Here is a 56,173-nt window from a genome sequence, read left to right as displayed (position 1 = left end):
CTGGAGCGACACCCGCAATCGGCCGCAACGCGCAGAGGGCGGGAACGCGATTCGCGTTCCCGCCCTCTGCGGTACTGCTCAGCTTCCTACGGCAATTCAGCCTTCGCGGTGAACTACCGAAGCTCGGGTGCTACTTACGCATCCTCGTCGAGGAGGTTGCGGGTGCGGTTCGGGTCCACCGGGATGCCCGGTCCGGTGTTCGTCGAGACCGTCACCTTCTTGACGTAGCGGCCCTTGGCGGTCGACGGCTTGGCGCGCAGGATCTCATCCAGTGCGGCGCCGTAGTTCTCCACCAGCTTGGCATCGTCGAAGGACGCCTTGCCGATGACGAAGTGCAGGTTGGCCTGCTTGTCGACGCGGAAGTTGATCTTGCCGCCCTTGATGTCGTTGACGGCCTTGGTCACATCGTTGGTGACCGTGCCCGTCTTCGGGTTCGGCATCAGGCCGCGCGGGCCGAGGACACGCGCGATCCGGCCGACCTTGGCCATCTGGTCCGGGGTGGCGATCGCGGCGTCGAAGTCCAGCCAGCCGCCCTGGATCCGCTCGATCAGATCCTCGGCGCCGACCGCGTCCGCACCGGCGGCCTCGGCCTCGGCGGCCTTCTCACCGGCCGCGAACACGATGACGCGGGCGGTCTTACCGGTGCCGTGCGGCAGGTTGACCGTGCCGCGGACCATCTGGTCGGCCTTGCGGGGATCCACACCGAGACGAACGGCGACCTCGACGGTCGCGTCGGTCTTGGTGGTTGCGGTCTCCTTCGCCAGGCGCGCGGCGGCCAGCGGGGAGTAGAGCTGAGTGCGATCGACCTTCTCGGCCGCGGCGAGATACGCCTTGCTTCGTTTTGCCATTTTGTCTGTGTCCTTATCGGTGTTCAGATGTGGTTGCCGGGCCTGGCAGGCCCTCCCACGTGGATCCCGGCAGCTGGTCCGGGATTACGGGAACTCAGCCCTCGACGGTGATACCCATCGAGCGAGCGGTACCCGCGATGATCTTGGCCGCCTGGTCGATGTCCTTGGCGTTCAGATCTTCCTGCTTGGTCTTGGCGATCTCCCGGACCTGGTCCATGGTGACCTTCGCGACCTTGGTCTTGTGCGGCTCGGCCGAACCCTTCTGCACACCAGCGGCCTTGAGCAGCAGCCGAGCAGCGGGCGGGGTCTTCAGCTTGAAGTCGAAGGTCCGGTCCTCGTACACCGAGATCTCGACCGGAATGACGTTGCCACGCTGCGATTCGGTCGCGGCGTTGTACGCCTTGCAGAACTCCATGATGTTGACGCCGTGCTGACCGAGCGCGGGGCCGACCGGAGGGGCCGGATTCGCCTGGCCGGCCTGGATCTGAAGCTTGATGATCCCGGCGAGCTTCTTCTTCTTGGGGGGCATCTTTCTTTCCTAGGTGTTTGTTTTCCTTGCTCTTTGCAAGTCCAAGGTGAATCAACCCGTGGTCCGGGCCGATCCATTCCGTCGCCCCGTCGCCGGGGCGGCAGAGTTGGTCTAGATCTTCGCGACCTGGGTGAACGCCAGCTCGACCGGGGTCTCGCGACCGAAGATCGACACGAGCACCTTGAGCTTCTGCTGCTCGGCGTTGACCTCGGAAATGCTGGCGGGCAGCGTCGCGAACGGGCCGTCCATCACGGTCACCGACTCGCCGACCTCGAAGTCGACCTCGATGACCGGCTTGGGTGCGATATCGGTGGCGGCCGCAGTCGCCGCGGCGGCCTCGGCAGCGGGCTTCTTCTGCTGCTGCGCGGCCGGGACCAGGAACTTCACCACGTCATCGATGGAAAGCGGCGACGGGCGCGAGGTGGCGCCGACGAAGCCGGTGACACCGGGGGTGTTGCGCACCGCGCCCCACGACTCGTCGTTGAGCTCCATCCGGACCAGGATGTAGCCGGGCAGCACCTTGCGGTTGACGTGCTTGCGCTGGCCGTTCTTGATCTCGGTGACCTCTTCGGTCGGCACCTCGACCTGGAAGATGTAGTCCTCGAGGTCCAGGTTCTGCACGCGGGTCTCGAGGTTGGCCTTCACCTTGTTCTCGTAACCGGCGTAGGAGTGGATCACGTACCAGTCGCCGGGGGCGCGCCGCAGCGCGGCCTTCATCTCGGCAACGGGGTCGGCGGGCTCGGCATCGACAGGAGCAGCCTCGACAGCTTCGGCGTCAGCGGCGTCGGATTCGTCGACCACAGCTTCCTCGACGGCCACGGACTCCTCGATGGTCTCCACCGCGTCGTCGACCGGGAACTCGTCGGTTGTGTCGTTCTCCGGGGTGCTCACTGGGGCACTCGCTTCCTGTGTCGTCACGTACATCCTTTGCGTACCGGGCCGGGCGCGCTATAACGCGCCAACCCGGGATCGGCTACCGGCGTCGGCGGCGATCAGCTAGCCGAACAGCCAGTTGACACCTTTGATGAACGCCAGATCCAATCCGCTGATGAACGCGACCATGAAGATCACGAACACCAGAACAACGCTCGTATAGGTGACCATTTGCTTCCGGTTGGGCCAGATCACCTTGCGCAGTTCCGCGATAACTTCACGCAGGAACTTGATCAAACGCTTGAACGGGTTACCCGTCTTCTTGCGCTCGGCCCGATCGGTCTTCTTGGCTGCCTTGGCCAGGGTGGGCCGGTCGATCGTGGCGACCGAACCCGTATCGGCCTGCGACGCGGAACGACCCCGCCGGGCGGACCGCTTGCCGCTCGGCCGAGCCATGGCGGCGGTGTCGTCGCCATCCTCGGCAGCATGCGCGCCGTGGCGAGTATCCCGCTCGTCGACCACGTCGATCCTTTCGTCGCTGGCATCCAGGGCAGGGGCGACAGGACTTGAACCTGCAACCTGCGGTTTTGGAGACCGCTGCTCTGCCAATTGAGCTACGCCCCTTTGGTCGGACGATCACAGCTGTCCGACCACTGTTCTGTGTTCAGTTGTCGTTCTTACTATCTGGTGTCACACAACACGCGCGCTACTCCGGCAGTTGCCGACCCCGTGGCGAATCCTTGTGGACTCACCTGGAGCCAGCCCTGTAGAGCAGCGCGCAGCGGCTGGTGACCCCAGAAATCTGAGTGTACGTTACCGCCCGCGGCATTTGCCAATCAGGGTCACCCGACCAGCTCAGACCAGTTGCACGGTTGCCGTAGCCCGTCCGAAGATCTTCTTGCCCGCCGCCTTCGCCACGATGGCCACGACCGCGGTCCGGGTCTCCGGATCCACCGACTTCACCTTACCCGTGAACTCGACCTCTGCGGGCTCCTCGGAGCCGACGTAGACCGGACTGGTGAAGCGGACGTTGTACTCCTTGACCGCGCCGGGATCGCCGAGCCAGGAGGTGATGAAGCCGCCACCGAGGCCCATGGTGAGCATGCCGTGCGCGACCACATTGTCCAGGCCGACAAGCTTGACGACCTCATCGCTCCAGTGGATCGGATTCGCGTCGCCGGACACACCCGCGTAGTTGACCAGATCGCCGCGCGTCAACCGGACGGTGCGCGGGGGCAACTCGTCGCCGACGGAGATGTCCTCGAACTCGAGCGCATGCTTGGTCGGCGCGATCGCGGGCACCGGCGCCGCGGGTACGGCGGGAGCGGCCAGCGTGCGCGGGTGATGCGTGGGCGCGTCCTCGCCGATGCCGTGCATGAGCACATTGCGGACCGCGCCCTGCAGGTTCGGGTCGATATCGCCACCGCTGCGTCCGATCAGCGTGGTGTAGGTAGTGAGCACTAGCTCATCGTTCTGCGCGGTGACGACGTTCTTGGTGACGATGATGTCGCCGCCGAAGGCCTGCCGGAACGAGTGCAGGTAGACATCGCAGACCAGCTGGTCGCCGACCTTGATCGGCCGATGGAATTCCAGGATCTGATCGGTCTGCATGATCTGGCTCAGGTCGTAACCAGTGACGATCTGCTCGAAGAGCTTGCGCTGAGCCAGAATTCCGACCAGGGAAATGAAGGTCAGCGGGGCGAGCAGGCCGTCGTAGCCGTACTCCTGCGCGGCATCCTCATCCCAGTGCACCGGGTGATAATCCTGTACAGCGCGGGCGTATTCACGCACCTTCTCACGGCCGACCTCGTAGTAGTCGTCGACGCGGTAGTGATGACCGACCATTGCCGCGGCGTGCGCCGCAGGGTCGAGTTCTTCGTCCATTGCGACCGCTTCGTCTGTACCGGTGTTGATTGTCACGGGAGGACTGTACCTATCTGACCCCGCAACCGGAGTCGACGAGCGTTCACGACGGCGCCTCGCTAACGCTTGGCTCTATCGTGCCCGCATTGGCGGCTGTGTCTGTTACTCACTCGCTACGCTCGCTCGTGCACCGCACTCGGCGCGTGAAACGCGTCAGGGCCGGACAAGATGTCCGGCCCTCGCAAGTGTCACGACCCGAGAATCCGGGACGAAACCCGGAAGCCAATCAACGCGGCAGCGGCACGCGTGGTGGACTAGCGGGATTCGCGGTGCGCCCGGTGCGTGCCACAGTTCGGGCAGAACTTCTTCAGCTCCAGCCGATCCGGGTCGTTACGCCGGTTCTTCTTGGTGATGTAGTTGCGGTGCTTGCACTGCTCGCAGGCCAAGGTGATCTTTGGCCGGACATCGGTGGACTTCGCGGCCACGATATTCCTTCTTTCGGTCAACCAGATGGTCTGATCGGTCTTTGGTAGCGATGGCCGGACTTGAACCGGCGACACAACGATTATGAGTCGTTTGCTCTACCGACTGAGCTACACCGCCACGGGGTCGCATTGCCTTGGTGATGCCGCGCCCGGCTCCACGAAGTGGAGGGTGTAGCGATGCCGAGTCGGTCACCACCGGCAATCCGGCGAGCCCCCTAACGGAATCGAACCGTTGACCTTTTCCTTACCATGGAAACGCTCTGCCGACTGAGCTAAGGGGGCATGACTAGCTCCGCACCGCGATCTTCTGATCACGACCCCGGCGCGGCGAAGTCTTGAACGAGGTTACACACTCACCGGTCACAGTTCCAAACCGGGTGGTCAGAGCCGGTTTTGCAGCCACCTGTCGAGCGGCCGCCAGCGACTGCCTGTAGGTCGCTCGAAAGGGGCGGCCACGGCACCTACCGGTAATTGACGAACTGCAGCGCGATGCCGAAGTCCTCACCCTTCAGCAGTGCGATCACTGCCTGCAGATCATCGCGCTTCTTGCTGGAGACGCGCAGTTCATCGCCCTGGATCTGCGCCTTGACACCCTTGGGGCCCTCGTCGCGGATCTTCTTGGAAATCTTCTTCGCGTGTTCGGCGTCGATGCCCTGCACCAGGGTGCCGGTGATTTTGTAGGTCTTACCCGAGGCCGCTGGGTCACCGGCATCGAATGCCTTGAGCGAAATATCGCGGCGGATCAGCTTTTCCTTGAACACATCCAGCGCCGCTTTGACCCGCTCCTCGGCCTCGGCGGTCAGCACGATCTTGTCCTCACCGGACCATTCGATGGTCGCACCGGTGCCACGGAAGTCGTAGCGGGTGTTCAGCTCCTTCTCCGCCTGATGCAGCGCGTTGTCGACCTCCTGACGGTCGACCTTGCTGACAACATCGAAAGACGAATCGGCCACACTTCGCTCCTGTCCTGGCGGTCCAACGGTCTTGACAGACCCTTTCGAGCGATCTGCGCGCAGTCGCTACGGACCGGCTGTTCCGGTCACGGTCAGTTCTACCCCGCGGCGCGACCGTAGTCCCGTCGCATGGCCGATGGCCAGCCGGTTTGCATTATGGGTGCGGGTTCGTTGTAAGCTGCACTGCGCGCCGAGAAGCGCGACGGCAGGTTGCCCGAGCGGCCAATGGGAGCAGACTGTAAATCTGTCGGTGAAAGCCTACGTAGGTTCGAATCCTACACCTGCCACCGAAGACCCCCGCCGATCAGAAATGATCGGCGGGGGTTTCTCTTTTCCACCGCACGAGGTCAATTCACAAGGGGCCGCAAACTATCGCTGTCGAAGAGTGGCCGGATCGGTCGCATTCGGGGTCGCCGACGAGCTCGTCCGCCTCGTAGCGGAAATGGGTTTCCAATTCACCTGCGAGCCGAACGAATTCGGTGCGCAGACGCCCGGGGTCGACACTGCGCTGGTACTAGCCTTGCCAGAGAAAGCACACTTTGCTTTGCAAGCAAACTACTTCGCAATGTCCATTGGGAGGTGCGGTAGATGTCAACGGACGTGCCTGGCATCGGGGTGGAAGAGGGCGTTCGGAGCCTGCTGCTGCTCATGCCCCGGGTGGTGGGACGAGCCAAGAAGATGCGCGTTCCCGAAGAGCTGCAATCGTTCTCGCTCGCGCCGCGACATCTGTCATTGCTGGCGAATCTGGTGTTCGAGGGGCCGATGACGGTGAACGATCTGGCGGCGCGGCTGGAGGTGGCGCCGACGACGGTCAGCCTGATGGTGGGCGATCTGAGTCGTCAGGGGGTGCTGGAGCGGCGCTCGGATGAGAAGGACCGGCGCCGCACCATCGTTGCCATCGCGGCGGTGCACGAGCAGTCGGTCAATGCCTGGCTCGGCGGCGGCGCGCGGGCCTGGCGCAAGGTGCTAGAACCATTGGATGCGGAGCAGCGGCGGCTGTTCGTGGCGACGCTGCGGGCCTACGAGCAGGAATTGGCGGCCGAACACGATTGAGCGCCTTGGTATCCCGGCGCTCGTGGATCAGTGGTTGCGGGCGGCTCAGTAGCGGCGGGGACCGCCCGCCATTTCCTCGAGGCGGGCGATGCGCTCGGCCATCGGGGGGTGGGTGGAGAACAAGCGGGCCGCGCGCTCACCGGTGCGGAAGGGGTTGGCGATCATCAGATGCGACTGGGCGGTCAGCTGCGGTTCCGGGGGCAGCGGGGCGGCCTGTACGCCGCGCTCCAGCTTGCGCAGGGCCGAGGCCAGGGCGAGCGGATCGCCGGTCAGCTCGGCACCCGACTGGTCGGCCTGATATTCGCGCGAGCGGGAGACCGCCAATTTGACCAGGGTCGCGGCAATCGGGCCGAGCAGCGTCACCAGGATGACGCCGAGGATATTGGGGCCCTCGCCTTCGCGATTGCCGCCGAACATCGATGCGAAGAAGGCCAGGTTGGCCAGGCCGGAGATGACCGCGGCCAGTGCGCCCGCGATCGAGGAGATCAGAATGTCGCGGTTGTAGACGTGCGATAGCTCATGGCCGAGTACCGCGCGTAGCTCGCGCTCGTCGAGAATCTGCAGGATGCCGCTGGTACAGCAGACGGCGGCATGGCGCGGACTGCGACCGGTCGCGAAGGCATTGGGCGCGTTGGTCGGGCTGATGTAGAGCCGCGGCATCGGCTGGCGTGCCGTGGTCGCCAGCTCACGCACGATGCGATAGATGACCGGCGCCTCCAGCTCGCTGACCGGCTGCGCGTGCATGGCCTTGAGCGCGATCTTGTCGCTGTTGAAATAGGCGTAGGCGTTCATACCCACCGCGAGCAAGATCGCCAAGAAGAGAATGGTCGGGCTACGGAACATCGCTCCGGCGAACACGATCAAGGCCGAGAGGCCGACCATGAGCCCGAATGTCTTCAGCCCATTCGCATACCCGTGCGTGTGCATAGGTCTCCTTGCCCACTCCCCGTTCGTTGAGTGTCCTACGGCAGATCAACGATAGAGATCACGGGCAAAGTTCCGGGTGTGATCGAGTCCGGCGTGCCGGGCCGCAACGACTAGCCGACGCGTTCGATGGTGTAGCGGACCAGGTGCTCCAGGGCGTCATTGGCCGGCCCCGAGGGCAGTGCGGAGAGTTCGGCGTGCGCGAGATCGGCGTAGCCCTGCAGCTTCTCCTTGGCCAGCACCATGCCGCGGGAGCGGGCGAGCAGGCCGAGCGCCTCTTCGACCTCGGCGTCGGTCTCCAGCGGATGGGCGAGCAGTTTGCGCAGGCGGTCGCCCTCGGCACCCTCATCGCGCAGCGCGTACAGCACCGGCAGGGTGTGCACGCCCTCACGCAGATCGGTGCCCGGCGTCTTACCGGACTGTTCGGCGGCCGAGGAGATGTCGATGATGTCGTCGGAGATCTGGAAGGCGGTGCCGACCGCATCGCCGAGGCGGGCCAGCCGTTCCACGTGCTCGGTGTCGGCGCCGGAGAAGGTGCCGCCGAAGCGTCCGGCGGCGGCGATCAGCGAACCGGTCTTCTCCCAGACCACGCGCAGGTAGTGCTCCACCGGATCCTGGGAATCGCGGGCCCCCATGGTTTCCCGCATCTGGCCGGTGACCAGTTCGGCGAAGGTCTCGGCGATGATCCGCACCGCGTCCGGGCCCAGGGTCGAGGTGAGCCGGGATGCATGCGCGAACAGATAGTCGCCCGCGAGGATGGCGATGCTATTGCCCCAGCGCGAATTCACGCTCGGGGCGCCGCGGCGCATCGGGGCCTCGTCCATCACATCGTCGTGGTAGAGGGTCGCCAGGTGCACCAGTTCGACGACGGTGCCAGCGGTGACCAGGGCCGGATCGGTCGGGCGCGGGCCGAGCTGCCCGGTGAGAATGGTGAACAGCGGGCGGAATCGCTTACCCCCGGCCTTGGCCAGATGCAGCGCCGCCTCCTGCAGGAACAGTTCGCCGTCGGACAGCTCATCGATCAGCAGTTTCTCGACGTCGATGAGCCCGTTGCGCACGGTCGCCGCGAGCTCGGTGTCACCGAGATCGACTCCGGCAACCACCGTGCTCTCATCACTCACAGCCGATGTGCTCATCTCTTCTCCCAGCGCTGCGTCCGACCCCACGGTAGAGAACCTAGCGTGTCCCCGCCGCGCGGCCCATGAACACCGTCACTATGCGGTGTATCAGACACTTTCGCATATGCTTTTCCGAGCTCATCGATCGCATGGTGTGCGGCACAGCCGGGCACCATCGACATGAACCGAACCCTCCTGCAAGTATTGATCGCATGGGTTCACCGGATGTCACACCCGCGGGCGCGGACGGGGAGGCGCAGGGCGCGATTCCCACGCATACCGAAGTGCTCGTGGTCGGCGCCGGACCGGCCGGTTCCGCCGCAGCCGCATGGGCCGCGCGGGCCGGCCGCGATGTGGTACTCACCGATTCCGCGGTCTTCCCACGGGACAAGACCTGCGGCGATGGACTCACCCCGCGTGCGACCGCCGAATTGGAGAAGCTCGGACTCGGCGCTTGGCTGCGCGCGCACACGGTGAACCACGGGCTGCGGATGACCGGCTTCGGCCGTGAGGCCCTGCTGCCGTGGCCGGGCGGATCATTCCCAACTTATGGAAGTGCCGTTCCGCGAACCGAACTCGACGACAAACTGCGTGAGACAGCCGTGAAGTCCGGGGCCAGGATGCTGGACGGCACAAAGGTGATAGATCTCATCCGCGAGGGTGATCGCGTCACCGGTGTGACCGTGAAGACGGCCGACGGCACGCAGGTGATCGGCTGCAAGACGCTCGTCGTAGCCGACGGTGTGCGCTCCCCGATCGGCAGAATGCTCGGACGCACCTGGCATCGGCAGTACGCCTATGGCACCGCGGCCCGCGCCTACATCAAATCCGCACGCAGCGACGACCAGTGGATCACCTCACATCTGGAGCTGCGCAATGCCGACGGCGAACTGGTGCCCGGCTACGGCTGGGTGTTCCCACTCGGCAATGGCGAGGTGAATATCGGTGTCGGATCGCTGGCCACCGAGAAGCGGCCCTCGCATATCGCGTTGAAACCGCTGCTGGAGCATTACACCTCGCTGCGTCGCGACGAGTGGCAGTTCGAGGGTTCGCTGCGCGCGGTCGCATCGGCGCTGCTGCCGATGGGTGGTGCGGTGTCGAATATCGCGGGGCGCAACTGGGTACTGATCGGCGACGCCGCGGGGTGTGTGAATCCGCTCAATGGCGAGGGCATCGATTACGGCCTGGAGGGCGGTCATATGCTCGCCGGGCTGCTGGACGAACCGGATCTGACGACGGTGTGGCCGGAGCTGTTGCGGGCCCGCTACGGACGGACCTTCTCGGTGGCGCGGCGGATCGCCGGACTGGCGACCCATCCGCGGATGGTGCCGATGGGCGGGCCGCCGGTCATGCGGTCGAAGTATTTGCAGCGCACCGCGGTTCGGGTGATGGGCAATCTGGTCACCGACGAGGATCTGGATCTGACCGCACGGGCCTGGCGCGCGGCGGGCCGGGCGTCCTACCGCTTCGACGAACTCGCCCCGTTCACCTGAGATGACCGGATTACCTGCGCTCTACCTGCTGCCGCACCTGCGGCGGGCGCGGGACCTCGCCGATCGTGACTATGCCGAGCCATTGAATCTGGACGAATTGGCCGCCGCCGCAGGGGTTTCGAAGTATCACTTCCTGCGCGCGTTCGCGGCGGTCTACGGGGTGACGCCCGCGGCGTATCTAGCGGAGCGGCGGATCGAGCGGGCGCAGGACTACCTGCGGGCCACCAATCTCACCGTGACCGAGGTCTGCATGCTGGTCGGGTACAGCAGTCTGGGATCGTTCAGCAGTAAGTTCCGCCAGCTGGTCGGGGTGACGCCATCGGAGTACCAGGCCAAATTCGCCGATGGGGCGCCGCGGATTCCGGGCTGCTACGTGTTCATGCACGGGCTCTCGGACCGCAAGCGGCCGAGTTGAATCGCCGGTGCTACGCACAGCTCAGCAATTTCGGAGAAGCGGCCAGGTCAGTGCGTTTTCTAGCCTTTGGGCATGACTATTACCAACGTTTCCCTGGTCACCGTGTACGTCACCGATCAGGACGCCGCGAAGCAGTGGTACATCGATAAGCTCGGATTCGTCGAGAGCAGCGATGTGACCATGGGCGAGAACGGCTTCCGCTGGGTCACCGTCGCACATCCCGATCATCGCGAACTCGAGATCACCCTGATGATTCCGGGACCGCCGCTGGATGAGAATCTGGCCGACGCCATCCGCCGCGCACTGGCCAATGGCACCCACGGTGCGCTCGGGTTGAAGACCGATAACTGTCAGAAGACCTTCGAGGAGCTGACCGCCAAGGGCGTGGAATTCATTCAGCCGCCTGCCGAACGCCCCTACGGCACCGAGGCGATCGTCCGCGACAACTCCGGCAACTGGTTGGTACTGGTGGAGCCCAAGGAATTCAGTCCCGAAGACTTTGCCTGACCAGCCCCGACACGCCCCGGCTTGGGCCGGGGCGTGTGCCGGAGCGCAGGCTCAGGCGCTGGCCTGGGTGGCGAACCACTCCTCGATATGTTTGCGTTCGCTCTCGAGCACCCGGTGGTGCAGTTGTTCGGCGAGCGGTTCGATGGCGCCGCCGACCAGCGGGACCTTCACCTGCACGGTGCCGACGACCTCGATTTCCGAACCCTCAGCGGTCGGGCGGAGTTCGTAGGTGCCCGACATCTCGCTGGTGATGCCGCCGGTGGCGCCCTCGAAGGTGCCCTTGGCGATCTCGCCCTGCAGCGCCTGCCAGTTGTCGGTGCGAGAGAGCACCAGATCGTTTTTGAGCACCTTGCGCACGATGCCGGGAACCTTGTCGTCGCTTGCCTTTTCCGTCATATGGATGCGGATGGTGTCTGCGCCGTCGGGGTGCGAGAGGTCGAGGGTGGCGGTTTTGGCACCCGCGAACCGGGACCGCCAGATTTCGTCGTTGGTGAGTGCCCGGTGGAGATCTTCGACCGGTACAGCGTAGGGCACGGTGAAGCTGAATTTTCGGGACATGGGCGCCACGCTAGCGGAGGCGGCAAGTAGCCTGTTGGGGTGTCGGAAACCAGCCAGTCTGCAAGGCGGTCGAACCGCCTGCGGCGGGCCAGGATCGGTGTCCTGACAGCGGCGATAGTGATCAGCACGCTGGTCGGGCTCTTGGTGCTCGCCGCCTGGCGCAATGACTATCTGATCAGCTCCGACAAGGGAGTGACCTCCGCGGAGGTGCTCTCGGCCGGGCGGTTGCGCTCGGCGGTCACCTATGTGACGCCCGACGGCAAGATGCACAATCCGAAGGTCGGCGTGCTGTATCCGACCAATCTCACCGCGGGTGAGCGGATCAATGTGGAGTACAGCCGCAGTGATCCGGATCTGGTGCGGGTGGCCGGGCGGGATGTGCGGGTCGCGATTCAGCCCGCGCTGTCGGTGATCGTGGTGGTGTGGGGTGTCGCGCTGCCGACGATGTGGATTCTGGCCCGGTCCCGGCGCCGCACGCCAGGACCCGTCGACGGCGCCCGCGCCGCCGCCAGCGCCACCTGAGCCGGACCCGGCACCCCCGACAGTTCGCCGGATCTTTGCGTAGCGGTCACGCTGACGTGACGGCGCGGCGCGGTGCGCGGGTCAGTCTGACAGGGTGCGAGTAGCCATCGTTTCGGAGTCGTTCCTGCCGAATATGAACGGCGTCGTCAATTCCGTGCTCCGGGTGCTGGATCACCTGGATCAACACGGTCACGAGGCATTGGTGATCGCGCCGGATACGCCGCGCGGGCTGCCCGCCGCCCCGGACTTCCACCGCCGGTTCCCGGTGTATCGGGTGCCCGCGGTGATGGTGCCGAAGGTCAGTTCGTTGCCGGTCGGCCTGCCGCAACCCGGAATCACGGCCGTGATCGACGATTTCGATGCCGATGTGGTGCATCTGGCCTCGCCGTTCCTGCTCGGTGCCGGTGGACTCGGCGCCGCCATGCGGTTGGACCTGCCGTCGGTGGCCATCTATCAGACCGATGTCGCCGGATTCGCCAAGAGCTATGGGCTCGGGCTGGCCAGTCGGGCCGCGTGGGCATGGACGCGGCGGATTCACGAGGGCGCGACGCGGACATTGGCGCCATCGCGCGCGGCCGCCGAGGATCTGGCGCGGCACGGTATTCCGCGCGTGCACCGCTGGGGGCGCGGAGTCGATATCGCCCGGTTCACGCCATCGGCGAAGCGACCGGAGCTGCGGGCCTCCTGGTTGCGTGGGCAGGACAGGCTGCTCGTCGGTTTCGTCGGTCGGCTGGCTCCGGAGAAACATGTGGAGCGTCTGGCGGTGCTGGCGAGCGATCCGAATGTCCAGCTGGTGATCGTCGGGGACGGACCGGAACGGGCCCGGTTGGCGCGGATGATGCCCACCGCGGTGTTCACCGGTGAGCTCGGCGGTGACGAGCTGGCGCAGGCGTACGCGAGTCTGGATGTGATGGTGCACGCGGGTGAGCACGAGACGTTCTGTCAGGGTGTGCAGGAGGCGCTGGCCGCCGGGGTTCCGGTGATCGGGCCCGATGCGGGCGGACCGCGCGACCTGATCGCGCACTGCCGCAACGGCTATCTACTACCCGTGGACCGCTTCTCCGAACTGCTGCCCAGTGCGGTTGCGGCGCTTCGCGATCCGGTAACCAGGGCGCGGTTTGCCGGTGCCGCGCGCAAATCGGTGCTGCACCGGACCTGGCCCGCCATCTGCACCGAGTTGATGGGACACTACGCCGATATCACCGGCATTCGTATCCAACTGCCGCACACCGCGTGACGGTGCGAATCTCGGGTCCGTCATGTGAGTTTCGCGACGTCCAGGCCCCTGTTCCCGCCGGATGGCCCGCGTGACCACCGCGAAAGCCAGCGACTCCAACTGTCTGAGCCAGTCGGGGCTGGGAGTTATCACAGGTCGGCTGGTACGCGCGGTAGGTTCAGGGTGTGGCGAAAACAGAGCAGCGGGAATCGGTTCGAGCCTCGCTGGACAAGCAGCCGCACGAGGTCGCGTCGATGTTCGACGGGGTCGCGAAGCGGTACGACCTGACCAATACCGTCATCTCATTGGGACAGGACCGATATTGGCGCTGGGCGGTGCGCAAGGCGCTGGCACCGCGACCGGGTGAGCGGGTGCTCGATCTCGCCGCCGGCACCGGTATTTCCACGCTCGACCTGGCGAAGTCCGGCGCATGGTGTCTGGCCGCCGACTTCTCGCTCGGCATGCTCGCCGCGGGCAAATTCCGCAATGTGCCGATGGTGGCGGCCGACGCGACCGCGTTGCCCTTCGCCGACGATTCGTTCGATGCGGTGACCATCTCCTATGGCCTGCGCAATATCTCCGAGACCGATCGGGCGCTGCGCGAGATGCTGCGCGTCACCAAGCCCGGTGGGCGGTTGGTGGTCTGCGAGTTCTCCACGCCGATCGTGCCGGTCTTCAGCACCATCTACATGGAATACCTGATGAAGGCGCTGCCGAAGGTGGCGCGGGCGGTCAGCAGCAATCCGGATGCCTATGTCTATCTCGCCGAATCCGTACGCGCCTGGCCGAATCAGCGGCAGTTGGCGAGGCGGATTGCGGATGCGGGCTGGTCGTCGGTGAAATGGCGGAATCTGACGGGTGGCATCGTCGCGCTGCATCGCGGCTACAAAATGGGCTGACGGCCTGGTCACGACATATTTTTGTGGTGCGCGCCACAGCTCACTGGCGGACTTCGCAGCGGTGAGGCTATTTGTCACCTCCCGATAACGTTGGGTAAATCCGGCGCAATCGGCGATCAGCATGATCGGTGGCATGACCGATGCAGTCTCCGACGGCACGAGCACCGCCAGAACAGCATGCTCGTACTGCGGCGTCGGCTGCGGTATCACCGTCGAAACCCGTGCCGGCGCCGATGGTGCACCGGTCATCGCCAAGGTGCGCGGCGACAAGCTGCATCCGACGAATGCGGGCAGGCTGTGCACCAAGGGCGCCACCCATCTGGAGTTGATGCGCGCACCGGGGCGGATGGAGACCGCGTACCGGCGGCCCCAGCGCGGCCAGGTGCCGGTGCCATTGCCCGTCGACGAGGCGGTGCACGAGGCGGCGACCCGGCTGCGGGCGATTCTGGACGAGCACGGACCGGACGCGATCGCGCTATATGTCTCCGGACAGATGTCGCTGGAGGCGCAGTACCTGGCGACCAAGCTGGCCAAGGGCTATCTGCGGACCAAGCACATCGAGGCCAATTCCCGATTGTGTATGGCAAGCGCCGGGACCGGATATAAGCAGTCGCTCGGTGCGGACGGGCCGCCGGGATCCTATGACGACTTCGAGCACGCCGATCTGTTCTTCGTAATCGGCGCGAATATGGCCGACTGCCATCCGATTCTCTATCTGCGCATGGTCGACCGGGTCAAGGATGGCGCGAAGCTGATCGTGGTGGATCCGCGGCGCACCGATACGGCGGCACGGGCGGATCTGTTCCTGCAGATCGCACCTGGCACCGATCTCGCTCTGTTGAACGGGCTGCTGCACCTGCTCGTCGAAAACGGCGATATAGACGCGGATTTCATCGCCGAGCACACCGAGGGGTGGGCGGCGATGTCCGAATTCCTCGCCGACTACCCGCCGGACAAGGTCGCCGAGATCACCGGACTCGCCGAGGACGATATCCGCACGGCCGCGCGCTGGATCGGCGCGGCGGGCGAATGGATGTCCCTGTGGACCATGGGGCTCAACCAGTCCACCCACGGCACCTGGAACACCAACGCGATCTGCAATCTGCATCTGGCCACCGGCGCCATCTGCCGTCCCGGCAGTGGGCCGTTCTCGCTGACCGGCCAGCCCAACGCCATGGGCGGACGCGAAATGGGTTATATGGGTCCGGGTCTGCCCGGCCAGCGCAGCCTGCTCTCCCCCGCCGACCGCATCTTCGTGGAGACCGCGTGGGGTGTCGAGCCCGGCACGCTGCGCGACGAGGCTGGTCCCGGCACCATCGAGATGTTCCGTGCGCTGTCCGATGGGCAGATCAAGGCAGCCTGGATCATCTGCACCAATCCCGTTGCCACCGTCGCCAATCGGAAGACGGTCATCGGCGGTCTCGAGGCAGCCGAGCTGGTGATCGTGCAGGATGCCTACGGCGAGACCGCCACCAACGCCTATGCCGACCTGCTGCTACCCGCCACGCTGTGGGCCGAGGCCGATGCGGTGATGGTGAATTCGGAGCGCAATGTCACGCTATTGCAGCGCTCGGTCGATCCGATCGGTGCCGCCCGCCCGGACTGGCAGCTGATCGCGCAGGTCGCCACGACAATGGGCTTCGAGGGGTTCGAATATGCCTCCAGCGCGGAGGTTTTCGACGAGATCAAGCAATTCGCCAATCCGGCCACCGGATACGACCTGCGCGGCATGAGCTACGACCGGTTGCGCGAAGGGCCGATGCAGTGGCCGTGTGCCGAGCCCGATCGCGCACGCAATCCGATCCGGTATCTCAATGACGGTGTCAGCCAGGAGCCTTTTATCGATGACACCGGACATCAGCCCCGGCTGGCCTTCGCGACACCGAGCCGTCGTGCGGTGTTCTGGCCGCGCCCGCATATGGCGCCGGCGGAGATGCCCGACGACGATTACCCGTTCGTGCTGAATACCGGTCGACTGCAGCATCAGTGGCACACCATGACCAAGACCGGCAAGATCGACAAGCTGACCAAGTTGACCGGGCAGCCATTTGTCGAGGTGCATCCCGCCGACGCCCAGCGGCTCGGGGTCCAGGCCGGCGATCAGCTCGAAATCGCTTCGCGGCGTGGACGAGCGGTGCTGCCCGTGCAGATCAGCGACCGGGTGCGGCCCGGTGATTGCTTCGCACCGTTCCATTGGAATGACGAGCAGGGCGAGTATCTGACGATCAATGCCGTGACCAACGACGCGGTGGATTCGGCCTCGTTGCAGCCCGAGTACAAGGCGTGCGCGGTGTCATTGCGGCGCGTCGCGGCGGTACCACAGCCGCAAACACCCGCCGGAGCAGCCGACTCTTCGACACAGCCGTCCAGCGAACCGGTCGCGCCCGGAGCGACCGCGATCAATGGCTCGCCCGGCGCGCATCCACTGGCGGTCATGCTCGGACTCGATGCGGGCATCGCTCCGACACTGAGTGAGACCGAGCGCATCTATCTCGCCGGATATCTCTCGGCGCTGCAGTCCATTCCGGTGACCGGGCAGCCGGTGCTGCCCGCGTCCGCCCCGCTCACCCAGCTGAGCCGGTTGTGGATCGATGGATTGCTGGCGGGCATGTACTCGCGCAGTGCCGCACCGCCGACCCCATCCGCGGCCGCCGACGATATTCCGGACGAGCTACCGGCCCGCCCCATCACCGTGCTGTGGGCCTCCCAAACCGGCACCGCCGAGGAACTGGCCGCGACGGCCGCCGCGCGCCTGGCCGAATGCGGTTACGCGCCAAGGCTGCTCGATATGGACTCGTGCGAACTCGACGAGCTCACCGGCGATGTGCTGGTGATCAGCAGCACCTTCGGCGACGGCGGTCCGCCCGATAACGGCACCGACTTCTGGGAGCGCCTGAACGACAGTGTGATCCGGTTGACCGGCATGCGGTACGCAGTCTTCGCACTCGGCGACTCCTCCTATGACGACTTCTGCGGCCACGGTCGCAAACTGGACACGAAGCTGACCGAACGCGGGGCCACCCGACTGCTGGCGCGGGTCGACAGCGAGCCCGATTACCAGGAATCGGCCGTGCGCTGGCTCGACGAGGTGCTCGCCGCACTCGACGGCGGTCGGGAAACCGGCACGTCCGAAGCGAGTTCTTCCGGCCCGGGCGGAACCGGGATGCCGGTGCGGCCCACCGGTGGCACCGGCACGATGGTCCTGCCCCGCACCGCTCCGGCCCTGGGCCGGACCCAGGGCTCGGGCCCCGGCCTGTTCACCCGCAACGCGCCGGTGACCGCACCGCTGGTGCGCAATGAACCGCTGTCGCATGCCGGATCGCCGAAGGAAGTGCGTCAGTTCGGATTCGACCTGCACGGGCTGGAAGCGTCCTATGAGGTCGGCGATTCGCTCGGGGTATGGCCCGCGAATTGCGAGTCGCTGGTGACCGAATGGCTCGGAGCCACCGGATTGGACGGCCGCCGGGTCATCGAGGTCGACGACCAGGAACTGCCACTGGCCCAGGCGCTGCGGACCCGCTACGACATTACGAAGGTCAGCCACGATCTGCTCACCTTCATCGCCGAACGCAACCCGAACAACCGGCTGGCGAAACTGCTGCGCCGCGACAATCGCAATGAACTCGACAACTACCTGTGGGACCGTCAGGCCGTCGATGTGCTGCGCGACTTCCCGGTGCGGGCCGATCTCATCGAATGGCTCGGCACGCTGAAAAAGCTGCAACCGCGCCAGTATTCGATTTCGTCCAGCCCGCTGATCAGTCCCGATGAGGTGCAGCTCACCGTCGGTATCGTGCGCTATGGCGATCCGGCGGCGATCGGGTCGGCGGCGCGCCGCGGCGGAGTGTGCTCGACCTTTCTCGCCGACCGCGCCGACGCCGATGCGGCGGCAGTGCCGATCTTCCTGCAGCGCGCACCGCATTTCCGGCCGCCGCTGGACCCGACGGCACCGATGATCATGGTCGGTCCCGGCACCGGCATCGCGCCGTTCCGCGGTTTCCTCCAGGAACGCCGCGCCCTCGGGTGCGCCGGGCGCAACTGGCTGTTCTTCGGCGACCAGCATGCCGCCCAGAACTTCTACTACCGCGCCGAATTGGAAGATATGTTCCGCTCCGGCTTCCTCACCCGCCTCGATCTGGCCTTCTCCCGCGACCAGCGCGAGCGAATCTACGTACAGCACCGAATGATCGAACACGGTGCGGAGCTGTGGTCCTGGCTGCGCGACGGCGCGAACTTCTATGTGTGCGGTGACGCCGCGCGGATGGCCAAGGATGTGGACGACACCCTGCTCACCATTGCCAGGATCCACGGCAAGCTCGACGAGGACGGTGCGCTGGCGTTCAAGAAGCAGTTGGTCGCCGAGAAGCGCTACGTCCGCGACGTCTACTGATCCCTTACGCCGCAGGCGGATTCAGGCGGGCGAAATCGGGCAGCCGGTAGTAGGGGTAGTACGGGTACGGCGGCGTGACCGCGCTGGCCTTGTCGAGGCGGGCCAGCTGGTCGGCGTCGAGTTCCCAGCCGATCGCACCGAGGTTCTGGCGCAGCTGCTCCTCGTTGCGCGCACCGACGATGACGGTCGAGACCGTGGGGCGGCGCAGTAGCCAGTTGAGGGCGATCTGCGGGACGGTCTTTCCGGTCTCGGCGGCGAGTTCGTCGAGGACATCGACCACGCTGAAGAGCTGCTCGTCGTCGACCGGCGGGCCCGCCGCGGCGGTCCGATGCAGGCGACTGCCCGCTGGAAGTGGCTGGCCGCGACGGATTTTCCCGGTCAGACGGCCCCAGCCGAGCGGGCTCCACACCACCGCGCCGACACCCTGATCCTGGCCGAGCGGCATCAGCTCCCACTCGTAGTCTCGGCCGACGAGCGAGTAGTAGACCTGATGGGCCACATAGCGGGTCAGGCCGTGCCGGTCCGCCGCGGCAAGGGATTTCATCAGCTGCCAGCCCGCGAAGTTCGAGGCGCCCAGATAGCGGATCTTGCCCGCGCGCACCAGATCGTGCAGCGCCGCGAGGACCTCTTCGACCGGGGTATGCGCATCGAATGCGTGCAGCTGGAACAGGTCGATGTAGTCGGTGCCGAGCCGGTGCAGCGAACCTTCGACGGCCTTGATGAGCCGAGCCCGCCCGGAGCCCGCCTCGAATGGCCCCGGACCGGTCGGCAGGCTCGCCTTGGTGGACAGCAGCAGCTGATCGCGCCTGCCTTTGATGGCCGCGCCGAGCACTTCCTCGGAGGCGCCGTCGGAATAGACATCCGCCGTATCGAACATGGTGAGGCCCGCATCCAGGCTGATATCGACCAGGCGCCGAGCCTGCTCGGCATCGGTATCGCCCCATGCGCTGAACAGTTCACCCCGCCCGCCGAAGGTGCCCGCGCCGAAGCTCAGGGCCGGGACGAGCAGACCTGATGCGCCGAGCCGCCGGTACTCCATAATGACTCCTAAAGGGTCTATAGTTCCGTTAAAGCATTCGAACCATACACCCGTAGCGCCATAAATGAAACTGGAGTTCCGTTATGCAGTCCGACAATGCCACCCCTGGCTCGGTCCGCCCAGGTGGGCGCACGGCCCGCGTTCGCGAGGCGGTCTTGCAGGCCGCGGGCGATCTGCTCGCCGAACGCGGTTTCGCGCACTTGGATCTGATCGAGGTCGCGGCACGCGCGGAGGTCGGCAAGACCACGGCATATCGACGCTGGCGCAACTCCACCGGACTCGTCGCCGATCTACTCGTCGATATGGCGGAACAGTCGCTGCCGCACGCCGACACCGGCTCGCTACTCGGCGATCTCACCGCCAATGCCCAGCTGGTCGCCAAAACTCTCACCGACCCACGCCAGGGCAAGCTCTTCCAAGCCGTCATCGCCGCCGCCACCTGCGACGAAGCAGCCGCCGCCGCACTGCGTCGCTTCTACGACATGCGCCTCACCGAATGGTCGCCCTGCATCGATGCCGCCATTGCGCGAGGTGAAATCCCGGCAGGCACCGACGCCCGCGCCGTGCTCACCGCCGTCTCGGCCCCGCTCTATTACCGCCTCCTCGCCAGCGGCGACCCGATCGATGACGAAGCGGCCAGCACCGCCGCCGCGGCAGCCGCCCAGGCGGCCGCCGCGGGCATCTTTGCAGGGGGCGCGAAAATGCCAATTACACATAAGGACTCATGAAGCCAGCGCGGTGAGCATGACAACCGTCTCGGCTCACCGCGCCAGGGACCAGCACCGCCCCCTCGCCGAAAGGATCGGCTCGCACTGCAGCCCGAGCGATGCCACAGGTGATCAGCGAGTCCAGGCCGGATCGCGACCGGTGAGTCCGACTACTCGATCCAGCTCCGGCGCGGTGTCGGGCACCGGCACGACCGGGTCGAACATACCCGGTGTGCCTTCGGCCGGTGTGTCGCTGAGGAATTCGAGCAGTACTGCCAGATGGGATGGATCGGCGGCTGGTCGCTGACCGGTTGCCAGAGCGAGATCCCAACTGTGCACGACGGTTTCGTTGAGCGCGATCATCGCCATCACCACCGCGGGAGCGGATACGCCGCCCGCCTCGGTCGCACCATCCCAGGCCGCCGGATCCCGCCAGGCTTCTACCAGGGCCTTCAACTGGGCCGGGATGCGCGCACGCCAGTCGTCGGGCAGCGCGGTCTCCGGGCCGACGGCAGGCGGGACCGAACGGCCGACCGCCTCCTTGGTCGCGGCCTGCCGGAAGGCCTCGGTGAGCATGCTGACGTGGGCGAGCAGATCGCGCACGGTGGTATCGGCGCAGGGTGTCGGTGCCGTGAGCTGTTCATCGGCAATTGCGCCGACCACCGCCGACATGGCAGTCGCGGCCGGTTCGAGATCGAAATTCGGGTGCATCGGGCCTCCTGGTAGCGGACATGGCGCACTGGTCGAGACGGGGCGAGCCAAGGGAATTCATCGGTCCGCCGCCTTCCTCGCGCCGGAGCGCATCCGGGCCGATCCCGCACGGCGCGTGCGCTTCCTCGCGGCTCCCGCGGGACTCCATCGCAACCAAGTCGTAGCGGCGAAAAGTGCTGGAAAAGCGGATAATTGGAAGATGAAGGGTGATCGGGTGGAGATCGTCGTCGATTTCGGCGACGAGTCTCGCAGCTATGAAGTGGCCGCAACGCGTGCGGGGCGCAAGGTCGAGGTCCGCATCGCACGGGGCGTGGTGGAAGTCAGCGAGGTGACGCGCACCGGGGTCCCGGTGCGTACCGCGCGGTTCCTGGCCGGGCGCACGCTGGCGCTGGTCGAACATCCGGCGAACGGGTCGGGTCCGGTCGAGGGCGAATGAGGCGACCCGAGTAGCGGATGGGTTGCCGTGCGGCCGAACTAGGAGCATTCTCAACAGTGTTGGACTGATGTCCGCTCGCGCTGTGATTCCCGCAGCACCTGGTTTTCCCCCGGCAGATAATCGGGTACCCGGCCGCAGAGCACGCGCGGAGAGGAGTGAACGATGACCGATCCCAGCACATCCCGCACGCTGGACGAGGTTGGGGAGGCCGACTACGTCGAGCAGTCCGTCGTCGCCTACCCCGACTACGACGATGACAGGGCGGATATCAGCAGCGACCGCGATCTGGTCGCCGCCGTCGACCGCGACGCCTTCAGCGCCGATCCGGCCGATGTGGTGGAGCAGTCGATCGCCGTACCGCTCGATGACGATCACGAACCGGGTCCGGCGTACTGAGCTCTCGGCTCACGGCGCGATCTTGGCCCGCACCGTCGCGTGCAACTCCCGCAGGCTCGAGCGCTCGGTCGCCACTTCGAGCACGCGCATACCATGCGCATGCCCCGCCAATTCGGCCGCCAGCTGCTCCGGATCGACCTGTTTGTGCGGGATCCGGTAGGCGGCGCACAACGCGGCCAGATCCATGCCGTGCGGGGTGCCGAAGACGCGCTCGAAGACACCGGCGTACTGCGGGTCCCCCTGTTCGAGGAGTTCGAAGATGCCGCCGCCGTCGTCGTTGGCGACCACGATGGTCAGATCGGCGGGCCGGGGTTCGCCGCGGCCGATGAGCAGGCCGGAGGCGTCGTGCAGGAAGGTGAGGTCACCGATCAGCGCGATGGTGCGACCGGTGTGGTGCAGTGCCGCACCGACGGCCGTGGAGACGGTGCCGTCGATGCCCGCGACGCCGCGATTGGACAGCACCCGGATACCGGGGTGCGGATGGGAGACCAGGGCCGCGTCACGCACCGGATTGGATGCACCGAGCAGCAACTGGTCACCCTCGCGCAGTGCGTCCATCACCACATTGGCGACATGTAGGCCGGTCGGCTTCGGATGCTTGGCGAGTTCCGCGCGGACCACCTGAACGGCCCGCGCGTTCAATTCCCGGCAGTACGCCAGCCATTCGGCGCGCGGCGCACCCGTGGTGACCGCCCGGGTTCCGGTGCCCACCACATTGCCGGAGACATCGGGCCAGCGCGGACCGGTGGTGAGCGCGTAGACGGTGACGGCCGGATCGGCGAGCACCTTCGCGACCTGACGATGCAGTGTCGGACGCCCGGTGATGATCGCCTGGCGCGGCTTCAGCAGCGGCAATGCCAGCGGATGCAGGGCGGGGCCGTGCATCGGGGCGGTGGGTTCGGCGACCGTCGGCAGCTCGGCCAGTTCCGGACGCAATCCGGCGCCGTGGCCGGAGATGACGACCGTATCGGGTGTCAGATCGAGTTCGAGTGGGACGTCGAGCGTCGCGTACTGGGTCGAAGTCCACGCGGCACCGCTGGCGCGCCCCTGCGGCGCCGATTCACCCGGCGCATGGTCCGGGACCAGCGGCTCGCGCAGCGGAATATCGAAATGCACCGGCCCGGCATTGCCGGAGCGGGTGCCGCGGGCCGCGGCCAGCACCCGGCAGACTGCCGAACGCCACTGGCTGTTCTGCTGGCTGTAGGGCGCACCGTCCCCGCATTCCTCCTCGGCGAGTCCGAGGCTGATCGAGGCACGCACCTGGCTGCCGAACAGACCGAACTGCTCGACGGTCTGATTGGCGCCGGAGCCGAGCATTTCGTAGGGCCGGTTGGCACTGAGCACCACCAGCGGAACCCGGGCGTAGTTCGCCTCCAGCACCGCGGGACCGAGATTGGCGACGGCGGTCCCCGAGGTCATGACGACCGGCACCGGTAATCGGCTGGCGATCGCAAGCCCGATGGCCAGAAAGCCAGCGGTCCGCTCGTCGATGCGCATATGCAGCCGCAGCTTGCCCGCCGCATCGGCCGCCTGGAGGGCGAATGCCAGCGGCGCGTTCCTGGACCCAGGACACAGAACGACGTCTCGCACACCCCCGCGCGCGAGTTCGTCAACGACCACCTGCGCCTGTGCTGTAGACGGATTCACGCCTCCAGCCTCTCAGACAGTTGCTCCGACGTCTTCGTCACCCTGCTCACAATGGCACCTCGCTAGCGCTCGGCACCATTGTGCCCAGGGGGCGCTGTGCCGATGGTTCGCTCGCCACGCTCCCTCACGAACAGGTGTTCGAGTGGGAATTTGCCGCCCGCGCCCACCACCGGACGCGGGCGGCCGGTATGCGCCACAAATCTAAAATCCGCCTCGCCGAAGCGGATTCGATATGCGGCGCAAGGATCACCGCCCTACCGACCACGACGGGGCAAGTCTTATGAGCGAGGAGTTCGCGGCCCGTCTCGCGTCCGAGCCGAAGGCTCGGCCACAGAACTCAGCCGAGTAGTCGAAACGCATGCGCCGTAGGCGCGAGTCTCGACTACTCGGATGCGAGGCCCACCCGTCGCCCGACCGCCACCCCTCATCGAATCGCTACGCGATGCTGAATATTGGGATAGTGGGGGCCGCGAACACGCAGCGCCGCAGGCGCTGCAAATCGAACTCAAGCGTGGCGCTGGACCAGGTCGCCAAGGCGCGGCAGGGCCTCGATGACGTTCTTCTTGGCCGAGGAACGCATCGACGAGTAGACCTTCTGCAGCGCCGGACGCGTCGAGGCCGCGGCACGCGCGTCGGTCACCGCGAGCAATGCCTCGGCGACCTCATCGGACTTGGCGACCAGCAGGTCGGCGAAACTGCCGGATCCCGCGGCCGTGTATTCCTGCCAGAAGGGCTCCAGCTGCGATACGAGCTTGGGCGCCAATGACTCCAGCGCATCGGGCACGATGCCCGGGCTGAGCTTCTTGACCGCCGCGTACCCACCCTTGACCGCCAGGCCAGACGCACCACCCTTGTCCGACACCTCGGCGTCCAGAACCTCCTTGGCATCGGCAAGGAAGGCCGTGCGCTTAGCGTCGTCGAGCAGGGATTCAGACAGTGCTGCAACCACTTTCAGGTTCCTCCGGAATCGATGTCGATGAACGAGCGCACGTCACTATACGCACTGGTGCGCGCGGTCACACGGCGCTCATCCAGCTACGGCTGCCACGGCAGCAATTCGACCATCAATCCTTCACAATCCGCGAGGACATTGCCCTGCTCATCGGCCAATTCGGCGGTTATGTACGTTTTGCGCCCTTCGATGCGGTCGACGCGACCGCGCACGGTCAGCGACGTCTCGAGCGGAGTGATCTTGCGGTAGTTCACATGGAGGTAGGCGGTGCGGCTGATCGGTCGTCCCGCGTAATGCACGATCATGCCGAGCAGATCGTCGAAGAGCAGCGGGAGCACACCGCCGTGTGCCGCGCCATTGCCGCCTAGGTGGTAGCGGCGGAACTCACCGGTCATCTCGATGCCGTCGGGTCCGGCCTCGACCACCTGCCACGGCAGCAGCAAAAGGCTGCCGCGCCCGGGCAATTCGACCGCGCGGCCCGCCGGGCCCTGGAGTTCGGGCGCACGGTAGGGCTCGAGCAGTTCGACGAGCTGTCGCGCCTGGGCGAGCGCGTCACCGAAGACCTCGTCGGGCGCGTCCACGGAGACGGCCAGATCCTGCAGCGTGCGCATGACCTCGACGAACGGCCCGAAGTTGGCCCCGATCCTGGCGCGGGAGACCTTGGGGAAGCCACCGTGCTTCTCGTACCGGGATTCGTCCACGGCACTGTGGTCGATGCGCGGGCCGGATCCGACACTTCGCTCGGTAACCCGTTTCACTGCCTCACGCCCTCCCGTCGCCGGACCGCCGCCCCGCATTGAATCGCTCCGCGATACTGCATCCATCCCTGCACGGTAACGCGTAGTTTTACACCGTCAAGTCGTACCGTCGAGTAACGCCATCGGCACCGTAGAAGTTCGCATGGAAGTCGCTGGCACCCGGATTATCGACGGAAGCAATAATCACTGGGGTGACGTTCAATCCGAAGCTGTGGCGGCCCGTTCCGGGGTTCGAGAACCTGACCGACATCACCTATCACCGGCATATCGAACAGGGCACCGTCCGGGTGGCCTTCGATCGGCCGGAGGTGCGCAATGCGTTCCGTCCCCACACGGTCGACGAGCTCTATCGCGCGCTCGATCACGCCAGGATGACCCCGGACGTCGGCGCGGTCCTGCTCACCGGCAACGGACCGAGCCCCAAGGATGGCGGCTGGGCCTTCTGCTCCGGCGGTGACCAGCGCATCCGCGGCCGCAGCGGCTACCAGTACGCCGAAGGCGAGACCGCGGACACCGTCGACCAGGCCCGCGCCGGCCGCCTGCACATCCTCGAGGTGCAGCGGTTGATCCGGTTCATGCCGAAGGTGGTTATCGCGCTGGTCAACGGCTGGGCGGCGGGCGGCGGCCACAGCCTGCACGTGGTCTGCGATCTGACCCTGGCCAGCCGCGAGCACGCCAGATTCAAGCAGACCGACGCCGATGTCGGCAGCTTCGACGGCGGTTACGGCAGTGCGTATCTCGCGAAAATGGTCGGCCAGAAATTCGCGCGGGAAATCTTCTTCCTCGGCCGCCCCTACACCGCCGAGGAAATGCATCAGATGGGCGCGGTGAACAAGGTCGTCGACCACGCCGAACTGGAGAATGTGGCGCTGGAGTGGGCCGCCGACATCAATGGCAAATCCCCGCAGGCCCAGCGCATGCTCAAGTACGCGTTCAACCTGCTCGACGACGGCCTGGTCGGCCAGCAGCTGTTCGCGGGCGAGGCCACCCGGATGGCGTACATGACCGATGAAGCGGTCGAGGGCCGCGACGCCTTCCTGGAGAAGCGCAAGCCGGACTGGACCCCCTACCCCTGGTACTTCTGAGATGGACATCCTCAGCAGCCGAGTCATCCTGCGGCCCGCCGACTATCGCGCGACACTGGCCTTCTACCGCGACGGACTCGGGCTGGCGATCGCGCGGGAGTATCCGGGCGGCACGGTTTTCTTCGCTGGACAGTCGCTGGTCGAGGTGGCCGGGCATGGCGGATCGGGTAATTCCACGGCGTTCGAGGGCGCGCTCTGGCTGCAGGTACGCGATATTTCGGACGCCGCGGCCGAACTCGCTCTCAAGGGCATCGCCATCGATCGCGCGCCGGTGCGGGAGCCGTGGGGGTTGATCGAAATGTGGGTGCACGATCCGGACGGGGTGCCCATCGTTTTGGTCGAAGTGCCTGCCGAGCATCCGATCCGACGAGATTCGCGCTGGTCACCGGACTGATCGCGGCGGCAGCGGCGACCGGGGCGGTCCGGCCCGAGTTGCCAATGCCGACCCCGGCGAGGACGATAACGCACGGATGGCCGCCCGACCGCCGACGTCCGGGCGACCGCCACTGAGTACCGTCCTCCGAGTGAATCGCAGTCTCGATGTCCGGCGTACCCGAGTTCTCCTCCCCTGACGCGGCCTCAGCCACTCCCGCCGCCTCAGCAAACCGACCCCTGCCGCATGCGGTGACGTTGACATGACACGATCAAGGTCGTGAGGGAGCGCAGCGAGCGAACCATGAACACAGCGCGCCTGCGCACGACCGGGCCGAGCAGCAGCGAGGTGCAGTCGTGAGAGAGCGAAGCGAGCGAACCATGGGTACAGCGCGCCCGCGCACTGCGGACCCGCGCCTGATGGAGCCGAGTGTCGGCGAGGCGCCGTCATGAGTAAGACCCTGCGGACGCTGCCGATGCCGACCGGATCGGGGCTCGGCGATGTAATGCCGCATTTGCGAGAAGTGTTGGAGGGCAACGGTCCCGCCTGGTTGCCGATACCCACCAGCGACCGCAGGGAGGCCCGGCGACTGAGCGATGCGCTGGCCCCGGGCGAGCCGATCGATGACGAGGTGGCGCTCGTGGTGACCACTTCGGGCACCACCGGTCTCCCGAAGGGCGCCATGCTCAGCGCCGCCGCGCTGCGGGCCAGCGGAACCGCGACCCACGATCGCCTCGGCGGTCCGGGCACCTGGCTGCTCGCCCTGCCGACCCACCACATCGCCGGCATTCAGGTGCTGCTGCGCAGCATCCTGGCCGGTACCGAACCCACCGTCCTCGACGTTTCCGGTGGCTTCCTACCCGAGGCGCTCGCGGGCGCGATCTCCGGTATGCGCGGTGAGCGCCGCTACTCCGCATTGGTCCCAACACAACTCATCAAGGCCTTGGAGGCACCCGCCGCGGCGGCGGCGCTGGCGCAGTTGGACGGCGTGCTGGTCGGTGGTGCCGCCACCCCGGCTCCGGTCTATGAACGCGCGAAAGCGGCCGGTATCAATGTGGTTCGCACCTACGGCATGAGCGAAACCTGCGGTGGTTGCGTATACGACGGTATTCCGCTGGACGGCACCGAGATCAGCATCGAGGACGGTCGCGTCCTGCTCGGCGGCGCGATGATCGCCAATGGCTACCGGGGCCAGCCCGACCATCCGGCCTTCGCCGAACCCGGCTGGTTCCGCACCGATGACGCGGGCACATACGAGAACGGCGTGCTCAGCATCACCGGACGGCTCGACGAGGCGATCGTGACCGGTGGGTTGCTCGTCATCCCGCAGGTGGTGGAGGCCGTGCTGATCACCCATCCGGGAATCAGCGAATGCGTGGTGCTCGGTCTGCCCGACGACCGACTCGGGCAGCGGGTCGCCGTCGCGGTGGTCCCCGCTGCCGGCGCTACTCCGACCCTCGAGGAACTACGCGACCACGTGGTGCGCGAACTCGACTCCATCGCCGCCCCACGCGAACTCGCGATCCTCGATGAGCTCCCGCTGCGCGGCCCCGGTAAGCCCGACCGAGCCAAGCTCCGCGAATACTTGTCCGCCTCTCCGCGTATTTAGGCGCCGGACCCAGGTGCCACCACGGTTGCGTTGGCGACCTGTGGTGGCATGGGGGTTGATGACCTAACGGTGTTGGGGCGCGCGATCGCGGTGCAAGAATGCGCGACATCGTGGTGCAAGGACCGTGCAAGACGCGGGCCGCAAAGTCTTGTGCATGACTTCTTTCACACCCAATTCAGCGCTCGCCGTAGAGGCGGACGGTCTGGTCAAGGTGTTCGGGGAACAGCGCGCCGTCGACGGTGTGAGCCTGGCGGTTCCGCAAGGCTCGGTCTACGGCGTGCTCGGACCGAACGGCGCCGGCAAGACCACGACCATCCGCATGTTGGCCACCCTGTTGCGCCCGGACGGCGGCAGCGCCCGCATCTTCGGCCGTGACGTCGTCGCCGAACCGACGGCCGTGCGCTCCCTGGTCGGCGTCACCGGGCAGTACGCCTCGGTCGACGAAGGTCTCTCCGCCACCGAAAACCTGGTCATCTTCTCTCGCCTGCTCGGTCTGAGCCGGATCGATGCCAGGCGCAAGTCGGCCGAACTGCTCGAGGAGTTCGACCTCACCGAGGCGGCGGACAAGCCGCTGAAGAACTTCTCCGGCGGCATGCGGCGCCGTCTCGATCTGGCCGCCAGCCTGATCGCGACACCGCCACTGCTGTTCCTGGACGAGCCGACCACCGGCCTCGATCCGCGCACCCGCGCCCAGATGTGGGAGACCATCCGCCGTCTGGTGCGCGAGGGTGCGACGGTGCTGCTCACCACGCAATACCTCGACGAGGCCGATCAGCTCGCCGACCGGATCGCCGTCATCGACCACGGCAAGGTGATCGCCGACGGCACCGCCGACCAACTCAAGGCCTCGATCGGCGGCTCCTCACTGCACCTGACCCTGGTCGATCGGGCCCAGCTCGAGGAGGCCCGCCGCATTGTCGGCGAATTCCTGGGCACCGAGGCCCAGATCACGCCGGAGGCCGGACGGCTCACCGCCCCGCTCAAGGATGCGGGCATGACCGCCGATCTGCTGATCCGCCTGCGCGAGTGGGAGATCGCGATCGACGAGATCACCGTCAGCAAGCCCAGCCTCGACGAGGTCTTCCTCACCATCACCGGCCACCCGGCCGAAGACGACAACGAACGGAGTGCGGCATGACCACCATTACCGCCCCTGATCAGGCCGCGCGGCATGCGGCACAACACTCGATCCCGCAGGTCAGCAATCACATCAGCCTCCGCCAGACCGTGGCGACCTCGTTCACCATGGCCTACCGGGGCATCCTCAAGATCAAGCACAATCCCGAGCAGCTGTTCGATGTGACGGTTCAGCCGATCCTGTTCACCGCGATGTTCGCCTATATCTTCGGCGGCGCGATCGGCGGGAGTGTGTCGAACTATCTGCCGGTTCTGGTTCCCGGCATTCTGGTGCAGACCGTGATCCTGACCTCGGTCGTGACCGGTACGCAATTGCGCGAGGATATGGACAAGGGCGTCTTCGACCGGTTCAAATCCCTGCCCATTGCCCGCATTTCGGCTCTCGCGGGCGCGTTGATCGCGGATATGGTGCGCTATGCGCTGGCCACCACCCTGACCATCCTGGTCGGCCTGGCCATCGGCTACCGGCCCGGGGGCGGATTCGCCGGTGTCGTGGTCGCCGGTCTGGTCATCGTGGTCTGCTCCTTCGCGGTGAGCTGGATCTGGGCGCTGGTCGGTGTCACCGGTAAGAGTGCCGCTGGCGTGCAGGGCATCTCGATGATGGTGATGTTCCCGCTGACCTTCATGTCCGGCGCCTTCGCTCAGGTCAGCACCATGCCGGGCTGGATGCAGGGGCTCAATCACGTGAATCCCGTGTACTACATGGTGAACACGGCCCGAGCGCTGATGAACGGCAATGTCTACGGCAGCGATCTGGCCTGGTCGCTGATCGGCTCGGTGGTCGTGATCGTGATCTTCGCACCGCTCGCGGTCCGGGCTTATATGCGCCGGGCGTAAGCCGCTCAGTTCTGACCGCCAATCGAAAGTCGCGGTGGGAGACGACGAGTCACCCACCGCGACTTTCGCTGTCACAGGACAATTCCTGGAGCAGTTCGAGGATTCGGTCCGCCGCTTGCCGTCTGCGCAAGCCCATGGCCCGGTGCATTGCCGCGTCCAGGCGGTCGGCGCCCACCGCGGTTCGATGCAGCGCGATGTGCCGCCGCAATTCGGCCGACGGATTGTCCTGTCGTGCCCTGACTTTGCTGACCAGCGACACCAACTCCAGGCCGATCTCGGAATCGTGCCGGATCGCGAGATGAAAGGTGCCGACCGCGTTGCCGACCGCGCCGATCTGCGGCAGATCGTAGAATTGCCCGAGGCGGCCCGTCGCCAGGCGAACCAGCGTGCGCACGATATCGTCCGCCTCCTCTGGCCGCCCGTAGAGCACGTACGCGTCCACCGCCCCGCTCGCGGTCATCAGGATGCCTGGTCCTGGCATAGGTTCGTCATCGGGCCAGCCGTACAGATCAAGCGCCCGACGGTAGTGGCGCAGCCCGGCATCGATATCGCCCTCGGCCAGTTCGAGTTCGGCCACCCCGATGACGACCGGAGCCAGCCGGTGGTTGCGCCGGATGTGCGGGTCGTCGATCGAAGAACCGTGTGCCGGTTCACCATCTGGCGCGCCGAGCGCGAAACCCAACTCCCGCCGCGCCTCCGCGAGGCGACCTGCGCCGATCAGCGACACCGCGAGATAGCTGCGCATCTCCACGGCTTCCTCGTGTGCGCGCAACTCCCGCAGCAATTCCGCGGCCCGGCGGTAGTTCTCGACCGCATCGGCGTAATGCGCAGTCTGTCCGGCGAGCTGTCCGAGATGCTGGGTGACCATCGCCGTACCCCAGACATCAGTGCCTTCGATCAACTGCAGGGCGGCCAGCGCGTCACGGGTGGAGCCGTGCACATGGCCGGTGTTCTCCAGGACATTCGCGCGCATGAACACCGCCGCCGCGCGCACCACCGGATCCGGCGAACGGGCACCGTCGGCGAACAGTCTGGCCGCGCCCGAACCCGAGGGATCCCCGCAGGCCATGACGCCGAGAAAGCGCGCTCCACTATTGAGATCGATTGCGGTGCTAAGCAATCGACGGATCCGCGCCCGGGTGGTCCCCACCGCACGCAGGTCACCGCCCAGGTACGCCATGTGCATACCGATCTGCAGGTGTGCGAGCATCTGCAGATCGGCGACCGTACCGCGCACCGGACCGGGTTCGGGTGCCAGATTGACAATCCGGAGCGCCCAACCGCTCAGCTCCATATGCGCGCCACGCATCACCCATAGCGTGCCCAGCACCGGGAAGACCCGGTACACCGTGCGGGCGTCCCTGCGTTCCAGCGCATATCGCAGCACCGTGACCAGATTGTCGAGCTCAGCACCCGCCGAGAGCACGGTGGCCACCTGCGCGTCCGAGAGATAGCGCTGCACGGCCGAGATCGAATAATCACGCGCCCAGCGCGACATTCGATCCATGACCAGGGAACACTCATCGACCGCACCCGGAATGCCCGCCGCCGCATCGGATCCGGTGCGCGCGAGTTGTTCCTCGCCGAATTCGCGGACCGTTTCCAGCATCCGGTAACGGGTTCCGATGAGACTTTCGTCATCGTCGAGAACGGTGAGCAGTGATTGGCTCACCAAACCGTCCACGGCCGTGGCTACGTCGTCGACATCCGGCCCACCGGCCACCACTTCGGCGGCATCGAGGGTGAATCCGGCCGGAAAGCGGCACAGTCTGCGCAGGGCGATCTGCTGCGACTCTTCGAGCAGATTCCAACTCCACGCGATCACCGCGTACAAGGTGCGATGCCGTTCCGGCGAGGAGCGATCTCCGCTGCGCAGCAGGGCGAAGCGGTGTTCGAGCCGGGTTTCGATCTCCTCGACGCTCATGGTCCGCACCCGCGCGGCCGCGAGTTCGATGGCCAGCGGCAGGCCGTCGAGCGTGCGGCACAATCGGGCAACGACTTCGGGATCCAGCCGCACCGTCGGCCGCACGGCACGCGCCCTGGCCATGAACAGCTCGGTGGCGGGCGATCCGGCCGCGTCGATCGCCAAGGGCGCCAGCGGATACACCGTTTCCGCGGTGATCGCCAGCGGTGCCCGGCTGGTGGTGAGCACGCTGAGCTGGTCACAGCTGCCGACCAGATCGGCGACCACTTCGGCCACCGCATCGATCAAATGCTCACAGTTGTCCAGTATCAGTAGCATCGGGCGGGCGGCGAGCGCGTCGCGCAGGCGGCGACCGGCATCGCTGTAGCCGGTGGTGCGCCGCCACGCCGTCTCCCGGACGACCTCGCCCAGGCCCAGCATCGTGCTGATCGCGGCCTCGATATCGGCGCGCGAATCGGCATCGGCGGCCGGATCGGCGCGCACCGAGGCCAGCTCCACCAGCACCACGGACTCCCGGCGCGCCACTCGAGCGCCCAATTCGTTGGCCACCCTGGTCTTTCCGGTGCCGCCGGGGCCGAGCACCGTGGTCACCCGGGACCGGGACAGCAGATCCTCGAGCGCGTCCAGATCGGCGGCACGTCCGAGCAGGGCATTGGGGGCCGCGCGCAGGCCGATCGCCGACAGCACACTCGGCGGTGCGGCAGCGGTCGAATCCGGGACGCGTCCGATCGAATACCGCTCGACCGAATCCCGCACCGCTGGCAGATCGCCTGGTGTGGCCGAATTCACAACGATCGACGTATTCGACGCCGGCCCACGATCGGTCCGTGCTGCGAATCCCGGCACCGGATCACCGCGCAGGATAGCGGTATTCAGCTCGACCAGCGCCGGACCGGGGTCGGCGCCGAGTTCCTCGATCAGTCGCCCGCGAATCGATGCGAAAACATCCAATGCCTCGTTCGGCCGCCCGGCCGCGGCCAGCAACCGCATCAAGGTGGCATGCGCGGCCTCGTCGAGCGGCTGCGCAGCCACAGTTCGGCGGGTGATCGCGGCCGCGCCGTCGAGATCGCCGCTCGCGACCCGGGCCGCGACCTCGATCGCCGCCAATTCGGACAACCGGTGCGCCGCCTCGGCGCGTAGTTCATCGGCGAGTTCGCCCGCGGGGAGGTCGGCCCCCGGCTCGCCGCGCCAGAGCGCTCTGGCCTGTGCGACCAGGGTCAGACAAGCGGCGTGGTCGCCATCGGCCTGTCTGGCGCGGGCCACGCGCAGCAGTTCGTCGGCCAGGGTCAAATCGACCTGATCCGCGGTCAAGGTGAGGCGATACCCGGCCGGGCCGATCTCCAGCGCCGCATCCGGCAGCGCGGACCGCAGCCGCGACACCTGGGTGTGCAGCGCATTCATCGGCGCGCGCGGCGGCTGCTCACCCCAGACCTCATCGATCAGGGCCTGGGCGCTGCGACTGCGACCGGGGCGCAGGGCCAGTGCCGCGAGCAGCAGCCGCGATCGCGCCCCGGGTAGCGCCGTGAGCGCACCGTCTTTGCGTAGCGCAATTTCGCCCAGCAGGGCCACTAAGACCGATTCGCCTGCGGGCGTCGTCAAGGTTCGACTCCGGCCGATCGGGCCGCTCTGGTCAGGAAACATTCCGTCGCTATCGTATGCGAGCAATGCCTGCGGGGCTGGCATGGTTTATCCCCTGTTCTGCGCGGATGCGTAGCTTGGGCTAGGTGAGTTCGAAATCGTTCGACAGGCTGTGATCACGGCCGACCCTCAGCGCATTCATTGCAGGCGGCCGCCGAGTCCAACTGAACCGGGCCAGCCAACCGAACCGCCCGAGCAGACTGCACCGGCGCCGCGCATTAGGCTGCGAATATGGCTACTGCAGCGCAATGGATCGAGGGCGCACGGCCCCGCACCCTGCCGAACGCGATCGCCCCTGTCCTGGCCGGAACCGGCGCCGCCGCCTCCATCGATGGTGCGGTGTGGTGGAAAGCCGTTCTGGCGCTGCTGGTTTCGCTGGCCCTGATCATCGGGGTGAATTACGCCAACGACTACTCCGACGGCATCCGCGGCACCGATGACGTGCGCGTCGGGCCGCTGCGGCTGGTCGGGCAGAAGCTCGCCTCCCCCGCCGCGGTCAAGAATGCCGCAATCATCAGCCTGGCCATCGGTGCGGTCTTCGGACTGGTGCTCGTCATCGCGACGGCGTGGTGGTTGCTGCTGGTCGGCGCGGCCTGCCTGGCCGGGGCCTGGTATTACACCGGTGGCAGCAAGCCGTACGGCTATAGCGGTTTCGGCGAGTTGGCGGTGTTCGTATTCTTCGGTCTGATCGGCGTACTCGGCACCGAATTCGTGCAGGCCGAGCGGATCGAATGGGCGGGACTGGTACTCGCGGTCGGGGTCGGGGCATTCTCCAGTGCGGTGCTGGTCGCCAATAACCTGCGCGATATCCCGACCGATACCGAATCCGGGAAGGTAACCCTCGCGGTCAAACTCGGCGATCCGCGCACCCGCACGCTGCACTTGGCGCTGCTCGCGGTGCCGTTCATCGCCACGCTGCTGCTGGTCGTGCGCACGCCGTGGGCGTTGGTCGGGCTGGTTGCGGTGCCGCTGGCGGTGCGCGCCAACGCACCGGTGCGCTCCGGTAAGGGTGGGTTGGAATTGATTCCGGCCCTGCGCGATTCGGGGCTGGCGCTGCTGGTGTGGTCGGCGGTTACCGCGCTGGCGCTCGGTATCGCCGGTTAGGAACTTCGACGCGCCGCACCGGGTTGGCGCGGGCGGGTCCGAGCGCGCACCCTCCGGCCGAATCCGGCAATTTCCGCCTCGTTCGCCCGAAGAATGCACGCTCAGCCCCACTCCGCCATCGAACGAGCGGTTGGCGCGGCGCGCAGTTGCTAGTCGCCGTCCGGCACCAGAACGCCGAGGATCCAGTTGACCAGGGCGACAATGATGCCGCCCCAGAGCGCGGCCCAGAAGCCGTCGACGCGCAGGCCGTAGTCGGTGGTCTCGCTGATCTTCGCGGTGAGCCACAGCATCAGCGCGTTGATCACCAGCAGGAACAGACCGAGAGTCAGGATGACCAGCGGCAGCGAAAGAAGTTTCACGATCGGCTTGACCAGGGCGTTCACCACGGTGAAGACCACGGCGACGGCCAGGATGACAATGACTTTCCCGCCATTGCCCTTGTCGGCTGGGCTGAGGATTTCGATCTTGTCGACCCAGGCGGCGGCCAGCCAGATGGCCACCGCGTTGATGATCAACCGAATCAGAAGCTGCATGCCATGATGCTAGGCCCGGAGGGCGGGCGTGTGCTGCCCCAAAACGCAAATCCCGTGGCATGCACATACCCAACCCTCACGCGGCACGATCGAGCAGCGCGTGCACCTTCGGCCGGAGATCGTCGATCGCCTTCGCACCGCCCAGGATGCGGGTGGTGTTCGCATTGGGCGCGCGCAGAATGCCGAGCAGCAGGTGTCCGGATTCGATGGTCTTCTCCTTGCGGGCCAGCGCTTCTCGCAGTCCCAGTTCCATGACCTTCTTCGCATCCCGGGTAAATGGGATGTGACCCCAATTCCGGTCGCGACCGAAGCCGAATCTGGATCGCTCCCCGGGGGCCGCCCGCTCCAGCGCATCCGCACCGAAGGTCGCCTCCAGACTCTCCCGCACCGCGTCCAGGTCGATGCCGATCGAGCGCAGCGCCTCGGCATCCTCTTCCCCCAGCGGCTGACCTTTGCTTTGTCGGCCAAGGGTTTTCAGCGCGTCCCGATGCGTGACGCCCATCTCTTCGAGCAGCGTCTTCAACTCCGGTTCGCCCTGCGACAACACGCCGAGCAGCACATGCTCCACCTCGATCCTGGGTGAGCGCAGCTCGCGCGCGTCTTCCTGGGCGCTGACGATCGCGATCCTCGCTGCCCTGCTGAACCGTTCGAACATCAGCGGTTCCCGCCTCTCCGGTTGTATTTCTGGTGGACCGCCTGCTTGCTGACCTCGAGCGCCTCCGCGATCGCCTGCCATGACCACCCCTGTTCGCGGGCATTGGTCACCTGGATCGCCTCCAGCCGTTCGAGTAGCCGCCGCAGTGCGAGCACCGCGCGCAGCCCGACCCTGGGGTCGGGGCTGCCCGCAGCGGCCGCCAGTGTGGTTGCTTCAGTCATGACGTCAATTTTGGTTGACGCCATCGCGAGTTGTCAACAAAAATTGACGACGTCGGAGTTCGCTACCGGGGAAAGCGAAAACCCCGCCGCCCCGGCGCTACGGCCGGGATGACGGGGTCGGGGAAATGCGTGCGGCGACTAGCCCGACCAGATTCCGGTCGCGGTGAACTTGTCCAGAACCGCCGCGGGTTCGGCGAGGCTCAGGCCCTGCGCCTCGACCCACGCATCGTCGAAATACGTTCCGGCATAGCGATCCCCGCCGTCGCACAGCAGGGTCACCACACTGCCGGAACGACCGGCGCCGATCATTTCGGCGATGAGCGCGAACGCGCCCCACAGATTGGTGCCGGTGGAACCGCCTACGCGGCGGCCGATTACCCGACTCGCGTGCCGCGCGGTCGCGATCGATGCGGCATCGGGGACCTCGATCATCCGGTCCACCACCTGGCCGATGAAGGACGGCTCCACCCGGGGGCGGCCGATTCCCTCTATGCGCGAAGGCATTCCGGTCTGGTATCCGGCGTCGGCGGTCTCGTAGCCGCCGAAGAATGCGGAGTTCTCCGGATCGACGACGGCCAGCTTCGACGGGTAGCGGTGGTAGCGGATGTAGCGGCCGATGGTGGCGCTGGTACCGCCGGTGCCCGCGCCGACCACGATCCAGTCCGGCACCGGATGGGTTTCCAATTCCATTTGCTCGAAGATGGATTCGGCGATGTTGTTATTGCCGCGCCAGTCGGTGGCGCGCTCGGCGTGGGTGAACTGGTCCATGAAGTGACCACCGCATTCGGCGGCCAGCCGGGCCGCCTCGGTGTACATCTCCGGTGGGCGCTGCACGAAATGACAACGGCCGCCTTGGGCCTCGATCAACTCGATCTTCTGCGGCGAGGTGCTCGCTGGCATTACCGCCACGAAATCGAGGCCGAGCAGCTTGGCGAAATACGCCTCGCTGACCGCCGTCGACCCCGAGGACGCTTCCACCACCGTGGTGCCCTCGGTGATCCAGCCGTTGCAGATCGCGTACAGGAACAGCGACCGCGCCAGCCGGTGCTTGAGACTGCCGGTGATGTGCGTCGACTCATCCTTCAGGTACAGCTGGACGCTCCACGCCGCGGGCAACGGGTATCGGAGCAGGTGAGTGTCGGCGCTGCGCTGGGTATCGGCCTCGATGAGGCGCACGGCATTGTCGACCCAGCCGCGCGGGGCACTGCGGTCGCAGTACTTCACGAAGCCGCCCCGGTCGAGTCGTCATCACCGCGCAGTCGGGCGCGCAGCTGCGCCTTGTCCTGACGGCGCTTGGCATCGACGATCGCGATGTCCTCGTTGACCCGCGCCCGCAACCTCTTGAACACCGTCAGCGACAGCGGCATGGCGATGATCAAGGCGAACAGGGCGGCGACCACCATCGGGATCTCCACCGAGACCAGCCGGGCGATGCCAATGATCACGGCCGTGATGACGACGACCAACCCCAGCCTGGCGAGCGTGTAGAGCACCAGATTGCGGGCCAGCCGCGCGCCGGTGCCAGCCGTTTGCTGTCCTGGGTCACCTTTGGGTGGAGTTGCGTCACTCACGTCGTCCAGCCTATGCGAAGCTATCGCCCGCACCTCCTGCCGAGGTAGGGCCTCTATCCCATTTGTCTATTACTTCCCCTTTACCAACTGTAGGTGGTTCGAGTACCTAGGGGTGGCAGTGCAACGATGGCGCCATCTGATGAGGGAACTGTCGAGAACGGAGAGGTTTGCTATGACTGCGATCACCGTCGGCGGCCAGGACACCCTGCTGACACCGGGCCAAGTGGCCGCCATGTTCCACGTCGATCCGAAGACCGTCACCCGCTGGGCCCACGCCGGGCGCCTCGGGTCGCTGCGCACACCGGGTGGACACCGCCGGTTCCGCGAGTCCGAAGTACTCCAACTGCTCAGGTCGCTGACCACCGAGGCCACTGCACGCTGATCGTGGCCGATGCGGGCCCGTAGCGACCCACTCCCGTCTAGGGGCCCGCACCCACCCTGCAGAGTGAATTTCGCGTCAGCAGTGTTCGAAGGCTACACACGCGACTACCCTCGTTAGCAGGAGGTGAGCGACGTGACGTACCTGTTGGCACTCATCGCAGTTGTGGCAGTCGCGGTGTTGTGCTGGAAGGCGTTCGGCCCCGAGAAGTCCGGACCAAGCGCTCCATCCACGCGGTCACCGCAACGCAAGCGCATCATGGGGCCCGATGACGACCCCGAATTTCTCTGGCGCCTCTCGCGCCAGCACCGTGACGGCGACGGGCCGACCGAGCGTTGAGCGTTCGGCCCCTCACCCCGATCACCTGAGCGCCTCGCATGAGCAGTGGCTAGCTCGCACAACGTAGAGCCTGTGCGGGCGCGATAGCTCGAACGATCACTGCTCGCCGTTGACGACCGCCATCATGGCGTCCATGAAGGATTGGCCGCCCATGATGTAGCCGCCGGCGATGGCGCCGATGACGGCGCCGATGGGGCCGGTGATGATACTGAAGAAGAAGACGCCGACGATGGCGCCGATGACGAGGCCGAGTGCGCCGCCGAGGATCACGCCGACGATGTTCTTGTTGATTTCGTCGGTCAGGCGGGCCATGGAGTTGACCGACTGCATTTCGCCGATGTTCTTGGCGGTCAGTTTCGGTGTGAGCGCGAGGGTCCGGCCGTTATCGGTGATGGCCTGGTCGACCGCGACATTCGTGCCGGAGAGCTGGTAGGTCAGCGGAACTTCGGCGACCACGGCACCGGTATCGGACTTCAGCAGGACCTTGGTCCCGTTATCGGTGAGTTCGAACTTGCCACTGTCGACGGCGGTGGTCACCACCCGGTGTGTTTCCTTGCGTTCGTCCTTGGTGTCGGAAAGCGCAGTGTGGTAACCGATTCCCTGCTCGACGCCGGAGGCCGACACGTCTTTGACGACTTCCGCAGGGTTGGCGTGCGCGGTTCCCGCGGTGACTCCAACGGCGGCGAGGGACAAGAAAGTGACGGCCAGCATGCCGAACTTCATCAAAGTTTCCTTCTGACAAGCACCGGCCTCGGTAGCCGGATGACGCGTCTAGCGCCACGTAGCTTGTTGCCCCGCACCGCATTTGGCACACCCCTGAACGGTCATCGTTATTCAATTGTTACCCCCGAGTCCGACCCATGATCGTTTCAGAAGGGTATCTTGCATTTCCCAAAAATGGGATGACTCGACGCCGCGCACCGGATGGTGTAGGCATGACGTGCTCAATCAAAATGCAACATTCAACTTCGTATCTCCGCGCGCGAGTTCGAACACCCCTGGAGGACGTCCAGTGTCGCGTCAACGTGTCCGTGCCGGTGTGACCTTGACGGTCTTCATCGGGGTGACCGCGCTGGCGGCGGCCGTCGTCGCCGTGGCCGCGATGTCGCTCAGCAACAACAAGTCCACCGGCGGCGGCCCCTCGCCCGCGGCCCAGAACGACGCCGCGCCAACCACATCGGCACTGCCGACGACCTCCGACATGCCACTGGCCGCCATCGAGGCACCGCCGACGACCTCCGCCATCCGCAGCACCTTCGACAAGATCGCCGGTGGCCTGAAGGTGGAGGTCGGTGACTGTGTCGAGATCGGCCACAACGGCGATGCCGTCACCCTCGGCAAAGCCGCCTGTGGCAGTGCGACTTCCAACTACAAGGTCATCGACAAGGCGTCCGAGAACGCCGTCTGCGCCAGCGATGCCGACCGCACGCTCAACGACACGCTGCGTGGCATCAACCGCGCCGCCCTCTGCCTGGACATCGACTGGGTAGTCGGCGGCTGCATGGACCCGAACAAGGACAACCCCAAGCGCGTCGACTGCGCCGCCAAGGGCATCCCCGACGGCGTCCGCGTAGTCGATGTCAAGCAAAACACCACGAACGTCAACGTCTGCTCCGCCAGCGACCGCGGAATCGTCTACCAACAACGCCAATTCGTAGTCTGCGTCCACCGGCTGTAGACCAGCACGCCCGCTTCCCCCTGTCTCCGAACGTTATTCGCCGACTGCCAACCGAGGATGATCGCGCAGCGCTCCCCATGCCGCGGCCCACGGGAAGCGCTCAACCGAGTCGCCGTCCGCGTTCGGCTCATGATCTTCGATCAGCATGGTCACGCCCCACTCCGAAAGCTTGCGCACCGCCTCCCGCACGGCGGGAAAGTTGATCAGCGCTCGATTGGTGAACGGCACTGCCACCACAGGCATTTCCAAACCGACGGCCTCCACCAACAACCCCAGCGGCAAAGTATCGGAGATACCGGCCGCCCATTTCGCAAGTGAATTGGACGTAACCGGCGCGACGATCATCCCGTCCGCCGGTGGTAGCTCATCCGGAGCATCCGGCTCCTTGTACTCACTGCGCACCGGATGTCCCGTCCGCGCCGCAAGGTCATCGACGTCGATGAACCGACGGCCGTTCGGCGACGCGATCACACACACATCCCAACCGTCCCGCTGGGCCAGGTCGACCAGCTTGCCGACATCCCGCGCCGCCCGTGCCCCGGTCACAATCGCGTACACAACGGGCGCTCCGTCCTTGTTCACGACTTCATAGTCCCGGTTTGCCCCTCCGGCCGCTCAATACTCCCGCGATGTGTCCGGTTTCATGCGTCCCGCGGCAATCAGCGCCTGCCGTGCCGTCGAACCGGGACCACTCGACACTTCGACTACGGACCTCGCTGCGGCGCAGCAGCTTTACCGCGGCAACCGCACTCGCCAAGCCATCGAAGTCTTGCTGGCATTGGTTCGCCGAATACTCGGCGCTGTCCGGAAAACCCCCTGACCGGGCCTCAGCCCGATTGTGGTCACCACGGCATCCCGTTGCATCCCACAAAGTTGGCGGACAAGGTGCACATCGAGGTGATTCCCAGCAGTTTGAGGACCTTCACCGGGGCATCGGCGGATCCGGTACCACCGGCCGTGGCCTCTGCCGTCTGTGCGGTGTTGGCCGGGGCCGGTTCCAGCGCGATACCGGGCGACGCCGCGGCGGAACCCATTGCCGCACCGCCCCCGAGGGCGAATGCCACCACGGCCACATAACCGACAACTGTCCTCTTCATTGACTTTCCTATCATCGAATTCGCTTGTCGCGTAGCACGTTAACCCGGCTTGAAACCGACCAAAAGCCAGGTTTACGGGTGCCATTACTTCTGAGGTCCGCGCAGATGTACCGGAATCCAGGACTGTTGAAGTCCGGGCCTCCTGGATTTCACACACCGCGGGAGTCGGCCCGGATGTTTCAAGGGTCGCGCGTGGCGGCCGGCCAAAGGGGAAAGATTATGCGCGACACCGGAATAACACGGTGCCGCTCGCGAAGTCGCATATCAAGAAGTCGTCGCCGAATTCGCTCACGGCCTCGGGCAAGGAATACGCCCGGCCATCGGGGTAAGTCCTCCGGACCTCCCGCCCACAGCTGGATCTGGGCGATAACGCCGCCGTACCTGACACGGTTCTCAGACGCTCATTTAAACAGGAACGTTATCTTCTAAATGTTCTCGTTCCGGCCGAATCGTCTGGTAGCCAGCGGTAAACTGTTACTGACGCCTTCCGCGGTACCAAATGACGTCTTGTTCGGTCCGGTCGATGCTGCAGCTGTCGGCCAGGGTGAATGCGTGTTCCTATCGGGACGGATCATGCACTTCACCAAGTAGCGAATCGTGTGCCACAAAGTCGATTCGGCACGTAACGCACTCGCAGCCCCAGTCCGGTAGCTCGGCAGCGCAGCCTACTACGCGGACGTCCTAACGCTCGTTATAAGGAAGCAACATGTCCAGCAAGATCGTCAAAACCCTAGCCGCGACTGTTATTGCCGCGCCCCTGCTCGTCCTCGCAGCGCCCGCGGCCACTGCCGATTCGACTGCCGCGGCGCCCTCCGCCACTCCGGTCCAGGGTGGGGGATCATTCGGATCAGCTACGTGGTGTTTCCCCCTCGGTAGTGTCGTCTGGTGCATCTGAGTACTCCGGCGTTGGGTGTGAGACGCTCGAGATTCGAGTGAACTCCTGGTAGAGCAGTAATTGCTGAGATCAATCGCTCTACCGGGAGTTCATTTGTCATCATCGCGTAGTGCCGTGTGCCCGTCGTGCGGCTACTGCGTACTCACTGCGTACCGGGTCTGAAAATATCGGGTACAGCAGTACCGGAATGATAGGCATTTCCGCTGGTAAAACCCCTAGTTCAACCCAGCGTACGAGTGCAACCCACTGATCACGATATTGATGATGAACAGGTTGAAGAGCATCGCGACAAAGGCTGCGACGTTGATATACGCGGCCTTGGTGTCGCGCCAGCCCGAGGTAGCGCGGGCGTGCAAGTACGCGGCATAGAGGACCCAGGCGATGAAGGAGCAGGTCTCCTTCGGATCCCAGCCCCAGAAGCGGCCCCAGGCGGCTTCGGCCCAGATGGCGCCGAGGATTACGCCTGCGCCGAAGAGGGGGAAGCCGATGATGGTGGTTTTGTAGGCGAGACGGTCCAGGGTGCGGGCGTCGGGGAGGCGACGGGCGATGGTGCCGAGGATATTGGCGGATTCGGCGCCTTCGGGCTGACGCAGGCGGTAGAGGAAGAGCAGGCTGGCGATGCCCGAGACCATGAAGACACCGCTGCCGATGCTGACGATGGTGACGTGGAAGGGCAGCCAGAACGACCTCAGCGCTGGCACAACGGGTGCCGCGTCGGCGTAGAGCGCCGTACCCGCCAAGAACAGCAGGATCAGGATCGGGACGAGCAGGAATACCCACATCGACCGGTAGCGCTGTTCGCGCAGGAACGCCATGCCGACGACGGCGGCCGTGGCGGTCGCCATGGTGACGAACTCGTACATATTGCCGAGCGGAAAGCGGTGGGTCGCGAAGCCGCGCAAGACGATCGAGGTCACGTGCAGGGCGATGGCGACGAACAGCACCGAGAACGCCATATTGCCAGCGCGTTCCGCGAACGGCTTGGCCTGCGGCGTCTCGACCCGCCCCGGCGCCGCGGGACGTTCAGCGCCGCCACCAGCGGTCACCAGTTCACGCGCGACGACCTTTTGTGTCCGCGCTGCCGCGTACTGCATGATCAGCAGCACCATCACCAGCGCGTACACGACGATCGCCGATTTGAAGGCGAGGTCGCTGTACTGGGCGATGGTCTCGTCGATCGGCATGGTCACTCTCCCGGTCGGTCCGTGGACGCGGCGGATTGGTCATCGAGCAGGCGCTTGCGCAGGCGATCGAACTCGCCGCCCCAGCCCGCCTGATCGGTTCTGGCGAGCCCGCCCATCTCTACTACGGTGCGTCGTTTATCAACGGTACCGGCTTCATCGTCGGCCGGGTAGCAGCGGATCCAGATGCGCCGCCGCTTCACCAGCAGCGACACCAGCAGCCCGGCCATCATGGCCAGCGCACTCACCAGCACCCACTGCTGCGCCGGATCATGCGATACCTGCAGGTTCACGAATTCCTGCGCGCCGTCGAAGGTGACCTTGGTGCCATTGGGCAGGGTGGTCGACTCGCCGGGCCGCAGGTTGACCCTGGCCTCCTTGGTCAGTCGCCCCTGCTTGATCTGCTCGGGATCCAGCGCGAACAGCGACTGCGGCTTACCGGTGTCCAGACCGGTGTCGCCGCGGTAGACGTCCACCGCGACCGCCGGATCGTTCATGGTCGGGAACGACGAGGTCAGCAGGCTGCCATGGAGCAGGGCGGTCGGCGCGAACAGCCCCTCGATGGCGATCTGGTTCTTGCGGCGTTCTTCGTCGGTCGCATACATGCCGCCGGGTGGATCGATCCGCAGCACACCGCTGGACAGGAAGGTCTGGGCATTATCGGGCCGCCACTGGACGGTCTCGGTTCGGGTCTGCCCGTTCGGGAAGGTCACCGTGAATGTCGGCGCGAATCCGTGGCCCTGTAGGTACAGCCGGTCCCCCGCGACGCGCAGTGGATGGTTCACCCGGATCTGCGCATCGCGCCAGGTATTGCTCTGCAGATCGGCCCCGGCCTGGTATTCGATACTCGAGGTGAACATCTCGGCCTGGCCGTTCGACAGATAGTCGGCCTTGAAGTCCTTGACCCGCACGCACAACGGCGCCATACCGGTGCCGTCGTTGATATTGCCCGCCTTGAACGAGTCGAATACCGCGGGCGAGGTGGTGCAGAAGCCGGGACCGTTGTTCGCGATGACGATCACACTGCCCTCGTACCCGAAAAGCTTGCCGACCGCGATGGCGACGAGCAGTCCGACCAGGGCCAGGTGGAAGACGAGGTTGCCGAGTTCGCGGGTATAGCCCTTTTCCGCGGACAGGGTGATCTCACCGTCACGGGTGCCCTCGCGCACCTCGGTTCGCCAGCCGCGCAGTTCCTTTCGCGTGTGTTCGAGCACCGCGTCCGGGGCACCGTCGACCGTCTCGGAGTAATGGTGCGGCAGCCGCGACAGGTTGCGCGGCACCCGAACCGGCGGTGTGCGCAGTGCGCGGTAGTGGTCCAGGCAGCGTGGCAGAATGCAGCCGACCAGCGAGATGAACAGCAGCGCATAGATCGCCGTGAACCAGAAACTGGAGAACACGTCGAATAGCTGGAACCGGTCCATCCACGGACCGAGCGTCGGGCGGTCGGCGATGTACTGGGCGACCTTGCCCTCATTGAGATTCCGCTGCGGCAGCAGCGCCCCCGGAATAGCGGCCAAGGCCAGCAGGAACAGCAGCACCAGCGCGGTGCGCATGCTGGTGAGCCCGCGCCAGGCATTGCGCACGAGCGCCCACGCGCGACCCGGTAGCGATTGGCGCGGCGGTGTCACCGGCGCCTCGGGTCTGTCGATCACGGTCATATCGGCAAGGTCACCTCGGAAACGAATGCATCGCGCACCCAGGCGACGAACTGGTCCCATGCCCCGGTCACCAGCGCGATGCCGACCGCGACCAGCAGCATGCCGCCGATGAGCTGAATAGTGCGGGAATTGCGCCGCAGCCAGCCGACACCGCGCAGCGCACTCGCCGAACCGAAGGCCAGGATCACGAACGGCAGTCCGAGACCGAGGCAGTAGGCGACGATCAGCGCGACGCCGCGCACCGCCGTCGTGCCCTCGGTCCCGGCCGAAACCGCCATCACCCCGGACAACGTCGGCCCGAGACACGGCGTCCAGCCGAGCGCGAAGACCGCGCCGAGCAGCGGAGCGCCCGCGATGCTGGTGAGCCTGCGCGGCTCCATCCGAGTATCGCGCTGCAATGCGGGGACCAGACCGATGAACACCAGACCCATCAGGATGGTGACCACGCCGCCAACCCGTTGCAGCAGTTCACGATTCACATTCAAGGTCTGGATGACACCGAAAACCGTCGCGGTGGCGAGCACGAACACGACGGTGAATCCGGCGACGAACAGGCCGGCCGCGCCGGCCACCCGCAGCCGACCCGTGCGTGCCGCAGCCCGCTCCGAAACCGCCATACCGCCAAGGCTTTTGGCTCGTGCGGCGGTGGCGGGCGGTGCCTCGGCACCGACCAGCCCGGCGAGGTAGGACAGGTAACCCGGAACCAGCGGCACCACACACGGCGAGGCGAACGAGACCAGCCCGGCCAGTAGGCAGGCGCCGAGTGCCAACAACAGCGGCCCGGTCGCCGCCGTCTGCTGGAACGAATCACCAACTGCGGCGAGCACCATCAGTCGATCTCCACCGGGGGTCGATCGTCGCGCTCGGGCACCGGCGCCGCAGCAGTATTTGTAGCGGGGGGAACAAAGTCCATCATGGAATCCGCGGCGGCGCTGCGCGGTACGGCGGCCACGCCGACCCACCGGTCATCGACGGTCCAGACACCGCGAACGAGTCGAGCGGCCTGCCGCGGGCGACACGCGCGCGGGCTACGAGTACGGCGATCGCGATTCACGATTGCACCTTCCTACCGCTCGATATCGAGCGGGACGTAATTACGGCATGGGCCGAACGGCGGCACGGGGTCACTGGGAACCTTCCGCGGCAATGCGTTCGACGACTGGTTGGAGGTCTTCCGCCAAGAGCGACCGGAGGAAGACAGCGGCCACCCGATGTTGCCGATCCAGCACCAGCGTGGTGGGAATGACACTGGTCGGGAAGTTGCCGCCGAGCGCGAGCAGGGTGCGCATGGACGGGTCGTAGACGGACGGGTAACCGACCTTGTTGTCGACGACGAAGTCCTGCGCCTTGTCCTGCTGGAAATCACGGACATTGATGCCGAGAAAGACGACGCCCCTGTCCTTTGTTGCCTCGTAGACCTTTTCGAGCGCGGGCGCCTCGGCGCGGCACGGCCCGCACCATTGCCCCCACAGATTCAGGACGACCACCTTGTTCGGGAAGTCGGCGACCGAGGTGGTCTTGCCCGAGGTCATCAGATCCGGCCCGGCGAGCTTGCCGATGGTGCCACGCGCGGCGGGCGGGTCATAGTAGATATCGGTTTTGCCACCGGGCGAGACGAATTCGAACGTACCGCCGGAGGCCACCGCATCCTTCCCGGTCGAACAACCCGCGAGCACGGCGACCAGGGCCATGCACGCGAGCAGGACCGGCGCACAGCGCCGGGCCAACGGCCGGGAGGAAGTTCTCATGCGCCGTGCACCGCGGGATCCGAACCGCCAGCGGGTTCGGAGTAGACGATGTCGACGAGGGTGTCGCCCTGGTAGACCAGCGAGGTCAGCGAGGCGAGCGAGCACTGCCGGTGCCGCGGATCGTGCCAGAGCCGCTGGCCCTGCAGGAACCGCCGCAGCGTCCAGACCGGCAGCTGATGTGAGACCAGCACCGCCTCATGTCCGGCCGCCTCGACCCGGGCCTTGTTCACCGCGGCCAGCATGCGGTGCGCGATCTGCAGATACGGCTCGCCCCAGGACGGGGTGAACGGATCGCGCAGCTTCCACCAGTGCCTCGGCTTGCGCAGCGCACCGTCACCGACCGAAACCCGCAGGCCCTCGAAGGTATTACCGGCCTCGATCAGGTTCTCGTCGGTGCGCACGATCAGCCCGTGCTGCCTGGCGATCGGCTCGGCGGTCTCCTGCGCGCGCTGTAGCGGCGAGGCGATGACCAGCGCGATGTCATGATCGGCGAGCGAACGCGCCACCGCACCGGCCTGCGCGCGTCCGGTGACCGAGAGGCTGAACCCGGGCAGGCGACCATAGAGAATGCCCTTCGGGTTGTGCACCTCGCCGTGTCGCAACACGTGCACGATGGTTTCGATGGCGTCGTCATCGGGTGTCTCGACGCCGGGCCCGGCGGCCTCGGCGCTCGCGACCGGTGGTAGTTCGCGCTCTTCGGAATCTGGCTGGTCGGAGCTCACGCGCTGGATCCTTCGGGGGTGGCGGCCGCGGCCGCGTGTGCGGCGGCGGGCAGGGCTGCGGCGATACGGTCGAACGCGTCCTCGTCGAGCGCCGCGGAGACGAACCAGGCCTCGAACGCGCTCGGCGGCGCGTACACGCCGCCATCTAGCAATGCGTGGAAGAAAGCGGGAAAACGCCAGGTCTGGCTGGCTTTGGCGGCAGCGTAGTCGGTGACCGGACGGTCGGCGAAGAACACGCTCACCATATTGCCCGCGAACTGAACCCGATGCTCGACCCCGGCCGCGGTGAGCGCCTCGGTGAACAGGCCGCCGAGTCGCTGGGCATTGCGATCGAGCGCGGCGTACACCGCGTCATCGGCCGCGCGCAACGACGCGAGCCCCGCGGCGACCGCGACCGGATTACCGGAGAGCGTGCCCGCCTGATACACCGGGCCGAGCGGTGCAAGGTGATTCATGATCTCGGCGCGTCCGCCGAAGGCGGCGGCGGGCAGTCCACCACTCATCACCTTGCCGAAGGTGTAGAGGTCACCGGCGACGCCGTCGAGGCCGAACCAGCCGGACCGGCTGACCCGGAATCCGGTCATCACCTCGTCCATGATCAGCAGCGCGCCGTGCTCGGCGGTCAGCTTGCGCAGTCCTTCGTTGAAGCCGGGCAGCGGCGCGATCGCGCCCATATTGCCCGCGGCGGCCTCGGTGATCACACCTGCGATCTCACCCGGATGCGCGGCGAAGGCCGCGGCGACGGCGTCGATGTCGTTGTAGGGCAGCACGATGGTGTCGCCCGCCTGTGCGCCGGTGACACCGGGCGAGGTCGGCAGGCCGAGCGTGGCGACACCGGACCCGGCGTCGGCCAGCAGGGCGTCCACATGGCCGTGATAGCAACCGGCGAACTTGATGATCTTGGCGCGGCCGGTGTAACCACGCGCCAGCCGGACCGCGCTCATGGTGGCCTCGGTGCCGGAGTTCACCAGGCGGACCCGGTCCACCGGCGCCACCCGCTCGGCGATCAGCTCGGCGAGTTCGATTTCCGCCTCGGTCGGCGCGCCGAAGGACAGCCCGCCAACGGCCGCGCGCTGCACCGCCTCGACCACCGCGGGGTGCGCGTGGCCGAGGATCATCGGACCCCAGGAACACACCAGGTCGACATATTCGTTGCCGTCGACATCGATGAGCGTGTAACCGTTGGCCGAGGCGATGAATCGCGGTGTGCCACCGACGGACTTGAATGCCCGCACCGGCGAGTTGACACCACCCGGAATCACCGAAGCAGCCCGGTCGAAGAGCTGAGCCGAGACCGGCACCGATGCCCTGGTCGCGCGCGGAGAAGAACTCACGACGTCCAGTGTCGCAGCCCGATCCGAAGGAGTCGACGACAGGGTGTAGTGGAGGTGATGCAGACCGCAGCCACACCGGAGTCCGGCAGGCAACACGCCGATCACGGTTCGCGGCGATATCGGTCGCTGAATGATTGCTGGTGCGTAATCTCGGAGTGTCGTCGCACCATCTATGCCATCGGGAGAGCACCATGCGGTTTGCCGTCATCAGTGCCACGATCTGTGCCGCGGTCGCGGCCGCCGGGACCTTCGGCGCCGGGTCCGCCGCCGCCGCGGATCCGGTCGTGCAGCCCGACCGGGTCGGGCTGCACCTGAATCACGCGGAGACCACGACACTCGGCGACGGACCGGTGCCCGCATTGATCACCATGGTGGTGCCGCTCAGCCGGATCGGGGCCGGGCTGAAGGCCGACTCCGAGATCTACCACGACGAAAACGGCGGCGTGCACGCCTCATTGCGTCAGGTCATCACGGAGGCGGCCAGCCATCCGGACGGCACCGTCGTGCTGTACCTCAACGCGCCGGGCACCCACAGTGGCCGCCTGCTGGACATCTACCAGAACTGGAACTAGGTGTACATGCACGGCGCCGAGGCCGAGATGGTGTGCAGCTGGCACATGAAGTTGTTGTAGACACCCGCCGAACCCGAATCGGGTACAAAGATCGGGGCGGGCTGGGCCACCTCGGTCTCGGCGGGCGCCAGTGGCAGTCCCGGTGCGGCCCATGCGGGCGCCGCACCGATCGCGGCCGCCACGGCAACCGCCGCGCACACTTTCCCGGCAAAACGAATCACAAGCATTTCTCCCAGTCGACACGGTGCGGATGGACGGCCGAAAGCATAACGGCCACAACAGTATTCACCGAATGCCGACCGTTGCGACCGAGACACCTCGCGGCGCGGCACTTGCACGGTAACCGAGTCGCGGCACATCCGCCAGGCATCGCCGGGCGGTGACGCCCACACAGAACAGCGCGAACCCTCAGCGCGACCGCGCGGCCCGCACCGTCCGCGCGACGGCATCAATGGCGAGCGCGCCGCCGACAATGACCAGGAAAGTAGCCAGGACCAGCCGCGGGCCGCTATAGCGGGTGGCCTGGAAGCCGGGCACCTCGCCCGAGGGGGCGAAGGTGGTGGTGATCAACCCGCTGCGCCAGCTCACCACCGCGAAGACCGCGCAGGCCAGGGCGAGCGTCAGTTCGACCAACGCGGGCAGCATTCGGTCACCGAGCACGATCAATCGCTTCAACGATCCGCTCCGTTCTCGCTGTGTTCGGTTTCCTCGGTGCTCGGCGCGGCCCGGCCCGCATCCTCGGCCTTGTCCGGGTCGGTCCCGCCCAATGCCTCGGTGAGCGCGGCCCGCAGTCCGCGGTGATCCTTCGCCCACGCCTGGACCAGAACGCCGTCGACCAGTCGCAGCCCGATGCCCTTGCGCCGACGCGGCACCCCGCTCAACTCACCGAGCGAACGCGCCGATTCCCAATCCTCATCGTCCCAGGAATCCTCGTCCCGCTCGGGCAGCACCGCATCGATGGTCGCCAGCGGCACGGTTTCGGTGCCCTCGCGCAACGCGGTATCGGTCAGCTCGACGCTCACATGCCGCTGCCCCGCGATCACCTGCAACACAACGAAACCCGCGATCAGCGCTGCACAGAAAATGAGGGCGAACCAGTGCACCTGGGCGGCGGTCACCAATTCGAGAATCAAAACGATCAGACACAGCAGCGGCCCGTAGGCCACCGAACGCCACCGCGCGCCCGGTTCCGCGAACAGGATGGTCGTGCCATTCCCGGTATCCGTCACGCCACGCTCCCGGTCACGCCGAGCGCGGCGCCGGAAATCGTCCTCCGGTCCCGGATCAGCCGACCTTGCCGGGCAACAGCAGCACCGCGACGGTAACCAAGCCGAAGAGGATCAGCAGACTCAGCACGAGCAGATCTCGTCGAATGCTCTGCGGCTGTTGGATAACCACTCGCATCGATGCCTCCGATCTTCGGGAGCCATCTGGTCGACGTTCTTACGAGACGTAAGTCAACGTGTAACAAATAACTACCGGTTCCCATTTCCGCTGTGACAACCCTCACGATACATGCTGGCGTTTCCTTGACAAACTCGCGGGCGACTCCACACCCCGTTCACCTGCGGTTCATTTGAAAGTATGCGGTCGAGTCCGGACGGTGACTCAGATAAACCGCGCCCGCCGCGAGTACGCCCTGCACGATCGCGGCCGCACCGGCCACCAGCGAGGCCGCTCCGGTCACCGCTTCCAGCGCGAACAGGGTGCCGACCGCGATCAGCACCAGCCAGACGCCGATGGCGGTCAACAATGTCCGCGCCCACAGCTTTCCGCGCACCATCTGATGTACGAACAGCAGCGTCAATGCGGCCAGCGACAAGCCGATCAGCACGCCGACCACAAAGGCCAGCGAAACCATGAGCTGCGCACTGGCCATCGTGAAGTTCGGATCGCTCGCATGCACCTGGTCGTACATCTTCTGCGCATACTCACCGCGCTGCTGCACAGCCGCCAGAATCGACCCGATCAACTGCACAATTCCGAACCCGATAACCCCCCACCACAATTGCCGCGCCGTCCGAATATCCTCCGGCGGCTCCGGCCGCAGCCCGACAACCGGACCACCCGGATGGGAGCCCGGTGCGTAGGGACCCTGTGGGTATGGACCTGGTGTGTAAGGGCCATGTGGATAAGGCCCAGGCGGATAGGGACCCGGAAGGTAGGCCCCTGGCGAACTCGCGCCCTGCTGATGCTCCCAAGGCGAATTGGCTCCCGGCGAGTACGACTCAGCCGAACGCGCACCCTCGGGATGTACCCCAGCCGAATTCGACCCCGACAATGACGGCTCAGGTCGACTCGGTCCCTGCGGATTCGCCCCAGGCAAATTCGGCTCCGACAATGACGGCTCGGCCCTACTCGTTCCCGCAGAACCATGCGGATCCGAACCCGGCAACGCCGACTCGGCCGGCGCGGGATCCAACGACTTCGGCCCCGACGATTCGGGTGCTGACGACTCCGGCAGTGGTGACTCCGGTGCTGGCGAATCCGAATCGGCCGGATTCGGAGTGGGCGTATCCGATCTGGACGAATTCACGACAGCCAGTGTGCGGCCTCGGTCGCCCAGTAGGTGAGCACGATGTCCGCGCCCGCCCGGCGGATGCCGATCAGTGATTCCAGGATGGCGGCGCGGCGGTCGATCCAACCGCGCTGGGCGGCGGCGGTGATCATCGCGTACTCACCGGATATCTGGTACGCGGCGACCGGCACCGTCGAGTGGTCGGCGACATCGCGGAGGATATCCAGATACGACATCGCGGGCTTAACCATCACGATGTCCGCGCCTTCGGCCAGATCCAGCTGCAGCTCCCGGATCGACTCGCGGCGGTTCGCCGGATCCTGCTGGTAACTGCGCCGATCCCCCTCCAGCGAGGAGGCGACGGCCTCACGGAACGGGCCGTAGAACGCCGAGGCGTACTTGGCGGCATAGGCGAGGATGCCGGTATCGGTGCGCCCGACCGCGTCGAGGCCGCGTCGGATCGCGCCCACCTGGCCGTCCATCATGCCGCTGGTGCCGAGCAGATCCGCACCGGCATCCGCCTGCGCGAGGGCCATCTCCACATAGCGGTGCAGGGTGGCGTCATTGTCGACGGCGCCGTCGGCGGACAGCACTCCGCAGTGCCCGTGATCGGTGAATTCGTCCAGACAGGTATCGGCCATGACAACGGTCGCATCGCCGACCTCCTCGGCCAGCGCGCGCAGACCGCGGTTCAGGATCCCATCGGGATCGCTGGCCTTGCTGCCGGTGGCGTCCTTGTCCTCGGGCAGCGGCACGCCGAATAGCATCAGCCCGCCGACCCCCGCGGTGACCGCCTCGACCGCCGCCTTGCGCAGCGAATCCATCGAGTGCTGGCGCACCCCCGGCATGGACCCGATCTCGCGCGGCTCGTCCAGCCCATCAGCGACGAACATCGGCAACACCAATTGCCGTGGCTCGAGAGTTGTTTCGGCCACGAGACGGCGCAGGGCGGGAGTACGGCGCAACCGCCGCGGGCGGTCCAATCCGGTCATAAACCGCACGATACGCCCGGTCCGAATGCCCGTTGCACGCGGCGGGTACACCGGCGGATCAGGCGGGCCGGGAAGCCCGGCGGCATCTGCATCTTTCCGCCGCCGAGCGGACCGCCACCGACCAGCACGGTGGAGCCGGCCATATAGCCGAGATCGTCGCCACACCCGCGGCCGCGAGCCCCATGAACGCGCGGCGCGAACAGCTATGGCGCCCAGGCGATTCGGTATCCGACGATTCGGTACCCAGCGATTCAGTACCCGACGATTCGCTATCCGGTGTCGATTCCGCAGTCATGCACCGATCATCTCGGCCGACCGATGAGGCGCTTCCTCCCAGCGGCCCGATCGGTCGGCCCATGGAAGGACACCATGTCATCCTCGGGGTACCCATCGGTGTTAAGGATGTCTCGAGGATTCGGTAAGGCCACCGCGCAACACTGCGGCCACGCGGCGCCGGGCGGCCGTGCTGAGAATTGTGAGGTGCGGTGGCAGGGGGATGATGGTGGTGGGTGGCCGGTCTGGTTCCAGGAGCAGACGATGACCGAATTCACGATTCCGCCGCGGCGGACCGATTGGAGTGGTCTGCGGAAGCTGGCGCGCGGCGGGGATCCGAGCGTCATCCTGCAGTTGGCGCAGCGGCTGTACGAGGCGGGCGAGTCGGCCGAGGCCGAACAGTGGTTCCGGCGGGCCGCCGCACAGGGCAGTGGACCGGCCATGGCGGGGCTGGGCGCGCTGCTCGCGGCGGACGGACGGATCTCGGAGGCGATCCGGTGGCTGGAGTTCGCGATCGCGGCCGACTGCCCCGGGGCCGATCAGCAGCTGGGAACGCTGTATCTGGAACGTGCGGACCTCGACGCCGCCGAGATGTGGTTCCTGCCAGCGGCCGAGGACGGATTGCCGGAGGCGCTGTGCAATATGGGAGTTGTCGCGAGTCGCCGCGGCTTCGACAACGAGGCTCGGCATTGGTACGAACGCGCGGTGCGGGCCGGAAGTCCAACGGCCATGCGCACTCTCGGAGTGTGGCTGGCGCGCGAGGGCAGGGTGGAGCGAGCGGTCACCCTGCTGACCGAGGCCGTTCGGCGCGGCCGGGCCGATGCCATGGCGGTGCTCGGTGTGATCTTCCTCGAACACGGCGACTGGGTCGAGGGTGAACGGTGGCTGCGCCGTGGCGCGGAAGCTGGCGATGCCGATTCGATGTTCCACTTGGCACGATTCCTGCACGAACAACATGTGCGCGTGGATTTCTCGGGCAATCCGGCCGCGGCCGAGGCAAAAGCCCAGGCGTACCGGGACGCTCGGTACTGGTTGGAACGCGCCGCAACACTGCGCCACCCCGAAGCCATGCGGCTACTGCACGACCTCTGAACCCGCGCGCCGATGCGGGCGCCGCAATGGTGGCCGAAACCCCTTGTGAGCGGGCGTTTTTGTCGGTGGGCAGTAGTAAAATCGAAGGCGTGTTCGAGGGAACTTTCCACGGTTCCCGTTCGCGACGGGAGGACGCCACAGTGCCCAAAACCGCACCCGAGTCGAAGGTGATCGATCGGCCTTATGTCCCGCTGCGCAAGCAGCCGCTGCCCGCCGGGCGACCGCGCAAGTGGTACATCTCGCACAACCGCCGCCTCAAGGCGATGCGCCTGACCATCGCGCTGCTGGACTCCGGCATCTACCTGCCGAGTCAGGCCAGCAATGAAAGAATCCGGCGGACAGCCGAACTCATCGATATCCGACCCCCGTCCGACACCACCTGCCGATTGGTGCGGACCCTGATGCGCTACAGCCGCTGATCAACGGCGCTCGACGGTTGCGGCGGCTCCGGTTGCGCGGCGAAGGGCCGACGCTAGCGACTGCTTGCAGGTCGCTCGAAACGGCCTGCCTTCGCCGCGCAACCGGGTAAGGCCGGGAAAGCTACCGACTGCGGCGGCTCTTCTTACGGGGCGGCGGCAGCAGCCCCTCGGCACGCAGGCGTGCCGCATGCTCGGCCAGCGCCTCCACCAGCGGGCCGACCTGGGCGACCTCGGGCTGCACATCCACGCGCAGGCCGAATTCGATGGCCGTCTCGGCGGTCTTCGGGCCGATGCAGGCAACGATGGTGCGCGCGTGCGGCTTACCCGCGATGCCGACCAGGTTGCGGACCGTGGAGGACGAGGTGAACAGGACCGCGTCGAAGCCGCCGGTCTTGATCATCTCGCGGGTCTCGGCGGGCGGCGGCGAGGCGCGCACCGTGCGGTAGGCCGTGACGTCATCGATCTCCCAGCCACGGTCGCGCAGACCCTCGGCGAGGGTTTCGGTGGCAATATCCGCGCGCGGCAACAGCACTCGGTTCACCGGGTCGAAAACGTCATCGTAGGGCGGGAAGTCGGCGAGCAGGCCCTCGGAGGACTGTTCGCCGCTGGGCACCAGCTCCGGATTGATGCCGAACGAGCGCACCTTATCCGCGGTGGCCTCGCCCACGCAGGCGATCTTCACACCGGAGAAGGCCCGTGCGTCCAAACCGAATTCGGCGAACTTCTCCCATACCGCGCGCACCGCATTGGTCGAGGTGAACACCACCCACTGGTAGCGACCGTCGACCAGTCCCTTGACCGCGCGCTCCATCTGGGCCGGACTGCGCGGCGGCTCGACCGCGATGGTCGGCACCTCCATCGGGATGGCGCCATGGGTCACCAGTCGCTCGCTCATCTCGGCGGCCTGATCCTTGGTGCGCGGCACCAGCACGGTCCAGCCGTACAGCGCGCGCGACTCCCACCACGACATCTTCGACCGCTGCGCGACCACCTTGCCGATGGTCACCACCAGCGGGCCGACCAGTTCGGACGCCGCGCTGTTGAGCGTGGCCAGGGTGGCCTCGATGGTGCGCTGCTGGCGGGTGGTGCCACGCACCGTCACCGCGACCGGGGTCTGCGGCGCCATACCGTGTTCGACCAGCGCGCTCGCGGTTTCGGCCAGATGACCCGAGGTTGCCGAGAGCACCAGCGGGCCGGGCGCGGCGGCCAACGCGGCCCAGTCGACCTCGCCACGCACATCGGCCTCGGTGTGCCCGGAGCCGAGCGCGATACCGGCGAAGCTCGGCACCGCCGAGCC

General features: G+C 66.2%; 59 protein-coding genes and 4 tRNA genes (1 of these 63 running past the window's edge). 24 read left to right on the top strand and 39 right to left on the bottom strand.

Annotated elements, in window-relative coordinates; genetic code table 11:
* Positions 1–134: 134 nt before the first annotated feature.
* From rplA to ABZ293_RS11470, 10 genes are all read right to left on the bottom strand, one after another.
* On the bottom strand, positions 135–848 hold the full coding sequence (rplA, locus tag ABZ293_RS11515) for a 50S ribosomal protein L1 (RefSeq protein WP_354960268.1): 714 nt from the start codon (positions 846–848) through the stop codon (positions 135–137).
* A gap of 94 nt (positions 849–942) precedes the next feature.
* Positions 943–1,377 carry a 50S ribosomal protein L11 gene (gene rplK / locus ABZ293_RS11510; protein WP_355179587.1) on the bottom strand — a complete coding sequence of 145 codons (435 nt, stop codon included), beginning with the start codon at positions 1,375–1,377 and terminating at the stop codon, positions 943–945.
* Between the two features lie 111 nt (positions 1,378–1,488).
* Entirely contained in the window at positions 1,489–2,268 is a 780-nt protein-coding gene (gene nusG, locus ABZ293_RS11505) for a transcription termination/antitermination protein NusG (RefSeq protein ID WP_354960290.1), read from the bottom strand.
* Between the two features lie 105 nt (positions 2,269–2,373).
* Positions 2,374–2,772, bottom strand: coding sequence for a preprotein translocase subunit SecE (gene secE / locus ABZ293_RS11500; protein ID WP_355179585.1), 399 nt, complete (start codon positions 2,770–2,772; stop codon positions 2,374–2,376).
* Positions 2,773–2,801: 29 nt separating this feature from the next.
* Positions 2,802–2,874, bottom strand: a tRNA-Trp gene (locus ABZ293_RS11495).
* A gap of 231 nt (positions 2,875–3,105) precedes the next feature.
* On the bottom strand, positions 3,106–4,164 hold the full coding sequence (locus ABZ293_RS11490) for a fused (3R)-hydroxyacyl-ACP dehydratase subunits HadA/HadB (RefSeq protein WP_355179640.1): 1,059 nt from the start codon (positions 4,162–4,164) through the stop codon (positions 3,106–3,108).
* Between the two features lie 263 nt (positions 4,165–4,427).
* Complete coding sequence (rpmG, locus tag ABZ293_RS11485) at positions 4,428–4,598, bottom strand: 50S ribosomal protein L33 (protein ID WP_011211653.1); 171 nt, start codon at positions 4,596–4,598, stop codon at positions 4,428–4,430.
* A gap of 42 nt (positions 4,599–4,640) precedes the next feature.
* Positions 4,641–4,716: transfer RNA gene (locus ABZ293_RS11480), tRNA-Met, on the bottom strand.
* Between the two features lie 91 nt (positions 4,717–4,807).
* Positions 4,808–4,880 (bottom strand) — tRNA-Thr (locus ABZ293_RS11475).
* A 179-nt stretch (positions 4,881–5,059) separates the two neighbouring features.
* Complete coding sequence (locus ABZ293_RS11470; RefSeq protein ID WP_354960271.1) at positions 5,060–5,551, bottom strand: YajQ family cyclic di-GMP-binding protein; 492 nt, start codon at positions 5,549–5,551, stop codon at positions 5,060–5,062.
* Positions 5,552–5,755: 204 nt separating this feature from the next.
* Here ABZ293_RS11470 and ABZ293_RS11465 point away from each other — a divergent pair.
* A tRNA-Tyr gene (locus tag ABZ293_RS11465) sits at positions 5,756–5,838 on the top strand.
* A 301-nt stretch (positions 5,839–6,139) separates the two neighbouring features.
* On the top strand, positions 6,140–6,604 hold the full coding sequence (locus tag ABZ293_RS11460) for a MarR family transcriptional regulator (protein ID WP_355179583.1): 465 nt from the start codon (positions 6,140–6,142) through the stop codon (positions 6,602–6,604).
* 45 nt (positions 6,605–6,649) lie between these two features.
* Here the strand turns inward: ABZ293_RS11460 and htpX are convergent, their stop codons facing one another.
* Together htpX and ABZ293_RS11450 are read right to left on the bottom strand one after the other, a co-directional pair.
* On the bottom strand, positions 6,650–7,531 hold the full coding sequence (htpX, locus tag ABZ293_RS11455; protein WP_355179581.1) for a zinc metalloprotease HtpX: 882 nt from the start codon (positions 7,529–7,531) through the stop codon (positions 6,650–6,652).
* 110 nt (positions 7,532–7,641) lie between these two features.
* Entirely contained in the window at positions 7,642–8,664 is a 1,023-nt protein-coding gene (locus ABZ293_RS11450; RefSeq protein WP_355179579.1) for a polyprenyl synthetase family protein, read from the bottom strand.
* A 194-nt stretch (positions 8,665–8,858) separates the two neighbouring features.
* Here ABZ293_RS11450 and ABZ293_RS11445 point away from each other — a divergent pair, with 194 nt between their 5' ends.
* The 3 genes from ABZ293_RS11445 (at position 8,859) to ABZ293_RS11435 (ending at position 11,061) form a co-directional block, all read left to right on the top strand.
* Complete coding sequence (locus ABZ293_RS11445; RefSeq protein ID WP_355179577.1) at positions 8,859–10,139, top strand: geranylgeranyl reductase family protein; 1,281 nt, start codon at positions 8,859–8,861, stop codon at positions 10,137–10,139.
* 1 nt (position 10,140) lies between these two features.
* On the top strand, positions 10,141–10,554 hold the full coding sequence (locus ABZ293_RS11440; protein WP_354960276.1) for an AraC family transcriptional regulator: 414 nt from the start codon (positions 10,141–10,143) through the stop codon (positions 10,552–10,554).
* 72 nt (positions 10,555–10,626) lie between these two features.
* Positions 10,627–11,061: a VOC family protein gene (locus ABZ293_RS11435; protein ID WP_355179575.1), complete on the top strand. Its 435-nt coding sequence runs from the start codon at positions 10,627–10,629 to the stop codon at positions 11,059–11,061.
* 51 nt (positions 11,062–11,112) lie between these two features.
* Here ABZ293_RS11435 and ABZ293_RS11430 read toward each other — a convergent pair whose 3' ends face one another.
* Positions 11,113–11,619, bottom strand: coding sequence for a DUF2505 domain-containing protein (locus ABZ293_RS11430; RefSeq protein WP_355179573.1), 507 nt, complete (start codon positions 11,617–11,619; stop codon positions 11,113–11,115).
* Between the two features lie 39 nt (positions 11,620–11,658).
* On the opposite strand from ABZ293_RS11430, the gene ABZ293_RS11425 reads away from it, so the two are divergent.
* The 4 genes from ABZ293_RS11425 to ABZ293_RS11410 all read left to right on the top strand — a co-directional run bounded on the left by ABZ293_RS11425 (position 11,659) and on the right by ABZ293_RS11410 (position 18,646).
* Positions 11,659–12,141, top strand: coding sequence for a DUF3592 domain-containing protein (locus tag ABZ293_RS11425; protein WP_354960280.1), 483 nt, complete (start codon positions 11,659–11,661; stop codon positions 12,139–12,141).
* Positions 12,142–12,235: 94 nt separating this feature from the next.
* Complete coding sequence (locus ABZ293_RS11420) at positions 12,236–13,378, top strand: glycosyltransferase family 1 protein (protein WP_355179571.1); 1,143 nt, start codon at positions 12,236–12,238, stop codon at positions 13,376–13,378.
* Positions 13,379–13,542: 164 nt separating this feature from the next.
* The gene (locus ABZ293_RS11415) at positions 13,543–14,256 is read left to right on the top strand and encodes a demethylmenaquinone methyltransferase (RefSeq protein ID WP_355179569.1); all 714 of its coding nucleotides are present in this window, start codon (positions 13,543–13,545) and stop codon (positions 14,254–14,256) included.
* 133 nt (positions 14,257–14,389) lie between these two features.
* Positions 14,390–18,646 carry a bifunctional nitrate reductase/sulfite reductase flavoprotein subunit alpha gene (locus ABZ293_RS11410; protein WP_355179567.1) on the top strand — a complete coding sequence of 1,419 codons (4,257 nt, stop codon included), beginning with the start codon at positions 14,390–14,392 and terminating at the stop codon, positions 18,644–18,646.
* 4 nt (positions 18,647–18,650) lie between these two features.
* Here ABZ293_RS11410 and ABZ293_RS11405 read toward each other — a convergent pair whose 3' ends face one another.
* Positions 18,651–19,685, bottom strand: coding sequence for an aldo/keto reductase (locus ABZ293_RS11405; protein WP_355179565.1), 1,035 nt, complete (start codon positions 19,683–19,685; stop codon positions 18,651–18,653).
* A gap of 83 nt (positions 19,686–19,768) precedes the next feature.
* On the opposite strand from ABZ293_RS11405, the gene ABZ293_RS11400 reads away from it, so the two are divergent.
* A complete protein-coding gene (locus ABZ293_RS11400) occupies positions 19,769–20,413 on the top strand; it encodes a TetR/AcrR family transcriptional regulator (RefSeq protein WP_355179563.1) in 645 nt (214 codons plus the stop codon).
* A gap of 111 nt (positions 20,414–20,524) precedes the next feature.
* Here the strand turns inward: ABZ293_RS11400 and ABZ293_RS11395 are convergent, their stop codons facing one another.
* Positions 20,525–21,103, bottom strand: coding sequence for a TIGR03086 family metal-binding protein (locus ABZ293_RS11395; protein ID WP_355179561.1), 579 nt, complete (start codon positions 21,101–21,103; stop codon positions 20,525–20,527).
* A 199-nt stretch (positions 21,104–21,302) separates the two neighbouring features.
* On the opposite strand from ABZ293_RS11395, the gene ABZ293_RS11390 reads away from it, so the two are divergent.
* Both ABZ293_RS11390 and ABZ293_RS11385 read left to right on the top strand, forming a co-directional pair.
* Positions 21,303–21,539: a hypothetical protein gene (locus tag ABZ293_RS11390; RefSeq protein ID WP_354960287.1), complete on the top strand. Its 237-nt coding sequence runs from the start codon at positions 21,303–21,305 to the stop codon at positions 21,537–21,539.
* A gap of 162 nt (positions 21,540–21,701) precedes the next feature.
* Positions 21,702–21,935 (top strand): hypothetical protein, encoded by a 234-nt coding sequence (locus ABZ293_RS11385; protein WP_355179559.1) that lies wholly within the window; start codon positions 21,702–21,704, stop codon positions 21,933–21,935.
* Between the two features lie 9 nt (positions 21,936–21,944).
* Here ABZ293_RS11385 and menD read toward each other — a convergent pair whose 3' ends face one another.
* The 3 genes from menD to ABZ293_RS11370 all read right to left on the bottom strand — a co-directional run bounded on the left by menD (position 21,945) and on the right by ABZ293_RS11370 (position 25,235).
* Positions 21,945–23,582 carry a 2-succinyl-5-enolpyruvyl-6-hydroxy-3-cyclohexene-1-carboxylic-acid synthase gene (gene menD / locus ABZ293_RS11380; protein ID WP_355179557.1) on the bottom strand — a complete coding sequence of 546 codons (1,638 nt, stop codon included), beginning with the start codon at positions 23,580–23,582 and terminating at the stop codon, positions 21,945–21,947.
* Between the two features lie 505 nt (positions 23,583–24,087).
* Positions 24,088–24,531 (bottom strand): hypothetical protein, encoded by a 444-nt coding sequence (locus ABZ293_RS11375; RefSeq protein WP_355179555.1) that lies wholly within the window; start codon positions 24,529–24,531, stop codon positions 24,088–24,090.
* Between the two features lie 86 nt (positions 24,532–24,617).
* Positions 24,618–25,235: a PaaI family thioesterase gene (locus ABZ293_RS11370; RefSeq protein ID WP_355179553.1), complete on the bottom strand. Its 618-nt coding sequence runs from the start codon at positions 25,233–25,235 to the stop codon at positions 24,618–24,620.
* A gap of 248 nt (positions 25,236–25,483) precedes the next feature.
* Between ABZ293_RS11370 and ABZ293_RS11365 the strand changes: the two genes are divergently transcribed.
* The 5 genes from ABZ293_RS11365 to ABZ293_RS11345 all read left to right on the top strand — a co-directional run bounded on the left by ABZ293_RS11365 (position 25,484) and on the right by ABZ293_RS11345 (position 30,333).
* Entirely contained in the window at positions 25,484–26,377 is an 894-nt protein-coding gene (locus ABZ293_RS11365; protein ID WP_354959900.1) for a 1,4-dihydroxy-2-naphthoyl-CoA synthase, read from the top strand.
* 1 nt (position 26,378) lies between these two features.
* Positions 26,379–26,771, top strand: coding sequence for a VOC family protein (locus ABZ293_RS11360; RefSeq protein WP_354959899.1), 393 nt, complete (start codon positions 26,379–26,381; stop codon positions 26,769–26,771).
* Positions 26,772–27,198: 427 nt separating this feature from the next.
* Positions 27,199–28,359 carry an o-succinylbenzoate--CoA ligase gene (gene menE, locus ABZ293_RS11355; RefSeq protein ID WP_355179551.1) on the top strand — a complete coding sequence of 387 codons (1,161 nt, stop codon included), beginning with the start codon at positions 27,199–27,201 and terminating at the stop codon, positions 28,357–28,359.
* Between the two features lie 154 nt (positions 28,360–28,513).
* A complete protein-coding gene (locus ABZ293_RS11350) occupies positions 28,514–29,497 on the top strand; it encodes an ATP-binding cassette domain-containing protein (RefSeq protein WP_355179549.1) in 984 nt (327 codons plus the stop codon).
* Positions 29,494–30,333 (top strand): ABC transporter permease, encoded by an 840-nt coding sequence (locus tag ABZ293_RS11345; RefSeq protein WP_355179547.1) that lies wholly within the window; start codon positions 29,494–29,496, stop codon positions 30,331–30,333. The genes ABZ293_RS11350 and ABZ293_RS11345 overlap by 4 nt, the downstream gene beginning before the upstream one ends.
* Positions 30,334–30,382: 49 nt before the next feature.
* Here the strand turns inward: ABZ293_RS11345 and ABZ293_RS11340 are convergent, their stop codons facing one another.
* Positions 30,383–33,856, bottom strand: a complete 3,474-nt coding sequence (locus tag ABZ293_RS11340) for a BTAD domain-containing putative transcriptional regulator (RefSeq protein WP_355179545.1) — start codon at positions 33,854–33,856, stop codon at positions 30,383–30,385.
* A gap of 270 nt (positions 33,857–34,126) precedes the next feature.
* Here ABZ293_RS11340 and ABZ293_RS11335 point away from each other — a divergent pair, with 270 nt between their 5' ends.
* Entirely contained in the window at positions 34,127–34,999 is an 873-nt protein-coding gene (locus ABZ293_RS11335) for a 1,4-dihydroxy-2-naphthoate polyprenyltransferase (protein ID WP_355179543.1), read from the top strand.
* Positions 35,000–35,148: 149 nt separating this feature from the next.
* Here ABZ293_RS11335 and ABZ293_RS11330 read toward each other — a convergent pair whose 3' ends face one another.
* The 5 genes from ABZ293_RS11330 to ABZ293_RS11310 all read right to left on the bottom strand — a co-directional run bounded on the left by ABZ293_RS11330 (position 35,149) and on the right by ABZ293_RS11310 (position 37,979).
* Complete coding sequence (locus tag ABZ293_RS11330) at positions 35,149–35,532, bottom strand: phage holin family protein (RefSeq protein WP_354959893.1); 384 nt, start codon at positions 35,530–35,532, stop codon at positions 35,149–35,151.
* Positions 35,533–35,608: 76 nt separating this feature from the next.
* On the bottom strand, positions 35,609–36,187 hold the full coding sequence (locus ABZ293_RS11325) for a Clp protease N-terminal domain-containing protein (protein ID WP_355179541.1): 579 nt from the start codon (positions 36,185–36,187) through the stop codon (positions 35,609–35,611).
* The gene (locus ABZ293_RS11320) at positions 36,187–36,408 is read right to left on the bottom strand and encodes a helix-turn-helix domain-containing protein (RefSeq protein WP_354959891.1); all 222 of its coding nucleotides are present in this window, start codon (positions 36,406–36,408) and stop codon (positions 36,187–36,189) included. The genes ABZ293_RS11325 and ABZ293_RS11320 overlap by 1 nt, the downstream gene beginning before the upstream one ends.
* 138 nt (positions 36,409–36,546) lie before the next feature.
* Entirely contained in the window at positions 36,547–37,632 is a 1,086-nt protein-coding gene (locus ABZ293_RS11315; protein ID WP_355179539.1) for a PLP-dependent cysteine synthase family protein, read from the bottom strand.
* Positions 37,629–37,979, bottom strand: a complete 351-nt coding sequence (locus tag ABZ293_RS11310) for a DUF4229 domain-containing protein (protein ID WP_354959889.1) — start codon at positions 37,977–37,979, stop codon at positions 37,629–37,631. The genes ABZ293_RS11315 and ABZ293_RS11310 overlap by 4 nt, the downstream gene beginning before the upstream one ends.
* A 172-nt stretch (positions 37,980–38,151) precedes the next feature.
* Here ABZ293_RS11310 and ABZ293_RS11305 point away from each other — a divergent pair, with 172 nt between their 5' ends.
* Positions 38,152–38,361 (top strand): BldC family transcriptional regulator, encoded by a 210-nt coding sequence (locus ABZ293_RS11305; RefSeq protein WP_330250627.1) that lies wholly within the window; start codon positions 38,152–38,154, stop codon positions 38,359–38,361.
* A gap of 132 nt (positions 38,362–38,493) precedes the next feature.
* Positions 38,494–38,697: a hypothetical protein gene (locus ABZ293_RS11300; protein ID WP_355179537.1), complete on the top strand. Its 204-nt coding sequence runs from the start codon at positions 38,494–38,496 to the stop codon at positions 38,695–38,697.
* A gap of 96 nt (positions 38,698–38,793) precedes the next feature.
* Here the strand turns inward: ABZ293_RS11300 and ABZ293_RS11295 are convergent, their stop codons facing one another.
* Positions 38,794–39,420: a hypothetical protein gene (locus tag ABZ293_RS11295; RefSeq protein WP_355179535.1), complete on the bottom strand. Its 627-nt coding sequence runs from the start codon at positions 39,418–39,420 to the stop codon at positions 38,794–38,796.
* Positions 39,421–39,709: 289 nt separating this feature from the next.
* Between ABZ293_RS11295 and ABZ293_RS11290 the strand changes: the two genes are divergently transcribed.
* On the top strand, positions 39,710–40,375 hold the full coding sequence (locus ABZ293_RS11290) for a hypothetical protein (protein WP_355179533.1): 666 nt from the start codon (positions 39,710–39,712) through the stop codon (positions 40,373–40,375).
* A 33-nt stretch (positions 40,376–40,408) separates the two neighbouring features.
* Here ABZ293_RS11290 and ABZ293_RS11285 read toward each other — a convergent pair whose 3' ends face one another.
* The 8 genes from ABZ293_RS11285 to hemL all read right to left on the bottom strand — a co-directional run bounded on the left by ABZ293_RS11285 (position 40,409) and on the right by hemL (position 49,010).
* Complete coding sequence (locus tag ABZ293_RS11285; protein WP_355179531.1) at positions 40,409–40,957, bottom strand: flavoprotein; 549 nt, start codon at positions 40,955–40,957, stop codon at positions 40,409–40,411.
* Positions 40,958–41,217: 260 nt separating this feature from the next.
* Complete coding sequence (locus ABZ293_RS11280; RefSeq protein ID WP_355179529.1) at positions 41,218–41,472, bottom strand: hypothetical protein; 255 nt, start codon at positions 41,470–41,472, stop codon at positions 41,218–41,220.
* A gap of 1,110 nt (positions 41,473–42,582) precedes the next feature.
* Positions 42,583–43,551 (bottom strand): c-type cytochrome biogenesis protein CcsB, encoded by a 969-nt coding sequence (gene ccsB, locus ABZ293_RS11275; protein WP_355179527.1) that lies wholly within the window; start codon positions 43,549–43,551, stop codon positions 42,583–42,585.
* Between the two features lie 2 nt (positions 43,552–43,553).
* Complete coding sequence (locus tag ABZ293_RS11270) at positions 43,554–45,206, bottom strand: cytochrome c biogenesis protein ResB (protein WP_355179525.1); 1,653 nt, start codon at positions 45,204–45,206, stop codon at positions 43,554–43,556.
* The gene (locus ABZ293_RS11265) at positions 45,203–46,036 is read right to left on the bottom strand and encodes a cytochrome c biogenesis CcdA family protein (RefSeq protein ID WP_355179523.1); all 834 of its coding nucleotides are present in this window, start codon (positions 46,034–46,036) and stop codon (positions 45,203–45,205) included. The genes ABZ293_RS11270 and ABZ293_RS11265 overlap by 4 nt, the downstream gene beginning before the upstream one ends.
* A 294-nt stretch (positions 46,037–46,330) precedes the next feature.
* A complete protein-coding gene (locus ABZ293_RS11260) occupies positions 46,331–46,954 on the bottom strand; it encodes a TlpA disulfide reductase family protein (RefSeq protein WP_355179521.1) in 624 nt (207 codons plus the stop codon).
* Positions 46,951–47,577: a histidine phosphatase family protein gene (locus ABZ293_RS11255; RefSeq protein ID WP_355179638.1), complete on the bottom strand. Its 627-nt coding sequence runs from the start codon at positions 47,575–47,577 to the stop codon at positions 46,951–46,953. The genes ABZ293_RS11260 and ABZ293_RS11255 overlap by 4 nt, the downstream gene beginning before the upstream one ends.
* Positions 47,578–47,672: 95 nt before the next feature.
* Positions 47,673–49,010, bottom strand: coding sequence for a glutamate-1-semialdehyde 2,1-aminomutase (gene hemL, locus ABZ293_RS11250; protein ID WP_355179519.1), 1,338 nt, complete (start codon positions 49,008–49,010; stop codon positions 47,673–47,675).
* 191 nt (positions 49,011–49,201) lie between these two features.
* Here hemL and ABZ293_RS11245 point away from each other — a divergent pair, with 191 nt between their 5' ends.
* Positions 49,202–49,582 carry a hypothetical protein gene (locus ABZ293_RS11245; RefSeq protein WP_355179517.1) on the top strand — a complete coding sequence of 127 codons (381 nt, stop codon included), beginning with the start codon at positions 49,202–49,204 and terminating at the stop codon, positions 49,580–49,582.
* Here the strand turns inward: ABZ293_RS11245 and ABZ293_RS11240 are convergent.
* From ABZ293_RS11240 to hemB, 5 genes are all read right to left on the bottom strand, one after another.
* A complete protein-coding gene (locus ABZ293_RS11240) occupies positions 49,579–49,809 on the bottom strand; it encodes a hypothetical protein (RefSeq protein WP_354959877.1) in 231 nt (76 codons plus the stop codon). The two genes, ABZ293_RS11245 and ABZ293_RS11240, sit on opposite strands and share 4 nt — an antisense overlap.
* Before the next feature lie 181 nt (positions 49,810–49,990).
* The gene (locus tag ABZ293_RS11235) at positions 49,991–50,257 is read right to left on the bottom strand and encodes a hypothetical protein (RefSeq protein WP_354959876.1); all 267 of its coding nucleotides are present in this window, start codon (positions 50,255–50,257) and stop codon (positions 49,991–49,993) included.
* A complete protein-coding gene (locus tag ABZ293_RS11230; protein ID WP_355179515.1) occupies positions 50,254–50,811 on the bottom strand; it encodes a hypothetical protein in 558 nt (185 codons plus the stop codon). Before ABZ293_RS11230 ends, ABZ293_RS11235 begins: the two co-directional genes overlap by 4 nt.
* A gap of 332 nt (positions 50,812–51,143) precedes the next feature.
* Positions 51,144–51,530, bottom strand: a complete 387-nt coding sequence (locus ABZ293_RS11225) for a hypothetical protein (protein WP_354959874.1) — start codon at positions 51,528–51,530, stop codon at positions 51,144–51,146.
* Between the two features lie 584 nt (positions 51,531–52,114).
* Positions 52,115–53,092, bottom strand: a complete 978-nt coding sequence (gene hemB / locus ABZ293_RS11220; protein WP_355179513.1) for a porphobilinogen synthase — start codon at positions 53,090–53,092, stop codon at positions 52,115–52,117.
* A 537-nt stretch (positions 53,093–53,629) separates the two neighbouring features.
* Between hemB and ABZ293_RS11215 the strand changes: the two genes are divergently transcribed.
* A complete protein-coding gene (locus ABZ293_RS11215) occupies positions 53,630–54,457 on the top strand; it encodes a tetratricopeptide repeat protein (protein WP_355179511.1) in 828 nt (275 codons plus the stop codon).
* Positions 54,458–54,546: 89 nt separating this feature from the next.
* Complete coding sequence (locus ABZ293_RS11210) at positions 54,547–54,876, top strand: hypothetical protein (RefSeq protein WP_354961375.1); 330 nt, start codon at positions 54,547–54,549, stop codon at positions 54,874–54,876.
* Between the two features lie 121 nt (positions 54,877–54,997).
* Here ABZ293_RS11210 and ABZ293_RS11205 read toward each other — a convergent pair whose 3' ends face one another.
* Positions 54,998–56,173: the 3' portion of a bifunctional uroporphyrinogen-III C-methyltransferase/uroporphyrinogen-III synthase gene (locus ABZ293_RS11205; RefSeq protein ID WP_355179509.1), read on the bottom strand. The gene runs 387 nt beyond the window's last position; the window shows 1,176 of its 1,563 coding nt (coding positions 388–1,563); the start codon falls outside the window, past its right edge; the stop codon is at positions 54,998–55,000.

This window comes from Nocardia sp. NPDC005998, from assembly GCF_040614395.1.
GTDB lineage: Bacteria > Actinomycetota > Actinomycetes > Mycobacteriales > Mycobacteriaceae > Nocardia.
This window is presented reverse-complemented; position numbering and strand designations above follow the sequence as displayed.

Excerpts from the sequence above, each read along its gene's own strand:
- rplA (WP_354960268.1), bottom strand. The coding sequence starts at position 848 with ATGGCAAAACGAAGCAAGGCGTATCTCGCCGCGGCCGAGAAGGTCGAT.
- rplK (WP_355179587.1), bottom strand. The coding sequence starts at position 1,377 with ATGCCCCCCAAGAAGAAGAAGCTCGCCGGGATCATCAAGCTTCAGATC.
- ABZ293_RS11460 (WP_355179583.1), top strand. The coding sequence starts at position 6,140 with ATGTCAACGGACGTGCCTGGCATCGGGGTGGAAGAGGGCGTTCGGAGC.
- htpX (WP_355179581.1), bottom strand. The coding sequence starts at position 7,531 with ATGCACACGCACGGGTATGCGAATGGGCTGAAGACATTCGGGCTCATG.
- ABZ293_RS11450 (WP_355179579.1), bottom strand. The coding sequence starts at position 8,664 with ATGAGCACATCGGCTGTGAGTGATGAGAGCACGGTGGTTGCCGGAGTC.
- ABZ293_RS11445 (WP_355179577.1), top strand. The coding sequence starts at position 8,859 with ATGGGTTCACCGGATGTCACACCCGCGGGCGCGGACGGGGAGGCGCAG.
- ABZ293_RS11440 (WP_354960276.1), top strand. The coding sequence starts at position 10,141 with ATGACCGGATTACCTGCGCTCTACCTGCTGCCGCACCTGCGGCGGGCG.
- ABZ293_RS11435 (WP_355179575.1), top strand. The coding sequence starts at position 10,627 with ATGACTATTACCAACGTTTCCCTGGTCACCGTGTACGTCACCGATCAG.
- ABZ293_RS11430 (WP_355179573.1), bottom strand. The coding sequence starts at position 11,619 with ATGTCCCGAAAATTCAGCTTCACCGTGCCCTACGCTGTACCGGTCGAA.
- ABZ293_RS11410 (WP_355179567.1), top strand. The coding sequence starts at position 14,390 with ATGACCGATGCAGTCTCCGACGGCACGAGCACCGCCAGAACAGCATGC.
- ABZ293_RS11405 (WP_355179565.1), bottom strand. The coding sequence starts at position 19,685 with ATGGAGTACCGGCGGCTCGGCGCATCAGGTCTGCTCGTCCCGGCCCTG.
- ABZ293_RS11400 (WP_355179563.1), top strand. The coding sequence starts at position 19,769 with ATGCAGTCCGACAATGCCACCCCTGGCTCGGTCCGCCCAGGTGGGCGC.
- ABZ293_RS11395 (WP_355179561.1), bottom strand. The coding sequence starts at position 21,103 with ATGCACCCGAATTTCGATCTCGAACCGGCCGCGACTGCCATGTCGGCG.
- ABZ293_RS11390 (WP_354960287.1), top strand. The coding sequence starts at position 21,303 with ATGAAGGGTGATCGGGTGGAGATCGTCGTCGATTTCGGCGACGAGTCT.
- ABZ293_RS11385 (WP_355179559.1), top strand. The coding sequence starts at position 21,702 with ATGACCGATCCCAGCACATCCCGCACGCTGGACGAGGTTGGGGAGGCC.
- ABZ293_RS11360 (WP_354959899.1), top strand. The coding sequence starts at position 26,379 with ATGGACATCCTCAGCAGCCGAGTCATCCTGCGGCCCGCCGACTATCGC.
- menE (WP_355179551.1), top strand. The coding sequence starts at position 27,199 with ATGAGTAAGACCCTGCGGACGCTGCCGATGCCGACCGGATCGGGGCTC.
- ABZ293_RS11350 (WP_355179549.1), top strand. The coding sequence starts at position 28,514 with ATGACTTCTTTCACACCCAATTCAGCGCTCGCCGTAGAGGCGGACGGT.
- ABZ293_RS11345 (WP_355179547.1), top strand. The coding sequence starts at position 29,494 with ATGACCACCATTACCGCCCCTGATCAGGCCGCGCGGCATGCGGCACAA.
- ABZ293_RS11335 (WP_355179543.1), top strand. The coding sequence starts at position 34,127 with ATGGCTACTGCAGCGCAATGGATCGAGGGCGCACGGCCCCGCACCCTG.
- ABZ293_RS11330 (WP_354959893.1), bottom strand. The coding sequence starts at position 35,532 with ATGCAGCTTCTGATTCGGTTGATCATCAACGCGGTGGCCATCTGGCTG.
- ABZ293_RS11325 (WP_355179541.1), bottom strand. The coding sequence starts at position 36,187 with ATGTTCGAACGGTTCAGCAGGGCAGCGAGGATCGCGATCGTCAGCGCC.
- ABZ293_RS11320 (WP_354959891.1), bottom strand. The coding sequence starts at position 36,408 with ATGACTGAAGCAACCACACTGGCGGCCGCTGCGGGCAGCCCCGACCCC.
- ABZ293_RS11305 (WP_330250627.1), top strand. The coding sequence starts at position 38,152 with ATGACTGCGATCACCGTCGGCGGCCAGGACACCCTGCTGACACCGGGC.
- ABZ293_RS11295 (WP_355179535.1), bottom strand. The coding sequence starts at position 39,420 with ATGAAGTTCGGCATGCTGGCCGTCACTTTCTTGTCCCTCGCCGCCGTT.
- ABZ293_RS11280 (WP_355179529.1), bottom strand. The coding sequence starts at position 41,472 with ATGAAGAGGACAGTTGTCGGTTATGTGGCCGTGGTGGCATTCGCCCTC.
- ccsB (WP_355179527.1), bottom strand. The coding sequence starts at position 43,551 with ATGCCGATCGACGAGACCATCGCCCAGTACAGCGACCTCGCCTTCAAA.
- ABZ293_RS11270 (WP_355179525.1), bottom strand. The coding sequence starts at position 45,206 with ATGACCGTGATCGACAGACCCGAGGCGCCGGTGACACCGCCGCGCCAA.
- ABZ293_RS11265 (WP_355179523.1), bottom strand. The coding sequence starts at position 46,036 with ATGGTGCTCGCCGCAGTTGGTGATTCGTTCCAGCAGACGGCGGCGACC.
- ABZ293_RS11260 (WP_355179521.1), bottom strand. The coding sequence starts at position 46,954 with ATGAGAACTTCCTCCCGGCCGTTGGCCCGGCGCTGTGCGCCGGTCCTG.
- ABZ293_RS11245 (WP_355179517.1), top strand. The coding sequence starts at position 49,202 with ATGCGGTTTGCCGTCATCAGTGCCACGATCTGTGCCGCGGTCGCGGCC.
- ABZ293_RS11240 (WP_354959877.1), bottom strand. The coding sequence starts at position 49,809 with ATGCTTGTGATTCGTTTTGCCGGGAAAGTGTGCGCGGCGGTTGCCGTG.
- hemB (WP_355179513.1), bottom strand. The coding sequence starts at position 53,092 with ATGACCGGATTGGACCGCCCGCGGCGGTTGCGCCGTACTCCCGCCCTG.
- ABZ293_RS11215 (WP_355179511.1), top strand. The coding sequence starts at position 53,630 with ATGACCGAATTCACGATTCCGCCGCGGCGGACCGATTGGAGTGGTCTG.